This is a genomic window from Mycobacterium sp. 134 (genome assembly GCF_048282715.1).
Lineage (GTDB): Bacteria > Actinomycetota > Actinomycetes > Mycobacteriales > Mycobacteriaceae > Mycobacterium > Mycobacterium septicum.
In genome coordinates this window covers 4,022,299-4,079,324 of sequence record NZ_JBLVUN010000008.1, presented here as the reverse complement: position 1 = coordinate 4,079,324, position 57,026 = coordinate 4,022,299, and the positions used below count along the sequence as shown (strand labels likewise).

Here is a 57,026-nt window from a genome sequence, read left to right as displayed (position 1 = left end):
ATCGAACCCATGATCAATCTCGGGTCGCTGGACTACGAGATCTGGGACGACGACTGGACCGTGGTGACCAAGGACCGCAAGTGGACCGCTCAGTTCGAGCACACGCTCGTGGTCACCGAGGACGGCGCCGAGATCCTCACGTTGCCGTGAACAACGCACCGTGAGCGGGGCACTGCTGGTCGCCGGGACCACCTCTGACGCCGGCAAGTCGATGGTCGTGGCCGGTCTCTGCCGGTTGCTGGCCCGCAAGGGTCTGTCCGTGGCGCCGTTCAAGGCGCAGAACATGTCGAACAATTCGGCGGTCACCGTCGACGGCGGCGAGATCGGCCGGGCCCAGGCGATGCAGGCCCACGCTGCCGGGCTGGCACCCAGCACCCGGTTCAACCCGATCCTGCTCAAGCCCGGCGGGGACCGCACGTCACAGTTGGTGATCCGGGGCCAGGTGGCCGGAACCGTGGCCGCCGGCGACTACTTCACCCACCGCGACCGGCTCGCCGGCGTCGTCGCCGACGAATTGGCCTCGCTGAGATCCGAATTCGACGTGGTGATCTGTGAGGGCGCGGGCTCACCGGCGGAGATCAACCTGCGTGCGACCGACCTGGCCAACATGGGGCTGGCTCGGGCCGCGGACCTGCCGGTCGTCGTGGTGGGTGACATCGACCGCGGCGGCCTGCTGGCCCACCTGCACGGCACTGTGGCCGTCCTGGCTCCCGAGGATCAGGCGCTCATCGCGGGATTCATCGTCAACAAGTTCCGCGGCGACCCCGCCCTGCTGGAACCCGGATTGGCCCAGCTGCGGGAGCTGACCGGTCGCCCCACCTACGGGGTGATCCCGTTCGACGACGGAATCTGGCTCGACACAGAGGATTCAGTATCGGTCCGGCCAGGCGGCATGGTGGGCACACCGCAACCGCCACGCGGCGAGCAGACGCTCACCGTCGCCGCCATCAGGCTGCCGCGCATCTCCAACTCCACCGACATCGAGGCACTGGCCTGTGAACCGGGGGTCGCGGTGAGGTGGGTGGCCGATGCCGCCGACCTCACCGGTGCCGACCTCGTGGTGATCCCCGGAAGCAAGGCCACGGTGAGCGATCTGGCCTGGTTACGCCAACGCGGTCTCGCCGATGCCATTCTCACGCACGCCGCGCAGGGCCGACCGGTGCTCGGCGTGTGTGGCGGGTTCCAGATGCTGTGCCGTCGCATCGATGACGCCGTCGAGGGGGGAGCAGCCGCGGCGGTGCGCGTCGAAGGCCTGGGTCTGCTCGACGCGGACATCGAGTTCGCCGTCGAGAAGACCCTGCGGCACTGGGAAGAACCCTTGTGGGGCTACGAGATTCACCATGGGCAGGTGACCCGGGCGGCGGCCGACGACTGGCTCGGTGTCGGGCTGCGCCACGGCGCGGTCTATGGCACCCACTGGCACGGTCTGCTCGACAACGACCATCTGCGCCGGGCCTGGCTCACCGAGATTGCCGGCGACGCCGGTCGTGACGGATTCGTGGTTGCCGATGACGTCGATGTGCGGGGCCGGCGCGATGCTCAACTGGATCTGATGGCCGACCTGCTGGCCGCACACCTCGACATCGGGGCTGTGATGGACCTTGTACAGCACGGGGCGCCGCCCCGGCCCACCATGAGCACTGCGCTCCTCGGTCCACCTCGGTAACCTGGGCATATGATTCGACGCCACCGGTCGGTGGCAGCTTTGTTCGGGCTGGTCGCCCTGGTGGCGGTGACCGGCTGCGCGCCCGTGATCACCGGATCGCCCACCTGGCCCGGCGCCACCCTGCAGAAGGTTTTGCTGACAGCCGCCGACCTCCCGCCCGGTGTGCAGTTCGATCGGGTCACCGATGACGGCGCGAGCCCGGGCGGATCGAGCGGCCCGCCGCCGATGTTGTCCACCCCGGCCGGATGCAGTGACGGGCTGACCAGGGTGATCGCCGAATCCGCCGAGCGGGGCCCGGGCAGCGCCGCGCAGATCATCGTGGCCTACGACGGAGCGCGCATGGTGTTGACCGTGCTGACCTCGCCGCTGCCGTTGGACCGGCTGGCGGCCACGGCGGAGCGGTGTGCACAGTTCTCCACCTACTTCGATCCGTCGGACAGCGGCATCCCGATGACCACCACCAAGCTGGCCGCGCCCCGCACGTCGGCGTTGGCCTACCAGCAGACCATGCGGCTGGGCGCCAGCGAGCAGAGCATCTTCTTCGCCTTCGAAAATGTCGGCAACTGGGCGGTTTTCGGCATCGCCTTCCCTACACAGGATCCATCGATTCTCGCCAAAGGTGCATTGCCGCAGACGTTTCTGGATGTTTTCGGTATGCAAGCCGAGCGTCTGGGCGGTCACTGACGCGGACGTCAGGACAATGTTGATTCCGGCCCGCCCGAGGCTACTGGACGGTAGTTTGTCCGAATGCTTACCACCGTCGCGACGATCGACGGATACACCACACCCGTCGACGTCTCGGGGCCCGACAAGGGGTCCACAGTGGTGGTGCTGAGCGCCGGACATCACGGCCCTGCCGCCTACGAGCCGATCTGCCGGCGGTTGCACACGGCTTCACTGCGCACGGTCATCATCGGCCCGGATCCGCGGCTGACCGCCAAGGCGATCGTCGGCATTCTCGATTCACTCGACATCAAATGGGCTTTGTTGGTCGGCGACCGGCTCGGGGGTGAGCTGGCTTGGGAGCTGGCGGCGACCCGGTTGGACAAATTCATCGGGCTGGTGGTGGTGGATCGCGGCCACCCTCGCGTCGCCGACGCCACGGGCGTGGTCCGCGACGACGAATGCCCTCCGGTGGAGATGAACACCACCGTGCTCGTCAGCACCCCCGCGGCACGTGCGGTCGCCAAGGCCAGCCAGCGCTATGTCTACGGCGACTTCCGGCTCGTGGAGATGCCGGGACGCCGCAACGCCGGAGACTCGACCGCACAGCTCGCGGCCGAGATCGTGCTGCGTACCAGTAGTTGGTGACCGGCCGAGCGGTCTGCCTTCGCGCGGGCGCTCAATCAGCCGCCGCGGTGTTGTCGGGTCGGCGGCCTGCCTTCGCGCGAGCGCTCAGTCAGCCGCCGCGGTGTTGTCGGGTCGGCGGCCTGCCTTCGCGCGGGCGCTCGGTCAGCCGCCGCGGTGTTGTCGGGTCGGCGGCCTGCCTTCGCGCGGGCGCTCGGTCAGCCGCCGCGGTGTTGTCGGGTCGGCGGCCTGCCTTCGCGCGAGCGCTCAGTCAGCCGCCTCCGAAGGCGTCCAGGCTTGCGGCAACCCAGGCTGCTGCGGGAACAGGAAATCCACGAACGCGGCGGCCGTGGGCTGCGGCTCGTGATTGGCCAGCCCGGGACGTTCGTTGGCCTCGATGAAGACGTACTCCCGGCCCGTCACGTCGGGAACCAGCAGGTCGATCCCTGTCACCGGAATGCCGATCGCCTCGGCTGCGGCCACGGCGACCCGGCACAGCTCGGGGTTCACCTCCGCGGTCACGTCGTGAATCGTCCCGCCCTGATGCAGATTCGCCGTCCGCCGTACCCGGAGGCGGACCCCCTCGGGCAACACATCGTCGAATGACCAGCCGGCTTCGGCGACGGTTCCCACGGTGACGTCGTCGATCGGGATGCGCGACTCGCCGCCGGTGGCGGCCGCCCGGCGGCGTGATTGCGTCTCGATCAACTCGCCCACGGTGTGCTTTCCGGTGCCGACGACCTCGGCGGGCCTGCGGATCGCCGAGGCCACCACCTTGCCGTCGATGACCACCAGGCGAAGATCGTCGCCGGCGGCCCGCTGCTCGATCAGCACCTCCGGGTACTGCTCGCGGGCCCGGTGCAGCGCCGCGTCCAGTTCCTCGCCACCGTCGACCCCGACGGTGATGCCCTTGCCCTGCTCACCGCGGGTGGGCTTGACCACCACATCGCCGACCTCGGCCAGAAAATCGTGGTCCTCGCCGTCGAACGTGGCCAGGCGACCCTTGGGCACCGTGATACCGGCATCCGAGACGATGCGCCTGGTCTGGCGCTTGTCGTCGCAGCGGGCCATGGCCACCGCCGACGTGAACTCCGAGAGCGACTCTCGGGTGATGACGCTGCGCCCGCCGTGCGACAGCTTCATTTCGCCGGCACCCGCGTCGAGCACCTCGACGCGGATCCCGCGGCGCATCGCCTCGTCGGCGATGATGCGCGCGTACGGGTTCAGATCGTCGACAGTCTCGGGAGGATGGGTGAACAGCGGCTCGTTGATCGCGTTCTTGCGTTTGACGGCCAGCACCGGGACGCGCTGGAAACCCAACTTCTCGTACAGCGCGATCGCGGCGGAATTGTCATGGGCCACCGACAGATCGAGGTAGGCGCGGCCCCGCTCGCGGAAGATGCCGGCCAGGGTCCGGGTCAGGGCGTCCCCGACACCGGGTAGTCCGGCGGCCGGGTCCACGGCCAGGCTCCACAGGCTCGACCCGTCTTCGGGGTCGGCGAACAACCGCTTGTGGTCGACACCGGTGACCGTGCCCACGACACTGCCGTCGTCATCGCGCACCGCGACCAGGTAGACCACCGCCGGGGTCAGCGTGTGGTTGTGCCAGATGACGTCGACGGGGGCGGGCACCATCCCGCACCGCACGTACACGCGGTTCATCGCGTCGGCATCGCTCGGCGTCTGCAGGGTGCGCACGGTGAACCCGACGGGCTCGGCAGAGGTGAACTCGTCGGTGAACCGCAGCCGGTAGGTGTGACTGGGGTCGATGAACAGCTCGGCGGGGGACCGGGCGATCAGTACGTGTGACTCGCGGGCGTAGATACAGATGTCCCGCCGGCCCGGCCCTTCCTGCTGCAGCACCTCGGCAAGCTGCTCGGGATCGGCGAAGGTCTGCCCGAAAATCAGCCGGCCCCAGCCCAATTCGAGCACCACGTCGTCGGCCATGGCATCGACGAGATGCTGCGGTGAGGCATCGTGCAGGCCGAGCGTGATCGCCTCGGTGTGGTCGGAACCCAACGAGGCTTCCGACGCGTCATGGTCCGTGGCGGTCACGCCGCGGACCCCGTCACCCCGTGGCGCTGCAACCACAGCTCGAGCAGCGCGATCTGCCACAACTCGTTGCCCCGCAGCGGGGTAAGCCTGCCGTTCGGGTCGGCCAGCAGCCGGTCGACGGCCTCAGGGCGAAACAGGCCGCGCTCCTTGGCTTCCGGCGCATACAGTGCATCGCGGACCATATCCAGGTACGGCCCCTCGAGGTGCGTCAGCGCCGGGACCGGGAAGTATCCCTTCGGGCGATCGATCACCGCTGCCGGGATCACCCGGCGCGCAGCCTGTTTGAGCACACCTTTGCCCCCGTGCGCGGTCTTCAGGCCCGGCGGGCAGGTGGCGGCCAACTCGACGAGTTCGTGATCGAGGAACGGCACCCGGCCTTCCAGCCCCCACGCCATGGTCATGTTGTCGACCCGCTTGACCGGATCGTCGACCAGCATCACGGTGGTATCGAGGCGCAACGCCCGGTCCACTCCGGTCTGCGCGCCCGAGGCTGCGAAGTGATCGGTCACGAAAACGCCGCTGGGATCCCCGTCGGCCCGGTAGCTCTCGCTGATCAGCGCGCCCACCCCGGAGCTGTCCCGGTCGAAGAACGCTCCCCGGTAGCTGGCCACGGAGCCGTCAAGGCCGGCCGCACCCGGTTCGGCCATCGGCGGATACCAGTGGTAACCGGCGAAAACCTCGTCGGCTCCCTGACCGGACTGCACCACCTTGACGTGCCGGGCCACTTCCTGGCTGAGCAGGTAGAAGGCCACACAGTCATGGCTGACCATCGGTTCGCTCATCGCGCCGATCGCTCCGTCGAGCGCGGGCAGCATGCGGTCGGTGCCGATGCGGATCTGGTGATGGTCGGTTTCGAAGCGCTCGGCGATGATGTCCGAGTACTTGAACTCGTCGCCGGCCACCCCGCCCACCGACTCGAAACCGATCGAGAAGGTGGACAGGCCGTGCTGACCGGCCTCGGCGAGCAGTCCGACGATCAGGCTGGAATCGACGCCGCCGGACAGTAGGCATCCGACGGGCACATCTGCCACCAGTCGGCGCTCGACCGCCCGCCGCAGTGACTCCAGTACCGCGTCTTCCCAGTCTTTTTCCGACCAGTCGGCCCGGTCGGCGTTCCGGGTGAAGTCCGGCGACCAGTAGACCGTGGTGTGCCGGCTGCCGTCGGGTTCGATCGCGACCACCGATGCGGGCGGCACCTTCTTGATGCCCTGCAGGATGGTCAGCGGGGGCGGCACCACCGAATGGAAGGTGAGGTAGTGGTGCAGCGCGATCGGGTCGATCCGGGTGTCGACGCCACCGGCGGCCAGCAGGGCGGGCAGCGACGACGCGAACCGGATCCGGTGGGCGTCCTCGGTGATGTAGAGCGGCTTGATGCCCAGCCGATCGCGGCCCAACAGCACCCGGCCGGTGTCACGCTCGACGATCGCGAACGCGAACATCCCCATCAGGTGCTCGACGAACCGGTCACCCCAGTGGTGATAGGCCTTGAGCAACACCTCGGTGTCGCTGTGCGAGAAGAAGCGGTAGCCATGCCCGGACAGTTCCCGGCGCAGCTCTTGGTAGTTGTAGATGCAGCCGTTCCAGCAAACGGTCAATCCGAGTTCGGGATCAACCATGGGCTGGGCGCCCGCTTCGGTCAGGTCAATGATTTTCAGGCGGCGGTGACCCAGCGCGACCCGGCCTTGCGACCACACACCGGCCGCATCCGGACCCCTGGGTGCCATCGCGTCTGCCATGGCCGACACCGCTGAAACATCCGGTGTCCGGCCATCGAGACGCACCTCCCCGGCGGCTCCACACATCAGTTCGACCCTACACAGGATCTGTCGTCGGCGCGCCACCCGCGGTGTGTCGGGGGTGTGACCATGACATGTCGGAGAGTGGCCCTATTCTCCTCCCATGAGGCCTGGATTCGGCTTCGGCATAGCCCGTGACGAGCTGATTCGTGATTTCGGCGCGCAGTCGACCGTGCGGGGTGAGCGCTACGCGGCCGAGGGCCGGATCCGTGACATCGAGTTCGATGACGGCGAGCGCCTGCTGCGCGGGCGCTGTGTGGGTTCGCATGGTCAGTTGTACGTCCTTGAGGTCGGACTGTCGCCGGGTAGTCGGGCGGTCGTCGAGTGGGCGTTGTGTTCATGCCCCGTGGGGTCGTTCTGCAAACATGCGGCCGCCCTGGTGCTGGCGGCCGCACCGTCGGATCCGGCCCACTCACCGGTGGACCGTTGGCGTTACGTGCTCGACAAGGTGCTCGACGAGGTCGCCGTTCCCGAAGGCGGCGGCAAACCGATCGCGCTGGAATTCTCGGTCGCTGCCCCGACCCGCTACCGCCCGGGCACCATGCTGATGCTGCGCCCGCTGTCGCTGGGCAAACGGGGCACCTGGATCACCCGCGCGCTGACGTGGCGGCGCCTCGTGGACTATCCGGACCCCGGCGAGTTCGACCGCGACCAGTACCGGGCCGTGCGGGCCCTGCTGTCGGAGGTCGTGCGGTACTCCCAGCCGCACGGCGGCGACGGGATGGTGCTCAACGGAATGCCCGCCACGCTGTGGCCCCGGCTCGACGACGTGCTGGACGCGGGGGTGACCGTCTTGGCCGACACCGCGACTGGCATCCGCGCGGTCGAGTTGGTCAAGAACGTCCACCTCCGGTTGGACTTCGCGGCCGAGGGCGGCGGTGCCGTGATGTCGGTGGCTCTCATCGTCGACGGACAGGACAGCGACCCCGACGGCGTCGCGCTGATCGGGATGCCGGCTCCGCACGGGATGTTCCAGGTCGCCGATTCGGTGCTGCGACTGGGCGCCTTCGACCCGGTGCCGGGACGCACCATGGCCGAGATGCTGGGCCACCGCGAGCAGGTGCACATTCCGGCCGACATGGCTCGTGAACTGGCGGTCGACATCCTGCCGCGCCTGGCCGGCAGTGTGGACATGGAGGTCGCCGACGGCCTGTTCGTCCCGCCGACCATCACCGGCCCGATGCCCGCGCTGACGGTCAAGGTGACCGACGGCGGCGCGCGGGTGTTCTGGAGTACGCGCTACCAGGTCAACGATCAGCGTCACGACTTCGACCCGACGTCTTCGCCCGGGCTGATCGGGTACCGCGACGCTGACGCGGAACAGGCGCTCTGGCTGCGGGTGCTGCCCGCGTTGCAGGCGGTCGCAGCGGCCGCGCAGGACTGGAAACGTCAAGCGGCGCAACATGTCAACCGCCGGATCACCGCGACGCTGGACACCGATGCCGTCCATGAGTTGCGGGCCATCGTCAATGCCTCGAGCGGCCTGGACGCGGTCTCGGTGGCGTCGCAGCGCACGCTGCTGGGCGGGGTGAACCTCACCCTGGTGGAGGCTGCGGTGCTGTGTGATCAGACCTTGCCGCAGCTGGACTGTTTCGCGGACCTGACGATCGACGCCGATGAGCGGTACCGGGCCGCCGGCGCCGATCCGGTTTTGTCGTTCTCCGGTGACACCTCGGTGCCGGGGGATTGGTTCAGCTTGAACGTCACGGTGAGCGTGGACGGCGAGACGGTGGCCCTGCCCGATCTCATCCGCGAATTGAGCACCGGCGCAACGCACATGCTCCTGCCGTCGGGGATGTACTTCCGGCTGGACACGCCCGAGCTGGTCCGGTTGAGAGCCCTGCTGGACGAGGCGCGGGCGCTCGGTGAGATCGACGGGGACCGGGTCAACGCCGCGTCGATGAACATCACGCTGTGGGACGAACTACTCGCTCTGGGTGTCGTCGACGCGCAGCTCGCCCGGTGGCGGGCCAACCTGGCGCGTCTGGCCGCTGCCCGTCCTCCGGTCCCCGTCGACCCGCCCGCGGGGCTCGATGCCGAGTTGCGCGACTATCAGCGCGATGGACTGGACTGGCTTTCTTTCTTGTGGGACAACGGGATCGGCGGGGTGCTCGCCGACGACATGGGCCTGGGAAAGACCGTGCAGACGTTGGCGCTCATCGCCCGTGCCGTGGCGGGCGGCGCGGGTAAGTTCCTGGTGGTGGCGCCGACCAGCGTGGCGCGCAACTGGGTGGCCGAGTGCCGCAAGTTCACCCCGGGACTGAACGCGGTGGTGGTGACCTCGACCGATGCGCGGGCAGCTGTCGGCCTGGCCGCACAGGTGGCCGAGGCGGACATCGTCGTCACGTCCTACACGCTGCTGCGCATGGATGTCGAGGCGTACTCGCAAATCCACTGGGCCGGCATGGTTCTCGACGAAGCGCAGTTCGTGAAGAACCACCACAGCAAGACCCATCAGGCCGCACGGCTGCTGGATGTGCCGTTCAAGCTGGCGATCACGGGCACCCCGATGGAGAACAACCTGATGGAATTGTGGTCGCTGCTGTCGATCACGGTGCCCGGGCTGTTCCCGTCGCCGAAGGTGTTCGAGACCTACTTCCGTAAGCCGATCGAATCGGGTCAGGCCGACGATCTGCTGCCGGTTTTACGCAGGAGAATCAAGCCGGTGCTGCTGCGGCGCACGAAAAGCCAGGTGCTCAGCGAGCTGCCACCCAAGAGCGAACAGGTGCTCACCATCGGCCTGAGCGCCAAGCATCGCAAGATCTACGACACCCGGCTGGCCCGGGAGCGCCAGAAGGTCCTGGGGCTGCTGGGGGACTGGGAGAAGAACCGCTTCCAGATCTTCCGGTCGCTGACCCTGCTGCGACAGCTCAGCCTGCATCCGGGTCTGGTCGACGACTCGGCACGCCCGGTGGGATCGGCCAAGATCGACTTCCTCGTCGAACAACTCGACCAGCTCGTCGCCGAGGGGCACAGTGCGCTGGTGTTCAGCCAGTTCACCGGATTCCTCGGCATCGTGCGGGCGCACCTGGATTCCGCGGGTATCGCCTACAGCTACCTCGACGGTTCGGTCGACTCCGACGGAAGGGCCAGGGCCATCGAGGAATTCGGTGCCGGGGCAAAGCAGGTGTTCCTGATCAGCCTGAAGGCGGGCGGATTCGGGCTCAACCTCACCACCGCCGACTACTGCTTCCTGTGCGACCCGTGGTGGAGCCCTGGCCGCCGAGGCTCAGGCCGTCGACCGGGCCCACCGCATCGGGCAGACCCGGCCGGTCAGCGTCTATCGGCTGGTCGCGGAGAACACCATCGAGGAGAAGGTGGTCGCATTGCAGGACCGCAAGCGGGCGCTGTTCGCCGCGGTGGTCGATGACGGGGATCTGTTCGGCTCGACCATCTCCGCTTCCGACATCCGCGAACTGCTCGGATGACCCGGGTGATCAGCCCGGCAGTTCGGCGGCCGGGGCGGCGTCCACCTGCTTGATCGGACCGGTGAACCAGTGTTTCACCGACACGTGCCAGTAGATGAACAGCAGCACCAGCACGCCGCCGACCAGTAGCGGCGTGTAGTTCACGAACTTCCACTGGAAACTCGGATCCCACGGCATGCCGCCCAGCGAGGTCGGGAACATCGCGATGATCGAGGTGACGATGATCTCGACGATCGCCACCGGCGCCATCCACTTGTACTTGTTGCCGACATTCCACCGGCCCTGTTCGAAGGAGTCGCCGGCTTTCCACCGGAAGTAGATCGGGACCGCGAAGCACAGGTACAGCCCGACCACGCCGATGGAGACGACGGCGTAGAACGCCACCGGTGAGGGTACGTCCACGCCGTTGACCGGAATCTTCACCGGCACTATGGCGGGCAGCGTGATGATCGCCGCGATCACCGCGGTGACGATGACGGCGTTGGCGGGCACGCGGCTGGCGCTGACCTTCGACCACAGCTGGTGTCCGGGGACCGCGCGGTCCCGGCTGAACGCAAACAGCATGCGTGAGGCGCTGGTCTGGCAGGCGGTGGTGCAGAACAGCTGACCCGCGGTGGCGATCAGCAGCACGACACCCGCCCACTTCGATCCGAGTGCCTGGGTGAAGATGGTCGCCACCGCTCCACCGTTGGCCGACACCTCGTCAGAGTTCTGGACGGCGAACAGGAATGACAGCAGCAGGATCCAGCCGCCGATCGCCGAGTAGAAGATCGACTGCCAGATACCCTTCGCGGCGGCGTTGGCCGCGCTCTTGGTCTCCTCGGACAGATGCGCCGACGCGTCATATCCGGTGATCGTGTACTGCGTCAGGATTGCCGAGATCGGCAGCACGAACAGCAGGAAGCCCCAACCGGACGTAGAGCCCGAGAAGATCCCGGAGTTGTTGATGGTCTTGGCGAAAACGTCGGAGACGCTTGCGTGTTGGTCTGGGAGCAACCACAGGATGGCGATCACCGCGGTGGCGCCCGCGACGTGCCACCACACCGAGACGTTGTTGATGACGGCCAGCAGGTGTGACGAGAAGATGTTGATCACGGCCGAGACCGCCAGGATGATCAGGAACATGATGAACACCCGGGTCAGGCTGTAGCCGGCGAGCCAGGATTCACTGAACGTCCCAAGGGTGAGGTCCAGGAATGTCGCGCTGCCGTAGGACACTGACGCCAGGATCGCGATCAAGCCGATGAGATTGAGCCAGCCGGTGTAGAACCCGGCCTTGGGGCCACCGAGTTTCGAAGCCCACCAATAGATTCCGCCCGAGGTGGGATATGCGGAGACGAGTTCGGCCAGACAGAATCCGATGATCAGGATGAAGACCGAGACGATCGGCCAGCCCCAGGCGATGGCGGCCGGACCGCCGTTGTTCCAGCCCAGCCCGAATGAGGTGAAGCAGCCGGCCAGGATCGAGATGATCGAGAACGAGATCGCGAAGTTGGAGAATCCCGACCAGGACCGCTGCAGTTCCTGGACGTAACCGAGTTTGGCGAGATGTTGTTCGTCGTCGGTGAGGTGTTCGGTGAGTTCTTCGTGCCCCTCGGGCATGGCGGCTCCTCGTGTGCAGGACGTGGGCGGTCTGCACACGGACAATAGAGCCTTATTGGTCTGCTGTCCTACCTTTTAGACGTGACAATCATGCTAATTCGGGGCACGATCATGACGTCATCGGCGAGTCAATGGTCGGCTGGACGTCAGGTTGGCCACCGAGTCCCACACGGGCAGGAGGGTGCGCAATGAGCCAGAACCCCGGCATGCTGGCACGAGCCGACCTGGAGCAAATGGTGGCGGCGGGTGAGATCGACACCGTCATCGTCGCCTTCTGCGATATGCAGGGCCGGCTGACCGGTAAGCGGGTTTCGGGCCGGTTGTTCGTCGAAGAGGTCGCCGCCCACGGTGCGGAGTGTTGTAACTACCTGCTCGCGGTCGACGTCGACATGAACACCGTCGGTGGCTACTCGATGTCGAGTTGGGACACCGGCTACGGCGACATGGTGATGACCGCCGACTTCAGCACCTTGCGGTTGATCCCGTGGCTGCCCGGCACCGCGCTGGTGATGGCGGATCTGTCGTGGCTGGACGGTCGCCCCGTCGAGCAGGCTCCGCGCAGCATCCTCAATCGCCAGATCGACCGGCTGACCGAGCGGAAGCTGGTGCCCTACGTCGGTACCGAGCTCGAATTCATGGTGTTCGACAACACATTCCGCGAGGCCTGGGCCGCGGGGTACCGAAACCTGACACCGGCCACCGACTACAACGTCGACTACGCCATGATGGCGTCCACCCGAATGGAGCCGTTGCTCCGCGACATCCGTCTCGGCATGGAGGGCGCCGGGCTGTACTGCGAGGGCGTCAAGGGCGAGTGCAACCTGGGTCAGCAGGAGATCGCGTTCCGCTACGACCATGCCCGCAGCACCTGTGACAACCACACCATCTACAAGAACGGTGCCAAGGAGATCGCAGACCAGCACGGCAAGAGCCTGACGTTCATGGCGAAATTCGATGAACGCGAGGGCAACAGCTGTCACATCCATATCTCGCTACGTGGCGAGGACGGGTCACCGGTCTTCGCCGACGAGTCCGGCCCGCAGGGTATGTCGCCGATGTTTCGCAGCTTCATCGCCGGCCAATTGGCCACGCTGCGCGAGCTGACTTTGTTCTACGCGCCGAACATCAACTCCTACAAGCGGTTTGCCGACGGCAGCTTCGCGCCCACGGCCATCGCCTGGGGCATGGACAACCGCACGTGCGCGCTGCGTGTGGTTGGTCACGGGTCAGGAATGCGGGTGGAATGCCGGTGCCTGGCGGTGACGTCAACCAGTACCTGGCCGTGTCGGCGCTGATCGCCGGTGGTCTGTACGGCATCGATCACGGGCTGGAATTGCCCGACGCACTGCCGGGAAACGCCTATGCCAGTGGGGCGCAACGGTTGCCGACCACCTTGGCCGAGGCGGCCGAGCTGTTCGCGAAGTCCGAGGTGGCGCGCACGGCGTTCGGGGACGACGTCGTCGAGCACTACCTGAACAATGCGCGGATCGAGTTGGCTGCCTTCAATTCCGCGGTGACCGACTGGGAAAGGGTGCGCGGTTTTGAGCGGCTCTGAATCTGGGGCGCGTCCGATCATCGGCATGACGACGTATCTGCAGCAGGCGCAGACCGGGGTCTGGGATGTCCGGGCCAGCTTCTTGCCGCAGGTCTACTTCGAGGGTGTCACCCGTGCCGGCGGCATCGCGCTCCTGTTGCCGCCGCAGCCGGTGGACCGTGAGATCGCCGACCGGGTGCTCGACCGCGTCGACGGACTGGTCATCACCGGCGGTCCGGACGTGGATCCGGAGCGCTACGGACAGCACTCGCATCCGGCCACCAACGAGCCGGCCACCGAGCGCGATGCCTGGGAGTTCGCCCTGTTGGAAGCCGCACTGCGGCGCGGTATCCCGGTGCTCGGCGTGTGCCGCGGCGCGCAGGTGCTCAACACGGCGCTGGGCGGCACCCTGCACCAGCACCTGCCCGACGTGATCGGGCACACCCATCATCAGAAGGGCAATGCGGTCTTCGGCACCTCGGCCGTGCGCACCCTGCCCGACACCCGACTGGCCGATCTGATCGGCGAGACGTCCGACGCGCAGTGCTATCACCACCAGGCCATCGACCGGCTCGGTGAGGGCCTGGTGGTCAGTGCCCGCGACACCGACGGCGTGATCGAGGCCGTCGAACGTGACCCAGCACTGCCCGGCGACGCATTCGTGCTGGGCGTGCAATGGCACCCCGAGGAAAGCCTCGATGACCTACGCCTGTTCGCCGCTGTGGTGAACGCGGCCAGAACCTATGCGACAGAGAGGGTCTCATGACATCCAGCCAGGTCGTCAACCCGGCTACCGAGGAGGTGTTGACCACCGTCGACCTCCTGGACGTGGAGGCCGTCGACGACGCGGTGGCGCGTGCCGCCGTGGCGCAACGGGCATGGGCCCGGCTGGCCCCGGCCGAGCGGGCGGCCGCGCTACGTGCATTCGCAGCCGTCGTCGACGCCCACATCGGTGACCTGGCCGCCCTTGAGGTGGCCAACTCCGGGCATCCGATCGGGCAGGCCGAATGGGAGGCCGGGCACGTCCGGGACGTCCTGCAGTTCTACTCGGCCACTCCGGAACGATTGAGCGGCAAGCAGATCCCGGTGGCCGGTGGCCTGGATGTCACGTTCAACGAGCCCCTCGGTGTCGTCGGGATCATCACGCCGTGGAACTTCCCGATGACCATCGCCGCGTGGGGCTTCGCCCCGGCGCTGGCGGCCGGCAACGCGGTGGTGCTCAAGCCCGCAGAGTGGACCCCGCTGACCACGATCCGGCTCGGTGAGCTCGCCGTCGAATCGGGTTTGCCGGCAGGGCTCTTCCAGGTGCTGCCGGGCAGGGGTTCGGTGGTGGGGGAGCGGTTCGTCACCCACCCCGGCGTGCGCAAGGTGGTGTTCACCGGATCCACCGAGGTGGGGATGCGGGTGATGGCGGGGGCGGCGGCTCAGGTCAAGCGGGTGACCCTGGAGTTGGGTGGCAAGAGCGCGAACATCGTGTTCGACGACTGCGATCTGGAGAAGGCCGCGGCCACCGCACCATACGGGGTGTTCGACAACGCCGGGCAGGACTGCTGCGCGCGTAGCCGGATCCTGGTGCAGCGCAGTGTCTACGACCGCTTCATGGAGCTGCTGGAACCGGCGGTCAAGGGCGTCGCGGTGGGGGACCCCACGGTCCGCGGCACCGAGATGGGGCCGCTGGTATCGCGTCCGCACTGGGAGTCGGTGTCGTCCTACGTGCCCGACGATGCCCCGGTGGCATTCCGGGGCTCCGCTCCGGACGGTCCCGGGTTCTGGTTCCCGCCAACGGTGTTGACGCCACAGCGCACCGACCGCACCGTGACCGACGAGATTTTCGGCCCGGTGGTGACGGTGCTGCCGTTCGAGGACGAGGCCGACGCGATCGCGCTGGCCAACGACACCCCCTATGGCTTGTCGGGCTCGATCTGGACCGACAATCTCTCGCGCGCACTTCGGGTGTCGCGGGCGGTGGAATCGGGCAATCTCAGCGTCAATTCGCACTCGTCGGTGCGTTACAACACGCCGTTCGGCGGGTTCAAGCAGTCCGGGCTGGGGCGTGAGTTGGGACCTGACGCGCCACTGTCTTTCACCGAAACCAAGAACGTCTTCTTCGCCATAGAAGATCGAGCAGAGGAGTCCTTTTGATGGATCTGACCCAACGCCTGGCCGGCAAGGTTGCCGTCATCACCGGCGCCGCCAGCGGTATCGGTCTGGCCACCGGACGGCGGCTGCGCGCCGAGGGTGCCACGATCGTGGTGGGCGATATCGACCCCGCCACGGGTGAGGCCGCCGCCGAGGAACTCGACGGGTTGTTCGTCGCGGTCGACGTGTCCGAACAGGCGGCCGTCGACAATCTCTTCGACACCGCGGCAGCGACGTTCGGATCGGTCGACATCGCGTTCAACAACGCAGGGATCTCGCCGCCCGAGGATGACCTGATCGAGACCACCGAGCTGCCTGCCTGGGAGCGGGTGCAGGACGTCAACCTGAAATCGGTGTACCTGTCCTGCCGGGCCGCGCTGCGCCACATGGTGCCCGCGGGCAAGGGCTCGATCATCAACACCGCGTCGTTCGTGGCGGTGATGGGTTCGGCCACCTCCCAGATCTCCTACACCGCATCCAAGGGCGGAGTGCTGGCGATGTCCCGCGAGCTCGGGGTGCAGTACGCGCGGCAGGGAATCCGCGTCAACGCCCTGTGCCCCGGCCCGGTGAACACCCCGCTGCTGCAGGAGTTGTTCGCCAAGGATCCCGAGCGTGCCGCGCGCCGGCTGGTCCACATTCCGGTGGGCCGTTTCGCCGAGCCCGAGGAGCTGGCCGCCGCGGTGGCGTTCCTGGCCAGTGACGACTCGTCCTTCATCACCGGTTCGACGTTCCTGGTCGACGGCGGTATCAGCTCGGCCTACGTCACGCCGCTGTGACACCCTGGTAGTTCACCATGACAGCCGAACCGGATCCGCAGCCCGCCGTAGCAGGGCCCGATTCGCAGCCCGCTGCGGCGGCCGGAGCGCTGCTGCGGCCGGTCCGGCTGGGCAACGCCTTCGAGGACACGGTCGGCCGGCTGCTGGAGACGATCCGGCTGGGGGTGCTGGGCCCCGGGGAGTCGCTGCCGCCCGAGCGTGAGCTGGCCGCCCGCCTGGGAGTCAGCCGTGACACGGTCCGGGAGGCGATCAAATCGCTGGCCGACGCCGGCTACCTGGTGTCCAAACGGGGGCGGTACGGCGGTACGTTCCTGGCCGCGGAGTTACCTGTGCTGCCCGCGTCCAGTCATCGGCCGACGCGCGAGGAGATCGACGACGCATTGCGGCTGCGGGAGATCCTGGAAGTCGGTGCCGCGCGGATGGCGGCCGGACGCACCCTGAGCGCGGCCGAACGCGACGGGCTCTGGTCACGCCTGGCCGACGTCCGCGCTGCCGAACCCGACGATTACCGCCGGCTGGATTCGCGACTGCATCTGGCCATCGCGGAGGCGGCGGGGTCCCCGTCACTGGTACCGCTGGTCGCCGAGAACCGGATGCGGCTCAATGCCCTGCTGGATCAGATCCCGTTGCTGCCGCGCAACATCGCCCACTCCGACGAACAGCACGAGGAGATCGTCATGGCGATCCTGGCCGGTGACAGCGAGCGGGCCGCGGCGGCCATGCTGGCCCACGTCGGGGGATCGTCGGCCTTGCTGCACGGCTTTCTGGATTAGATTCGTATCGTGGCCCAGCACGGTAAAGAGGTCCAGGTCGAGCGCGCGTCGTCGGCCCTCGCCGATGTCGACACCTCAGGGTGGGCGCAGCGCTTCGATCTGCTGTCCGACCCGCACCGGCTGGAGATCCTGCTCGGCCTGCACCGGGCGCCGGGTATCTGTGTCAGCGATCTGGCCACGGCCCTGGGCCGGTCGGAGAACGCGGTGTCCCAGGCGTTGCGGGTACTTCGGGACCAGGGCTGGGTCACCTCCACCCGGATCGGCCGCACCGTGAGTTACCGCCTCGACGATGAGACGGTGCACGACCTGCTGCATTGGATCGGGGCGCGGCACGGCTGAAACCGTGTTCATCTGTTCATCTGGACAGATATCTGGCGCCGTCTTAGGCTCGATAAATGACCACTGGCGCGGTTCCCGAGGTGACCACGACGAAGCCGCAGCCATTCGACCGCGCTGATTGGACGTCGATCGCGATGGTCGCCGCGGTGGTGTTGGTGTTGCATGTATTCGGTTGGGGCGTACTGATTTTCGGTGTCGCACCGCAGCACATCACGCTGGGTTCGGCCGGGGTGTTCGGGGTCGGACTCGGTGTCACCGCCTACCTGTTGGGTGTGCGGCATGCCTTCGACGCCGACCACATCGCCGTCATCGACAACACCACCCGGAAACTCGTCGGTGAGGGCACGCGATCGCTCTCGGCGGGATTCTGGTTCTCGCTGGGACATTCCAGCGTGGTGTTCGGGCTGGCCCTGCTGCTGGCGTTCGGCGTTCATGCGCTGGCCGGCCCGGTGCAGAGCGAAGATTCGCCGATGTTGCAGACCCTCGGACTGATCGGGTCGGTGGTGGCCGGGACGTTCCTCATCCTGATCGGCCTGACGAATCTGCTCGCCGTCGTCGGCATCGCCAAGATCTTCCGTGCCATGCGCGGTGGACAGTTCGACGAGGCCGAGCTCGAACGTCAGCTTCAACAGCGCGGCTTCCTGGCCCGTCTGCTCGGCCGGTTCATGCGACGGGTGAGCAAGCCGTGGCACCTGTACCCGGTCGGCTTTCTGATGGGCCTGGGCTTCGACACCGCGACCCAGGTGGCACTGCTGGTGCTGGCGGCGGGTGCGGCAGCGTTCACCCTGCCCTGGTACGCGATCCTGGTGCTGCCGGTGCTCTTCGCGGCAGGGATGAGCCTGTTCGACAGCGTGGACGGAATCTTCATGTCACGGGCCTACGGCTGGGCGTTCCTGCAGCCGGTCCGCAAGGTCTATTACAACCTGACGGTCACCGTGCTGTCGGTCATCGTGGCGCTGGTGATCGGCGTCATCGTCCTGGCCGGTCTGCTGGTCGAGCGCCTGGGCATCACCACAGGTCCGCTGGCATTCATCGGTTCGGCCGACCTGGAGTTCGTCGGATTCGCGATCGTCGGGCTCTTCGTATTGAGCTGGGTTGTGGCCCTGGGGATCTGGCGGTTCGGCCGGATCGAGGAGCGCTGGGCCGCGCAGGCCTAGTGTCTTGAGTCATTAATTCGAGTGCAGTAGTTCCCGATGCTGGCTAGGATTTGGTCGGCGGTCTTCGTCCAGACGTAGGGGCGCGGATTGTCGTTCCAGGTGTCGATCCATGCTCGGATGTCGGCGTTGAGTTGGCGCACTGAGGTGTGGGTGCCGCGGCGCAGTTTCTTGGTGGTCAGCTCGGCGAACCACCGTTCGACCAGGTTGAGCCATGATGAGCTGGTCGGGGTGAAGTGCAGCACAAAGCGGGGATGGCTTGTCAGCCAACGTTTTACGGCGGGGGTCTTATGGGTGGAGGCGTTGTCGAGCACGACGTGACAATCCAGATCGGCGGGGACTTCGGCGTCGATTTTCTTCAAGAAGGCGAGAAATTCAGTGGAGCGGTGGCGCGCGTGCAGTGAGCCGATCACCGTTCCTGTGGTCAGGTTCAAGGCCGCATACAGGCTCGAGGTGCCGTGGCGGATGTAGTCGTGACTGGCCCGCGCTGGGGTACCGGGCAGCATCGGGAACACGGGCTGGGTGCGGTTCAGAGCCTGGATCTGCGTCTTTTCGTCAACGCAGAGCACCACCGCCCGCTCCGGCGGGTCCAGGTACAGACCGACCACGTCGCGGACCTTTTCCACGAACAGCGGATCCTTGGACAGTTTCCATGAATCCTGTTTGTGTGGAGCTAATCCGAATGCGCGCCAGACCCGCGAGACCATCGACTGACTCAAGCCCAGGTGATCGGCCATCGACCGCGTCGACCAATGCGTGGCATCCGGTGGAGTCGTTTCCAACGTTGCAGTGATCAGATCCTTGATCTGCTCATCACCCACGACACGCGGCCGGCCCGGGCGCGGCTCGTCGAGCAATCCGTCGCAGCGGTCCACGACGAACCGATTACGCCACCGACGCACCGTGGTGATCGACAGATCCAGCCGCCGCGCCAGTTCGGTATTGGACCCACCATCGGCGGCTGCCAACACAATTCGCGACCGCATCGCCAAGCCTGCAGCACTAGTCCGACGCCTGGCCCAACCCTCAAGCTCAGCCCGCTCATCAGCGGTCAACACAATCTTGGCAGCACGCGGAGTCGGCACGACCCAGTCTAACAGCTAGATCGTAATTAATGACTCAGGACACTAGTCGGTCAGGCCCAGCAGCGCATTCTCGATCACCTCGGGCAGCGCCGGGTGAATCCAGTACTGGCCCCGGGCAACCTCCGCGGCGGTCTGCCCGAAGCTCATCGCCTGGATCAACGGCTGGATGATCGCGGATGCCTGGTAGCCCATGATGTGGGCGCCCAGGATCTTGCCGGTGGCGCGATCGCCGATCAGCTTGGCGATGCCGGTGGTGTCTTCCATCGCCCAGCCGTACGCGGTGTCGCCGTAGGCCTGAATCTTGGTGACGAAGTCGTAGCCCTCGTCGCGGGCCTGCTCCTCGGTCAACCCGACCGTGGCGATCTGCGGTTCGGTGAACACCGCCGACGGGACGAACCGGTGATCGCTGCGCACCATCGCGTCGGTGTCATCCCAGTCGCGCAGCAGGTTCTCCTTGACCACGCGGGACTCGTGATTGGCCACGTGCTTGAGCTGGTACTCCGAGGAGACGTCGCCGAGTGCGAATACGCCACGCGCCGTGGTGCGTTGGTATTCGTCGACGATGACCAGACCGTCCTCGTCGACCTCCACCCCGGCCAGCTCGGCGTCGAGCAGATCCCCGTTGGGGATGCGGCCGGTGGCCACCAGCAGCATGTCGGCAGGCAGCGTCTTGCCGTCGTCGAGGTCCAGAACGATCCGGTCACCCTCGTGGTGGGAGCCGACCACGTTCTCGTGGGTCCGCAGGTCCCACTTCTCGGCGGCCAGCGCGCTGAACTCGTGGCAGATCGTCTCGTCGCAATGGCTGAGAACACAGTCACCACGCACCACGATGGTGACCCGCACGCCCAACGCCGAGAACACATGGGCGAACTCCGCGGAGACGAACCCGCCACCGACGATCACCAGGTGTTCGGGCAGTTCGGGGATACGCATGATGTCGTCGCTGGTGTAGTAGGTGACGCCGCAGTCCAGGATGGCGGGCGGGACGTAGGCGCGGGACCCGGCCGCGATCACCACCTGATCGCTGCTGAACTCGTCACCGGCCTCGGTGCGCAGCGTGTAGCGGCCATCGGCGGTCTTGGGCCCGAACCGGGTGTGGCTGGCGTACACCGTGATGTGGGGGTCGTTGCGGCGGTAGTCCTCGCCGCCGGCGGCGATCGGGTCGATACGGCCGAACACCCGCGCGACGATGTCGGGCCAGCGCACCTTGTCGATGTGGGAATCGATGCCGTATTTGGCGCTGGCATGGATCGTGTCGGCCACATCCGCGGCGTAGACGAACATCTTGGTCGGGATGCAGCCGACGTTCAGGCAGGTGCCGCCGAACGTGCCCTGCTCGCAGATCGCGACTCTCTTGCCGGCGTAGCGCTCGTCGAGAATGCTGTTGCCCGAGCCGGTGCCGATGATCGTCAGGTCGTAATGCTCCATGTGCGCTCCCTATCCGGAAGGTGTTGTGCTCGGCCGAGTTTGCAGGCTCAGGTAGTAGTCCAGCCAGCGGTCGAGCTCGCGGTAGGCCGCTGCCCGGGCGTCGGCCACGGACAGAAAAACGTCGTGCTTGGCGTCCGTGATCGGAGCCACCGTGGTGTGGTTGCCCACGCAGCCGGACCACCGCGCGATCTGACCGACATCGAGCACGGCATCGCCGCGCTGCATCGCCGCGGGATCGGCGGATTCGGTGACACTGCGGTCTGATCGGAGGATCAGATTCGGCACGCCGACATCCAGGCCGCGGTGTAGGCGGGCCTGCCCGCGCCGGATGGCGTTGATCCACCCGAGCGTGACAGGGAAGCCTCCCAACGGTTTCCACTCCAGGTTGTACTCGAACTCGCCGCCGTAGTCGCGGTGCAGCGTGGTGCCGTATCCGCCCTCCGTGGGCTTACGGATCACCGACAGCTTGCGCAGCCGGGCCAGGGCGATCAGGGCGGCCGATGTGGGGGCGGTGCGCAGGATCGCCGGTCCGTGCAGATCGAAGAACGGACTGTTGAGCACCAGTCCGCCGACGTGATGGGCGGCCAGCCGACCGCTTCGGCGCAGCCGGTCGGCGAACAAGGTCAGGATCAGCCCGCCCGCCGAATGCCCGTACAGGCACACCGTGGCGTTGCCGGTGTCGGCGGCGATGGCCGCAAGGGCCCGCTCGAGTTCGGTGTCGTAGCGCGCCAGATCGGTGGTGAAGTGCGGGGTCTGGCCGCCGTGCCGGGAGCGTCCGCACTTGGGCAGGTCCAGCGCGTAGAACGAGAACCCGCGCTCGGCGAATCGATCGGCGAGTTCGGTGTGGAAGAAGTAGTCGGTGTAGCCGTGCAATGCCAGCACGGCGTGGCCCGATCCGCCCTGCCTGTCCGGTGCCGTCCCGCCCGGACCCCGGCGCACGAGGGTGGCGACCAGGTCGCCTTCGCCGTCGGGATCGGGTCCTGCATCGATGGTCTGCTGCCAGAACCCCGGCAATACATCCGGCTCCCAGGCGGGCTCCCGTGACGTCACGGTTCCACCCTAACCGCGCGCCGAAAGTCAGAGCCGCAACGAGGCCAGGAACTCGGTGGTCTTCGCCACGGTCGCGGCGCCGTCGGACGACGGAACCTCCTTGGGCGAGGCGACGAACTCGGTGACCCCGATGTCGGCGAACCTGCGCAGCTGTTTTTCCACCGCGGCCTCGTCGCCCACGACGCAGACCTCACCGATGCCTGCCGCGCCTTCCTTGTCCAGCACTGCGCGATAGGCCGGTGCCTGCCCGGCGATCTCGAAGGCGGCCGCCAGCGCATCGCGAGCGGGGCGGGGGTCGTCGGTGAGCACCACGGGCAGTCCGGCGATCACCTGGGGTGTGGGCCGGCCGGCACGGGCCGCGGCCCGGCTCAGCCGCGGAATGATGTGCTGCTCCAAGGCTTTCGGTCCGGCCCAGCTGGTGATCGTGCCATCGGTGAGTTCACCCGCCAGGTCGAGCATCTGCGGCCCGAGCGCTGCGGTGACGACCGGCGGTGCCGGCGCGCCCGGAATGGTCACCTGCCCGGTGGTGGTGATCCGGGGTCCGTGGTGCTCGACGGGCCCGCCGGCCAGCGCCGGGATGAGTACCTCCAGGTACTCGCGCAGGAATGCCGCGGGCCGGTCGTAGGAGTAACCCAACGCCTCGACCATGAACGGGTGGCTGACGCCGATGCCGAGGGTCAAGCGGCCGCCTGCGGCGGCGTTCGTGGTCAGTGCCTGACGGGCCAGTGCCAGCGGATGCTGCGTGTAGGCGACGACGACTCCGGTGCCCAGCCCGATGCGGCTGGTGCGACCGGCCGCGACGGCCAGTGCGGTGAGCACGTCCCACGACGCCATCCCGGCCATCGGCGGCAGCTGCGGCATCCATGCCCGGTGAAAGCCGGATCGATCTGCGGCGATCACGGGTTCGATGGCCGCGTCGAGGTCGCGCGTGGCGCCCGCAGCGGGGCCCGGATCAGGGACGGACATGACAGAAAGACGCATGCGCTGCTCCCGCGGATAAGATACGGAGACTCTCTCCGGTAAATATATGGAGACGCTCTCCGTTTGTCGAGGCGAGTCGAGAGGAGCAGTGATCATGACGGGCCCGAACCCCAGCCCGCGCCCGTTGCGTGCCGATGCCGCCCGCAACCGGCAGGCGCTGCTGACTGCCGCCGCCGACGCATTCGCCCGGCACGGTGTCTCGGCGTCGCTCGACGACGTGGCCAGGGCGGCAGGGGTCGGGCCGGGCACGCTGTACCGGCATTTCCCGACCCGCGATCAGTTGGTTCGCGCGGTCATCGACGACGGATTGTGGGCCCTGCGCGACCACGGGGAGTCACTTCTGGAAGCCGCTGATCCCGTTGCCGCCCTGACGGAGTGGCTCGATGCCTACATCGGGCAGGGCAACGTCTACGACGGGCTGGCCCGCACCCTCGTCGATGTCGCACCCGACGGTGGAGAGGTGCAGGGTTGCCGGGCCGCGCGTCAGGCCGGGGCGCGGTTGATCGCCCGAGCGGTGGCCTGCGGAGCGATCCGGTCCGATGTCGGCGTCGACGACGTCCTGGACCTGGCCGCCGGGATCGCCTGGGTCGGACAGCTTGCCGATCGGGACGAGAACCAGCGCATCCGGCTGGTCCGGCTGCTCGTCGACGGGCTGCAGGTGACGGATAGCACTACCATGCCTGGCCAACTGGGATTCGTCGCGCGATAACCTTGGGATAACAGAAAGCCGTCGGCGTCGACGGGCCGCGCAATACAAAGGACGAGCGATCAGGGTGTCTGAGGCAAACGTGGGTACGACCGTGAAGACAGACGTCGTGCTGGTTGGGGCCGGCATCATGAGTGCGACCCTTGGCGCTCTGATCCGGCTGCTGGAGCCGGACTGGTCCATCACCATGATCGAGCGGCTCGACGGTGCCGCCGCGGAGAGCAGCGATCCGTGGAACAACGCGGGCACCGGGCACTCGGCACTGTGTGAGCTGAACTACACCCCCGAGCTGTCCGATGGTTCCATCGACACCACCAAGGCCATCAACGTCAACGAGCAGTTCCAGGTGTCGCGGCAGTTCTGGGCCTACGCCGCCGAGAACGGCGTACTGCCTGACGTCCGCGGCTTCCTCAACCCGATCCCGCACGTGAGTTTCGTGCACGGCTCCGCCAACGTCGACTACCTCAAGCGCCGTCACGAGGCGCTGGTCGGCAACCCGCTGTTCGCCTCGATGGAATTCATCGACGACAAGGACGAATTCGCCCGCCGGCTGCCGTTCATGGCCGCCAAGCGGGATTTCTCCGATCCGGTCGGGCTGAACTGGTCGCAGCACGGCACCGACGTCGACTTCGGCGCGCTCTCGCGCCAGCTGATCGGCTTCACCGCGCAGCGCGGGATGGACACCCTGTTCGGCCACGAGGTGCGCAACCTGCGCAAGGAATCGGACGGCAGCTGGACGCTCAAGGTGACCAACCGGCGCACCGGCCTCAAGCGCAAGTTCAACGCCAAGTTCGTGTTCGTCGGCGCCGGCGGCGGTGCGCTGCCGTTGCTGCAGAAGTCGGGCATCCCGGAGGCCAAGGGGTTCGGCGGATTCCCGGTCGGCGGCGCGTTCCTGCGGACCAACAACCAGGCGCTGACTGCAGGTCACCAGGCCAAGGTGTACGGGCTGCCGCCGCTGGGCGCACCGCCGATGTCGGTGCCGCACCTGGACACCCGCGTGATCAACGGCAAGTCGTGGCTGCTGTTCGGCCCGTTCGCCGGCTGGACGCCGAAGTTCCTCAAGCAGGGCAAGTTCACCGACCTGCCGCTGTCGGTCAAGCCCAACAACATCATGTCGATGCTGGGTGTCGGACTCACGGAGATGGGCCTGGTCAACTACCTGGTCGGCCAACTGTTGCTCAGTGAGGCCGCACGGGTCGATACCTTGCGGGAATTCGCGCCCAGCGCAGTCGATTCCGATTGGGAGCTGGACATCGCGGGCCAGCGTGTGCAGGTGATCAGGCGCAAGGGCGCGGGTGGTGTGCTGGAATTCGGCACCACCGTCCTCACGGCGGCCGACGGCAGCATCGCCGGTCTGCTGGGTGCCTCGCCCGGCGCGTCCACCGCGGTGCCGGCCATGCTCGACGTGCTGGAGCGCTGCTTCACCGATCGCTACCAGAGTTGGCTGCCCAAGCTCAAGGAGATGGTGCCGTCGCTGGGCACCAAGTTGTCCAACGAGCCTGGCCTGTTCGAGGAAGTCTGGGCGTGGGGGACCAAGACGCTCAAGCTGGACGACCCTGTGACCGTGTGAGCGGGGCGGGCGGATGACGGTCGCACTACGCCGCAGCTGGGCCAAAGATCTCGACGTACCAACGCTTTACGAGCTGCTCAAGCTCCGCGTCGAGGTGTTCGTGGTGGAGCAGGCCACGCCCTACCCGGAGCTCGACGGCCGGGACCTGCTCGCCGAGACCCGCCACTTCTGGCTGGAAAGCCCTGACGGAGAAGTCATTTCGACACTGCGTCTGATGGAGGAGCACCCCGGCGGCGAGAAGGCGTTCCGGATCGGCCGGGTGTGTACCAAACGCACCGATCGGGGCCGCGGGCACACCGCCAGGCTCATGCAGGCGGCACTGGCCGAGGTCGGCGACTACCCGTGTCACATCAACGCCCAGACCTACCTGGTCGACATGTACGGCCGGCACGGATTCGTCCGTGACGGAGACGAATTCCTTGACGACGGAATCCCGCATGTACCGATGGTGCGTGCCGGACGTGAGAGCGAGCCCAGCTGATGACGGCGGTCCGATGACGGTGGAAACCCACACCTACCCCTTCAGCGCACTTGTTGGGCAGGACCGGCTGCGGCTGGCTCTGCTGCTGTGCGCGGTTCACCCGGAGATCGGCGGCGTGCTGATCCGCGGCGAGAAGGGGACGGCGAAATCCACGGCGGTACGCGGCCTGGCCGCGGTGCTGTCCGCCGTCGACGACGACGCCCGGCTGGTCGAACTGCCGATCGGTGCGACCGAGGACCGGGTGGTCGGTTCGCTGGATCTGCAGAAGGTGCTCCGGGACGGCGAGCACGCCTTCTCGCCGGGCCTGCTGGCCCGCGCCCACGGCGGCGTGCTCTACGTCGACGAGGTCAACCTGCTGCACGACCATCTGGTCGACGTGCTGCTCGATGCCGCCGCCATGGGGCGGGTACATGTTGAGCGCGAAGGGATTTCGCACTCCCACGAGTCCCGCTTCGTCCTGATCGGCACCATGAATCCCGAGGAAGGTGAGTTGCGTCCGCAGCTGCTGGACCGTTTCGGGTTGACCGTGGACGTGGCCGCCTCGCGCGACGTCGACGTACGCGTCGAGGTGATCCGCGCCAGGATGGCGTTCGAGGCCGACCCGCGGGCTTTCGTCGATCGCCACGCTGCCGCCGACGCCGAGCTGGCCGAGCGTATTACCGCGGCCCGAGCCGCGATCGGCTCGGTGGTACTGCCTGACTCCGAACTGCGCCGTATCGCCGCGCTGTGCGCGGCATTCGACGTCGACGGGATGCGCGCCGACCTGGTGGTCGCGCGCACCGCCGTCGCCCATGCGGCCTGGCGCGGTGCCACCACGGTCGCCGAGGAGGACATCCGGGTGGCTGCCGAACTGGCACTGCCACACCGGCGCCGTCGCGATCCCTTCGACGATCCTGGTCTGGATCCGGAGCGTCTTGAGGAGGCCATGCAGCAGGCGGGGGAGTCCGCCGAGCAGTCGGGGCAGGATGCCGGGCCGTCAGATCCGGACTTCGATCCCGACTTCGACCCGCCCGGGGGCGGAGCCGATGCCGGTTCCGAAAGTGGCGTGCCGCAGGGCAATTCGAAACAGTCGTCCACACGACAGAGCGCCCCGCCGTCCGCGGTGTTCCGGACCAGGGCACTGGTGGTGCCCGGGGTCGGTGAGGGTGCGCCGGGCCGCCGTTCGCGGGCCCGCAACCGCACGGGCACCCCGATCGCGGCCACCGCGGAACCCGGCAGCGGGTACGGGCTGCACATCTTTGCCACCCTGCTCGCCACCGCGGGCCGCCAACAGGGTGCGGGCGTGCCGCGACCCCGTCCCGAGGACGTCCGGCGCGCGGTGCGCGAAGGCCGCGAGGGCAATCTGGTGATCTTCGTCGTCGATGCCTCCGGGTCGATGGCCGCCCGTGACCGCATGTCAGCCGTCACCGGCGCGACGCTGTCGCTGCTGCGTGATGCCTACCAGCGTCGGGACAAGGTCGCGGTGATCACGTTCCGCCAGCAGGACGCCCGTGTGCTGCTGCCGCCCACCACCTCTGTGCACATCGCCGGCCGCCGGCTGGCCCGCTTCGACACCGGGGGCAAAACCCCGCTGGCGCAGGGCCTGCTGGCCGCCCGCGATCTCGTCATCCGCGAGAAGGCCCGCGACCGCGCCCGGCGCAGCCTGGTGGTGGTGCTGACCGACGGCCGCGCCACCGGGGGACCCGATCCGTTGGGCCGCACCAGGCAGGCCGCCACCGCGTTGGTGGCCGAGGGGGCGGCCGCCGTGGTCGTCGATTGCGAAACATCTTTCGTGCGACTGGGATTGGCCGGGCAGCTGGCCGAGCAGCTAGGGGCGCCGGCGGTACGGCTCGAGCAGTTGCGCGCGGCCGAACTGACGCGGCTCGTCCAGCACCAGACCGCCGCCTAGCGCGGCTCACGACTCTGCGCAGGAAGGACCGCCCATGCCACAGGGACAGCCGCTGACCGTTCCCGAGGACGGCTTGACCACCAAGGCCCGCCGCAACGCGCCGCTGCTCGCCGTGCACACCGGGCCGGGAAAGGGTAAGTCGACCGCGGCCTTCGGGATGGCGTTGCGGGCGTGGAACCAGGGCTTCTCGGTGGCGGTGTTCCAGTTCGTCAAGAGCGCGAAGTGGAAGGTCGGGGAGGAGGCCGTGTTCGGTCAGCTCGGCCGGCTGCACGACGAACACGGCGCAGGCGGGCCGGTCGAATGGCACAAGATGGGCTCGGGCTGGTCCTGGACCCGCAAGCACGGCAGTGACGTCGACCACGCGGCGGCCGCCGCGGACGGCTGGGCCGAGATCAAACGCCGGCTGGCCGAAGAGCGCCACGACTTCTACGTGCTCGACGAGTTCACCTATCCGCTCAAGTGGGGCTGGGTCTCGGTGGACGAGGTGGTCGAGGTGCTGGCCGGCCGTCCGGGCACTCAGCATGTGGTGATCACGGGACGCGACGCTCCGCAGGCCCTGATCGACGCCGCGGATCTGGTGACCGAGATGACCAAGATCAAGCATCCGATGGATGCCGGTCGCAAGGGCCAGAAGGGCATCGAATGGTAGGCGTGCTCGCCGGTGCCGAGCTCATCTGCGGCGAGCGACCGTTCCGGTACACGAAATGCGGCGTGTCGATGTACAGACCCGGTCGCTCGCGGTGCTGAGGTGACCGCCCCGGCGGTGGTGATCGCCGCACCGGCATCGGGTAGCGGGAAGACCACGGTGGCAACGGGTTTGGTCGGTGCGCTGCGCCAGGCCGGTCACACGGTGGCGCCGTTCAAGGTCGGGCCGGACTTCATCGACCCCGGCTACCACGCCCTGGCCGCGGACCGTCCGGGCCGCAACCTGGACCCGGTGCTCGTCGGTGAAGATCTGATCGGCCCGCTCTACCGGCACGGGTGCTCGGGTGCCGACATCGCGGTCGTCGAGGGCGTCATGGGCCTGTTCGACGGGCGTATCGAGGGGCAGATGACAGGTATCCCTCGGGGTTCGGCTGCCCAGGTCGCGGGTCTGCTGGGGGCCCCGGTGGTGCTGGTGGTCGATGCCCGCGGGCAGAGCCACAGCATCGCCGCGCTGCTGCACGGCTTCGTCACCTTCGACCCGGCGGTGCGGATCGCCGGGGTGATCCTCAACCGGGTGGGCTCCGAACGGCACGAGGCGGTGCTGCGTCAGGCTTGTGAGCACGCCGGTGTGACGGTGCTGGGTGCGATTCCGCGGGCCGACGAATTGTCCGTCCCGTCAAGGCACCTCGGGCTCATAACCGCCGTCGAGCACGGCCGGCAGGCGCGCGACGCGGTGGCTGCGATGACCGCCCTGGTGGCACGGCACGTGGATCTGGCGGCCGTCGTCGCCGCATCCGCGGCCCACGTCACGGCCGAGCCGTGGAGCCCGGTCGCCGAGTCGGTGACCAATGTCACGGTGGCCCTGGCCGCGGGTAAGGCCTTCAGCTTCAGCTATGCCGAGCACGCGGAGCTGTTGCGCGGGGCCGGCGCGCAGGTCGCCGAGTTCGACCCGCTGTCCGAACCCCTGCCCGCCGGTGCCGATGCGCTGGTGCTGCCCGGCGGGTTCCCCGAACAGTTCACGGCCGAACTGTCGGCCAACGATCTTGTCCGCCAGCAGATCAGGGATCTGGCCACCCGCGGCGCTCCGGTGCACGCCGAGTGTGCGGGCCTGACCTATCTGGTCGACGATCTCGACGGAGTGCCGATGTGCGGCGTCCTGGCCGGCTCGGCGCGGTTCACCGAGCGCCTCACGCTGGGTTACCGCGACGCGGTCGCGGTGGTCGACTCCTGCATGCACGCGGCCGGTTACCGGGTCACCGGTCACGAATTCCATCGAACCGCAGTGGAATTCGCCGAAGAACAGTCAGGCGCCTGGGCGTTCGCCGGTCCCGGGCAGACGGCCCGGCGCGACGGCGCCGTGCAGCGCGGTGTGCACGCCGGGTACCTGCACACCCACCCCGCGGCGCACCCCGGGGCCATCACCCGCTTCGTGACGGCAGCAGCAACCACTAAGCTCGGCGGGTGACTTCGGAGAATGCCTACCTCGTCGGCCTGCGCCTGTCGGGCAAGAAGGTCGTCGTTGTCGGCGGGGGAACCGTCGCGCAACGTCGGCTGCCCCTGCTGATCGCCCACGGCGCCGACATACACGTGATCGCGCGGGCGGCCAGCCCCGCGGTGGAGGCACTGTCACACGACGAACCGGGGATCACCCTGCAGCTGCGCGACTTCCGCGCCGGGGATCTCGACGGCGCCTGGTACGTGCTCGCGGCGACCGACGACTCCGCGGTCAATGCCGCCATCGCCGCCGAAGCCGACGAGCGGCGCATCTTCTGCGTTCGAGCCGATGTGGCTCGCGAAGGATCCGCGGTCACCCCGGCGACCTTCGATTCCGACGGCCTCTCGGTGGGCGTTCTCGCCGGCGGCGAGCACCGCCGCTCGGCGGCCATCCGTACCGCCATCCACGAAGCGCTACAGCAAGGTCTGCTCACCACCGACTCCGGTGCGGAGCCGGGGGAGGCGCCCACGGGGGTGGCCCTGGTCGGTGGCGGTCCCGGCGATCCCGAGCTGATCACGGTGCGCGGACGACGCCTGCTGGCCCGCGCCGATGTCGTGGTCGCCGACCGGCTGGCTCCCCAGGAGTTGCTGGCTGAACTCGGACCCCATGTCGAGGTGATCGACGCGGCCAAGATCCCGTACGGGCGGGCGATGGCGCAGGACGCGATCAACCAGGTGTTGGTCGACCGGGCCCGTGCCGGGAAGTTTGTCGTCCGCCTCAAAGGTGGCGATCCGTTCGTCTTCGCGCGCGGTTATGAAGAGGTCCTGGCATGCACCGAGGCCGGTATCCCGGTCACCGTCGTCCCCGGTGTGACAAGTGCCATATCGGTACCCGCATTGGCCGGTGTTCCGGTCACCCACCGCGGCATGACGCATGAGTTCGTGGTGGTCAGCGGCCATGTTGCGCCTGGCCATCCCGAATCGTTAGTGAATTGGAATGCGCTGGCCGCGCTGACCGGCACGATCGTGCTGCTGATGGCCGTCGAACGCATCGAGCTGTTCACCAAGGCACTGCTGGATGGCGGCCGACCTGCGGATACGCCGGTTCTGGTGGTGCAGCACGGCACGACTGTCGCGCAGCGCACCCTGCGGGCCACGCTCGGCGACGCGCCCGAGCGGATTCGTGCGGACGGCATTCGACCTCCGGCGATCATCGTGATCGGACCCGTGGCGGCCTTCGCCGGTTAAAGGATTCTTAAGATTCCGGTAAGGTAACCCGCTATGACGGCTCTCAACGACGCCGAGCGCCAGGGCCTCGCTGCCCGCCTCCCGTCCTGGTTCCCGTCCTGGGGCTTCCTTTCCGCAGTCATCGCGATCGGCGGCATGCAGCTGCTGGCCACCATGGACAGCACGGTCGCGATCGTGGCCCTGCCCAGGATCCAGGACGAGCTCGGCCTTTCCGACGCCGGACGTAGCTGGGTCATCACCGCCTATGTCCTCACCTTCGGCGGCCTGATGCTGCTGGGCGGACGGCTCGGCGACACCATCGGCCGCAAGCGCACCTTCATCGTCGGCGTCGCGTTGTTCATCATCGCCTCGATCCTGTGCGGCATCGCCTGGAACGAAGCGACCCTGGTGATCGCGCGGCTGCTGCAGGGTGTCGGTGCGGCGATCGCCTCGCCGACGGGGCTCGCGCTGGTCGCGACCACCTTCCCGAAAGGTCCGGCCCGCAACGCGGCCACCGCGGTGTTCGGCGCCATGACCGCCATCGGCTCAGTGATGGGTCTGGTGGTCGGTGGGGCCCTCACCGAGTTCTCCTGGCGGTTCGCGTTCCTGGTCAACGTGCCGATCGGTCTGGTGATGCTCTACCTGGCCCGTACCGCGCTGCGCGAGACCAACCGGGAGCGGATGAAGCTCGACGCCGCGGGCGCCCTGCTGGCCACCCTGGCCTGCACCGCCGCGGTGTTCGCCTTCACCCAGGGCCCCGAGAGCGGCTGGCTGGCCCCGGTGACGCTGGGCTCCGGCGCCGTCGCGGCGGTCTGCGGCATCGCCTTCCTGATCGCCGAGCGCAGCGCCGAGAACCCGGTGGTTCCGTTCGACCTGTTCCATGAGCGCAACCGGGTCGCCACGTTCGCGGCGATCTTCCTGGCCGGCGGCGTGCTGTTCACCCTGACCGTGCTGATCGGGCTCTACGTCCAGGACATCCTCGGCTACAGCGCCCTGCACGCCGGTGTCGGCTTCATCCCGTTCGTGATCGGTATGGGCATCGGTCTCGGAGCCTCGTCGCAGATCGTGCGGTTCTTCCAGCCGCGCATCGTGGTCATCGTGGGCGGCATCCTGGTGCTCGGTGCGATGCTGTACGGCTCGACGCTGCACGCCGGGATCCCTTACTTCCCGAACCTGGTGCTGCCCATCACCGTCGGCGGCATCGGTATCGGCATGATCGTGGTGCCGCTGACGCTCTCGGCGATCGCCGGTGTCGGCTTCGACCGGATCGGACCGGCCTCGGCCATCGCGCTGATGTTGCAGAACCTGGGCGGTCCGCTGGTGCTGGCCATCATCCAGGCCGTCATCACCTCGCGCACCCTCTATCTGGGTGGTATCACCGGCCCGGTCAAGGACATGAACGGTCCGCAGCTGGCCGCACTCGACGCGGGATACACCTACGGGTTGTTGTGGGTGGCGGCGGTCGCGGTCCTGGTGGGTGTCGCGGCGTTGTTCATCGGCTACACCTCCGAACAGGTGGCCCACGCCCAGGACGTCAAGGAGGCCATCGACGCCGGGGAGATCGAGGTCGACTGACCTCGTCCTGACCCCGCGTTAGGCTGACGCCGATGAACCGCCTGGAGATCTCCGAGGCCATCGGCCCGCTGGGCTGGCGCCTGGTGCTGGGAGCGGTCTACACCGAGGTCCTGGTCCCGTCGATGGCTGATGCCGCCGCGGCGGCCGCTCACGCGGTGCGTGCGGCCGGCGCCGATGCGCCACGACACCTTTCGATCGACATCCGATCCGATCGCGCAGTGCTGCGCCTGCGCACGCGCGACGCGGGTGCGGTCACCGGGCGGGACCTGGAACTGGCCCGTGAGGTGTCCCAGACCCTCGCCGAGCACGGTTTCGAGCTGAGCGCCGGGCACGGCGCGATCCAGGCGTTGGAGATCGCGATCGACGCCCTCGACATCGGTGCGGTTCGGCCGTTCTGGAAAGCCGTCACGGGCTACATCGACGAGCCATCGGCAGAACCGGGCTCATCGGATCTCAATGCCGGACTCGTCGATCCGTTCGGCCGCGGCCCGGCCATCTGGTTTCAGCAGATGGACTCACCGCGCGCCCAACGCAATCGGATCCACCTCGACATCGACGTCACCCACGAGGCGGCGCAGGGACGGGTCGACGCGGCGCTGGCGGCCGGCGGCAGGTTGCTCAGTGACCGCAGGGCACCGGCCTTCTGGGTGCTGGCCGACGCGGAGGGCAACGAGGCCTGCATCTGTACCTGGCAGGGCCGCGACTGAGGACACGCTTTAAGGTTGTCGCCTGTGATCACCCGCATGTCCGAGCTGTTCCTGCGAACCCTGCGCGACGACCCCGCTGATGCCGAAGTGCCCAGCCACAAGCTGCTGATCCGGGCCGGCTATGTCCGTCCGGTCGGCCCCGGTATCTACAGCTGGCTGCCGCTGGGCCTGCGGGTGCTGCGCCGGATCGAGAAGATCGTGCGGGAAGAGATGAACGCGATCGGCGGCCAGGAGATCCTGCTGCCCGCACTGCTGCCGCGTGGCCCGTACGAGACCACCAGCCGGTGGACCGAGTACGGCGACACCCTGTTCCGGCTGAAGGACCGGCGAGGCAACGACTATCTGCTCGGGCCGACGCACGAGGAGATCTTCACGCTGACGGTCAAGGGGGAGTACTCCTCATACAAGGATTTCCCGGCGATCCTGTACCAGGTCCAGACCAAGTACCGCGACGAGGCGCGGCCGCGCGCGGGCATCCTGCGTGGCCGCGAGTTCGTGATGAAGGACTCGTACTCCTTCGACGTGGACGACGACGGCCTCAAGAACGCCTACCACGCCCACCGTGAGGCGTACCAGAAGATCTTCGGCCGCCTGGGTGTGCGCTACGTGATCGTGTCGGCGGTCTCGGGCGCGATGGGCGGCAGTGCCTCGGAGGAGTTCCTGGCCGAGAGCGAGGTCGGTGAGGACACGTTCGTGCGCTGCCTGGATTCCGGGTACGCCGCCAACGTCGAAGCGGTGATCACCCGGGCACCGGCGCCGCTGCCGATCGAGGGGCAGCCCGAGGCGCAGGTGCACGACACCCCGGACACCCCGACCATCGCGACACTGGTCGACTGGGCCAATTCGGCTGACCTGGCACAGTTCTCGGGCCGTGAGGTGACCGCCGCCGACACCCTGAAGAACGTTCTGCTCAAGACCCGTGAGCCGGGCGGTGACTGGGAGCTGCTGGCCATCGGCGTGCCCGGTGACCGTGAGGTCGACGAGAAGCGCCTGGGCGCCGCGCTGGAGCCGGCCGAGTTCGCGCTGCTCGACGAAGCCGACTTCGCCAAGAACCCGTTCCTGGTCAAGGGCTACGTCGGACCGAAGGCGCTGCTGGACAACGAGGTTCGCTACCTCGTCGATCCGCGGGTGGTGGACGGCACGGCGTGGATCACCGGTGCCGACGCCCCCAACAAGCACGTGGTCGGCCTGGTCGCCGGCCGCGACTTCACCGCTGACGGAACCATCGAGGCCGCCGACGTGCGCGACGGTGACCAGTCACCGGACGGTGCCGGCGTGCTGACCTCGGCACGGGGCATCGAGATCGGCCACATCTTCCAGCTGGGCCGCAAGTACGCCGATGCGTTCACCGCTGACGTTCTCGGCGAGGACGGCAAGCCGGTGCGGCTGACGATGGGGTCCTACGGCATCGGGGTGTCCCGCATGGTCGCGGTGATCGCCGAGCAGCAGCACGACGACCTGGGCCTGCGGTGGCCGTCGGCCGTCGCGCCGTTCGACGTGCACGTGGTCGTGGCGAACAAGGACGACGCCGCGCGGGCCGGAGCGACCGAACTGGTCGCCGCCCTGGACCGGCTGGGCCACGAGGTGCTGTTCGACGATCGCAAGGCCTCACCGGGCGTGAAGTTCAAGGACGCCGAGCTGTTGGGCATGCCCTGGATCGTGGTGGTCGGCCGCGGCTTCTCCGATGGTGTGGTGGAGCTGCGCAACCGGTTCACCGGCGAGAACCGCGAGATCGCGGTCGACGATGCCGCGACGGAGATCTCGGCGGCGCTCAGCGACGTCCGCTGACGATGCCGGTGCGCTGACAACTGGTCAGCGCACCGGAACGCCCGGGCTCAGGCCAACTCGGGCACCCGCAGGTGGGCGAGGGCCAACTCGAACTCGCATTCGTTCAGTTCCTCGGCGCCGACTTCACGGATCGACGAAGTCTTCAGCGCGCTGGCCCGCTCCTTGCTCCGTTCCATCGCTTCGCGGCTGTCGAACGACGCCGACGACACGCCCCGCCCGGACGCGCGGTCGACCATCAGGCTGGCGCTGCAGAATCCGTCGAGGTCTTCCATCGCGGGCAGCACGGAAGCCTTGTAGTGCTCGATGCCTCCGTCGATCTGGCCCGGCTCCAGCTGTGCCCATGTCGCCCGGACACACGCGCCCTCGTGGGTGCGATGGTCGCGGTGTAGGACGGCGATCTCCCACTCTTCGATGGTTGCGGTGCCCCCGAATGCTTCCACCGCCTGCGCCCGCAGCGGCGCTGCCCGCTCGGCGCTCGCGTGCATCGCTTCTTCGGTCTCCCAGGCGGTGGTGGCGATGCACCGGCCGGATTCGCGATCGACCAACAACGAGATACCGACACAGCCGTCCATCGCCTGCACAGCGGGCATGACCTCGTCGCGAACATGCGCGATACCGGCGTCGATCGCGTCGGGTTGCGCCTGGACAGTGGTAGAGCGTGCGTACACGATCCACCCCCTTTGTTCGGGGCGGCGCCCCGGTGGCGCCACCGGTCCGACCCCTACCTTTCGCTCGGCGAGCGGACGTTGCAATGGCCACCGCGGCATCAATTACCGGGTGCAATCAAAGGGATCCGGAGATCGCGAGCCGCGGCGCTACTCGGCCCCGCCGGGGAAGGCGACGGTCACCGGCCAGGTGTTCAGGATCGCGCGCCATCTGGCCGCGGTGACGGCCGTTTCCGACAGCGCGGTGATCGCGAACGCGCGGTCGTCGGCGCTGGTGGCTTGTTCGAGCACCGCACGCCAGGCCACCGAGGTGTCCTCCTCCATGCGTATCGCGAGGTTGGCGGCATCGTTTGGATCGGTCACCGGTGCGGGTAGCTGATAGCCGGCCGCGGGCAGCGGCGGCGTGACCGACCGCGCCTCGAGCAGGGCCATGGCGGCCTCGCGGCGTGCGCGGTGTTCGGCCATCGCCGTGGCCACCAGGGCGTTGTCCTCGGCCGTCGAATGGGCCGATACCAGCCCGTAGCCGTAGATCGCCCCGTGCTCGACGGCGACGGCGTCGAACAGGGCTGCATCGGCGGCTGTCGTCGGACGGGTGGGCGAGGTGGTCGATCGTGGTCCAGGCGAGGTCACTGTGCACCTCCCAGCGCGACGGTGTAGGCGGCCGTGCACGAGGCGGCGATGGATCCGAGGAGGCCGGCGCGATAGCCGGAGAGTCTGCGGGCCAGACCGGTGGCCCGGTCCGCGGACTCCTTGAGCGCGTTGACCACGTCGCCGACGCCGGGTGCGGACTCGTCTGCACGCGCACTCGGCGTGGTCTTGGGCGTGCTTCTGGTGGTGCTGGTGGCGGTGTCCGCCGGGGCCGAACCCGTCATCCGGGTCAACTCGTCGGCCAGGGCTTTGGCATGTGCGCTGCGATCGCTCGCCACCGCGTTCAGTGCCCGGGTCGCCGCTGCCTGCGGGGGCTGGGCGGCCGCCGCCTCGGCGGCCAGCGCACTGTCGGCACGCGCCCGGTCCCACTGCGCGGTCAGGTCGTCCACTTCGGGTTGAGGCGTCGTCGTACTGCACGCGGCGGCGGTGGCGCCCAGCAGGGCAAGGGCCGCGGCCGAGACCAGTACGCGCCGCCGGCTGATGTCTGCATGGGCGCTCGGCACGTGAACATCCTGCCATTGCTGTTGCGTCCGGCTGACGCGGCGCTGACCGGCCGGCCGCCGCCGGGGCGGCGACATTCGCCACGCACCAGATTGCGATTGACAGTTGCTGCCGCGGGCCTGGCGTATCGTGAATAGGCGATTCCGGGGCCGATCCAGGTGGCTGGCCCTGGCATTTGTGTCGGAGACAATTCAAGATGAGGAGCTCGCCGTGGCACCGGATCCAAAGTTGCGGTCTGCGGATTTGCCGTCGCAGACGCAGGTGATCGAGCTACTTGACGGCGAGTTCGCGCGCGCCGGTTACGAAATCGACGATGTCGTGGTCGACGCTTCGGTTCGCCCAGCCCGTATCACCGTGATCGCCGACGGCGACGAGGGTCTCGATCTCGACACCCTGGCAGCGCTGTCGCGGACGGCAGCGGAGTTACTCGATCAGCTGGCGCAGGGCGACACGCCGTATGTGCTCGATGTCACGTCGCCGGGGGTGGACCGCCCGCTGACCCAGCCCAAGCATTTTCGCCGCGCCCGCGGGCGCAAGGCCGAGCTGACGCTGGCCGACGGTTCGGTGTTCACGGGCAGGCTCGGGGAAACCGACGGCACGGTGCTGAAAGTCGTGGTGCCAGAAGGGCGGGACCTGGCCATCCGTGAGGTTGCGCTTGCTGATATCGCCAAAGCTGTTGTGCAAGTGGAGTTTTCACCTCCGAACCGACGTGAATTGGAACTGTCGGGAGAAACCGGGAAGGGGGCCGGGGAATGAACATCGACATGGCGGCACTGCACGCCATCGAGGCGGACAAGGGCATCACCGTCGACGTGGTCGTGGAGACCATCAAATCGGCATTGCTCACCGCGTATCGGCACACCGAAGGGCATGAGCCCGACGCGCGCATCGACATCGATCGCAAGACCGGTGTGGTCAAGGTGATCGCCCGCCAGACCGACGCCGACGGCAACGTCCTGCATGAATGGGATGACACGCCAGAGGGATTCGGCAGGATCGCGGCGACCACGGCCCGGCAGGTGATCCTGCAGCGGTTGCGCGACGCCGAGAACGAGAAGACCTACGGGGAGTTCGCGGCGCACGAGGGCGACATCGTCGCAGGCGTGATCCAGCGCGATGCCCGGGCCAACGCCCGCGGGCTGGTCGTCGTGCGGATCGGCAGCGAGACCAAGGGGTCTGAAGGGGTGATCCCCAGCGCCGAGCAGGTGCCGGGGGAGCGCTACGAACACGGCGACCGGCTGCGCTGCTACGTCGTCGGCGTCACCCGCGGGGCCCGCGAGCCGTTGATCACGCTGTCTCGCACCCACCCGAACCTGGTCCGTAAGCTGTTTTCCCTCGAGGTGCCAGAGATCGCCGACGGGTCCGTGGAGATCGTGGCGGTGGCCCGGGAGGCGGGGCACCGGTCGAAGATCGCGGTGGCCTCGCGGGTGCCCGGGCTGAACGCCAAGGGGGCCTGCATCGGCCCGATGGGTCAGCGGGTGCGCAATGTGATGAGCGAATTGTCCGGCGAGAAGATCGACATCATCGACTACGACGAGGACCCCGCCCGTTTCGTCGCCAACGCCCTGTCGCCTGCCAAGGTGGTGTCCGTGTCGGTGATCGATGAGGCCGCCCGGGCGGCCCGGGTGATCGTGCCAGACTTCCAGCTTTCGCTCGCGATCGGTAAGGAAGGGCAAAATGCCAGGTTGGCGGCCCGGCTCACCGGTTGGAGGATCGATATCCGCAGCGACGCGGCGCCGCAGCCCGACCAGGATGTGCGGCCCGGGGCGGTACACGATTGACAGTAGTGACCGGCGTTTCGGACCACAGCCCTCGGGGCGGTAGACTCAGCCGTGATCCAGCGCGAGACTCCGGCTCTGACGCATCGAAGCACCTCCGACACCTCTGTCGGACCAGTGCGGACTTGCATCGGCTGCCGGAAGCGAGAGTTGGCCGCCGAGTTGCTCCGAGTGGTCGCGGTAACCGACGGGAACGGGACGAGTTCCGTAACCGTTGATACCGAGGCAAGCCTGCCAGGGCGTGGTGCGTGGCTGCACCCCGACCAGCAGTGCGCGCAGATGGCAGTGCGGCGACGAGCCTTCGTCCGAGCGTTGCGACTCACCGGTTCACCGGATACATCCGCGGTGATCGAGTACGTCGAGAGCGTCTGTGAACTTCACCGGCACTCTGGCGGGCCCGGTTCCCCGGCAACAGAACAGGTAGCGAAGAACATGAGCACACCGTGAAGTCCCGATGACCATGCGTCATAGCTAAACCCGAGGCGCGGCGCCTACCACCGCTGTTGCCTCCAGACGAGGAGATGTAGTGGCAGCAGGTAAGGCCCGTGTGCACGAGTTGGCAAAGGAACTCGGTGTCACCAGCAAGGACCTCTTAGCCAAGCTCAAAGAGCAAGGCGAGTTCGTCAAGTCGGCGTCCTCCACTGTGGAGGCGCCGGTCGCGCGTCGGCTGCGCGAATCGTTCGGCACAAAGGCCGGCGGTAAGAAGCCGGAAGACAAGCCCCGTCCGCAGGGTGGAGCCGCGCCCGCGGCACCCAAGCCCGGGGCTCCCAGCCCCGCGACGGCGGCCAAACCGGCTCCGGCGAAGCCCGCCGCGCCCGCGGCTCCGGCGGTCGAACCCCAGGCTCCGGCCGCTGAGGCCGTCCCGGTCACCTCGGCCCGGCCCGCAGCACCCAAGCCCGCCGCTCCGCAGCCCCCGGCCGCACCGAGTGCGCCGGCTGCTGCTGCGCCCAGCGCTCCGGCAGCGCCGACTCCGGGTGCTACGCCCGGTCCGCGGCCTACACCCGGTGCCACGCCCGGCCCGCGTCCGGGCCCGGCGTCGGGTGCCCCGAAGCCGGCCCCGCGCGCTCCGCGTGTCGGCAACAACCCGTTCTCTTCGCAGCAGCCGGTCGAGCGGCCCATCCCGCGGCCGCAGCCGCGGCCCGGGGCCCCGCGTCCCGGCGGTGGCCCGCGTCCGTCGCCCGGCAACATGCCGCCGCGTCCGGCCGGCGCCGGTGCTCCCGGACGTGGTGGCCCACGCCCAGGCCCGCGTCCCGGTGGCGGCCCCCGCCCCGGCGGTGCCGGTCAGGGTGCTCGTCCCGGCGGTGGTGGCGGCGGTAACTACCGCGGCGGTGGCGCCGGCGGTGGTGGCGGTGCTGCAGGCGGAGCGGCAGCTGGAGGTTTCCGCGGTCGTCCCGGCGGCGGTGGCGGCGGTGGCCGTCCCGGCCAGCGCGGTGGCGCTGCCGGTGCGTTCGGTCGTCCCGGCGGTGCGCCCAAGCGCGGCCGTAAGTCGAAGCGGGCGAAACGCGCCGAATACGAGAACATGCAGGCACCGGTTGTCGGTGGCGTGCGGTTGCCGAAGGGCAACGGCGAGACCATCCGGTTGGCCCGTGGCGCATCGCTGAGCGACTTCGCCGAGAAGATCGACGCCAACCCGGCCGCACTGGTCCAGGCGCTGTTCAACCTGGGTGAGATGGTCACCGCGACCCAGTCGGTCGGTGACGACACCCTGGAGCTGCTCGGCAGCGAGATGAACTTCAAGGTGCAGGTCGTCTCGCCCGAGGACGAGGACCGCGAGCTGCTGGAGTCCTTCGACCTCACCTACGGCGAGGACGAGGGCGGCGAGGAGGACCTCGAGGTCCGGCCGCCGGTGGTCACCGTCATGGGTCACGTCGACCACGGCAAGACCCGACTGCTGGACACCATCCGGAACGCCAGCGTCCGCGAGGGCGAGGCCGGTGGCATCACCCAGCACATCGGCGCCTACCAGGTCGAGGTCGATCTGGACGGCAACGTCCGGCCGATCACCTTCATCGACACCCCGGGTCACGAGGCGTTCACCGCCATGCGTGCCCGTGGCGCCAAGGCCACCGACATCGCGATCCTGGTGGTCGCGGCCGACGACGGCGTCATGCCGCAGACGGTGGAGGCCATCAACCACGCGCAGGCCGCTGACGTGCCGATCGTGGTGGCGGTCAACAAGATCGACAAGGAAGGTGCCGACCCGGCCAAGATCCGGGCTCAGCTCACCGAATACAACCTGGTGGCCGAGGAGTACGGCGGCGAGACCATGTTCGTCGACATCTCCGCCAAGCAGGGCACCAACATCGAGGCGCTGCTGGAAGCGGTCGTCCTGACCGCCGACGCATCCCTGGACCTGCGGGCCAACCCCGACATGGAGGCCCAGGGTGTGGCGATCGAGGCGCACCTGGACCGCGGTCGCGGCCCGGTGGCCACGGTGCTCATCCAGCGCGGCACCCTGCGTGTCGGCGACTCAGTGGTGGCCGGCGATGCCTATGGTCGCGTCCGCCGCATGGTCGACGAGCACGGTGACGACGTCGAAGAGGCACTGCCCTCGCGACCGGTCCAGGTCATCGGCTTCACGTCGGTGCCCGGTGCCGGTGACAACTTCCTGGTTGTCGACGAGGATCGCATCGCCCGCCAGATCGCCGACCGGCGCAGCGCGCGCAAGCGCAACGCGCTGGCCGCACGCAGCCGCAAGCGGATCAGTCTGGAAGACCTGGATTCGGCGCTGAAGGAAACCAGCCAGCTGAACCTGATCCTCAAGGGCGACAACGCCGGTACGGTCGAAGCCCTCGAGGAAGCCTTGATGGGTATCGAGATCGACGACGAAGTGGAGCTGCGGGTCATCGACCGCGGTGTCGGTGGCGTCACCGAGACCAACGTCAACCTGGCTTCGGCCTCGGACGCGATCATCATCGGGTTCAACGTCCGTGCCGAGGGCAAGGCCACCGAGCTGGCTAACCGCGAGGGTGTGGAGATCCGGTACTACTCGGTGATCTACCAGGCGATCGACGAGATCGAGAAGGCCCTCAAGGGCATGCTCAAGCCGGTGTACGAGGAGAAGGAGCTCGGCCGCGCCGAGATCCGGGCGATCTTCCGGTCGTCCAAGGTCGGCAACATCGCCGGTTGCCTTGTCACCTCGGGCATCATGCGCCGCAACGCCAAGGCCCGGTTGCTGCGTGACAACCTGGTTGTCGCGCAGAACCTCACGGTGTCCTCGCTCAAGCGGGAGAAGGACGATGCCACCGAGGTCCGCGAAGGTTACGAGTGCGGTCTGACTCTGACCTACAACGACATCAAGGAAGGCGACGTCATCGAGACGTACGAACTCGTCGAGAAGGCTCGGACGTAGCCGCCGATGAGCGCTTGCGCGAAGAGAAAACGACATGGCTGATCCCGCACGGGCCAAGCGGCTCGCCAAACGGATCTCCACCATCGTCGCCTCGGCGATCGAGTACGAGATCAAGGACCCGCGTCTGAACGGCGTGACGATCACCGACGCCAAGATGACCGGTGACCTGCACGACGCCACGCTGTACTACACGGTCATCGGGACCAGTCTCGATGAGGAACCGGATTATGCCGGTGTGGCGGCGGCGCTGGAGAGCGCCAAGGGCGTATTGCGGACCAAGGTGGGCGCCGGGACCGGGGTGCGATTCACCCCGACCCTGGCGTTCGTCCGCGACACCGTGCCCGATGCGGCGCACCGGATGGAGGAGCTGCTGGCCCGGGCGCGGGCTGCCGACGAGGATTTGGCGAAAGTTCGGCAGGGTGCCAAGCACGCCGGCGACGAAGACCCGTACCGTGTGAGCGGGGCGGAGGACATGGACGGGCTTGCCGACGGGGCAGACACAGAGGATGCCGGTGACCGCGATCGAACGGATGACTGATACTGCTCATTCGGGGGCTCCCAACGGGCGCCCTTCCGGTCTGCGTGTCGACGCGCGTGCGGCAGCCGACCTCCTGTCGGAAGCGGCGAGCATCAGCGTCGTGTGCCACGTCTATCCCGATGCCGACACCATCGGCGCCGGGCTGGCGCTCGCGCAGGTGCTCGACGACGCGGGCAAGCAGGTCGAGGTAGCCTTCGCGACTCCCGACCAGCTGCCCGAGTCGTTGCAGACCCTGCCGGGCGGACATCTGATGGTCGCGCCCAGCGCGATCCGGGATGACGCGGATCTGGTTGTCACAGTGGACATTCCGAGCGTCAACCGGCTCGGCGCACTGAGTGAACTGGCCGAGAACGGTCGCGAGGTGCTGGTCATCGACCACCATGCGTCCAATCAACTGTTCGGCACCGCCAACTACGTCGATCCGACGGCGGACTCCACCACGATGCTGGTGGCCGAACTCCTCGACGCCTGGGACAAGCCCATCGACAAGCGGGTGGCGCACTGCCTGTACGCCGGGTTGACCACCGACACCGGTTCGTTCCGCTGGGCCACTGCCCGGGCACACCGGTTGGCGGCCCGGTTGGTCGAACTCGGGGTGGACAACGCCTCGATCAGCCGCGCGCTGCTCGACACCCACCCGTTTGCGTGGCTGCCGATGCTGTCACGTGTGCTGGCTTCGGCCCGGCTGCTGCCGGAGGCTGTCGGTGGCCGTGGGCTCGTGTATGCCGTTGTGCCGCATGACGAATGGTCCAACGCCCGGCCCGAGGAAGTGGAGAGCATCGTCGACATCGTGCGCACCACCCAGCAGGCAGAGGTCGCCGCGGTGTTCAAAGAGATCGAACCCGAACACTGGTCGGTTTCCATGCGGGCAAAGTCGCTCAATCTGGCGACGGTCGCCAGCTCGTTCGGGGGCGGCGGTCATCCACACGCGGCCGGGTACTCCGCGGCGGGCCCCGCCGATGATGTCGTTCAGGCGCTTGCTCAGGCTCTTGCCTAGCCATGGTTGAGCCGGAAGGCGACATTCCGGTCACTCCCGCCACCACTCGCCGCATCGCCGGTCTGGCGATCCCGGCCCTGGGCGTCCTGGCGGCCGAGCCCATCTACCTGCTGTTCGACATCGCGATCGTCGGACGCCTCGGTGCGCTCAGCCTGGCCGGGCTGGCCATAGGCGGCCTGATCCTCGGCCTGGTCAATTCGCAGGGGACGTTCTTGTCCTACGGCACCACCTCGCGCTCGGCCCGGCTGTTCGGGGCCGGTGACCGGAAGGCCGCGGTAGGCGAGGGCGTGCAGGCCACCTGGCTGGCGCTGGGGCTGGGGCTGCTCATCATCGCGGTCGTGCAGGCAGCGGCGGTGCCGCTGCTCGGGGCGATCGCCGGACATTCCGATATCGCGGGCGCCGCGTTGCCGTGGCTGCGCATCGCGATCCTGGCCGCCCCGGCGATCCTGGTCTCGCTGGCCGGCAACGGCTGGATGCGCGGCGTGCAGGACACCGCGCGCCCCCTGCACTACGTGGTGTTCGGGTTTGCGGTGTCGGCGGTGCTGTGCCCGTTGCTCGTGTACGGCTGGCTGGGCCTGCCCCGGTTGGAGCTGGACGGTTCGGCGGTGGCGAACGTCGTGGGGCAGTGGGTGGCGGCGCTGCTGTTTCTGCGTGCCCTGGTGATCGAGAAGGTTGCGCTGGGTGTGCGGCCCGCGGTGCTCCGGGCACAGCTGACCATGGGCCGCGACCTGCTGCTGCGATCGATGGCGTTCCAAGCCTGTTTCCTGTCCGCGGGGGCGGTGGCAGCGCGATTCGGTGCCGCCTCCGTCGCGGCGCATCAGGTCGTCCTACAGGTGTGGAGTTTCCTTGCCCTGGTGCTGGATTCACTCGCCATTGCCGCACAGTCACTGGTGGGTGCGGCGCTGGGTGCGGGTCAGCTCGCGCATGCCAAGAGCGTGGCCTGGCGGGTGACACTGTTCTCCACCTTGGCCGGGGTGGTGCTGGCCGTCGTGTTCGCCGCCGGTTCGTCGGTGATGCCGTCGGTGTTCACCGACGACCGATCGGTGTTGGCCGCCATCGGAGTGCCGTGGTGGTTCATGGTGGCCCAATTGCCCGTGGCGGGCATCGTCTTCGCGCTCGACGGCGTGCTGCTGGGTGCGGGTGACGCGAAGTTCATGCGCAACGCCACCCTGACGAGTGCGCTGGTCGGCTTCCTGCCGCTGATCTGGTTGTCGTTGCTCTACGGCTGGGGCCTGTTCGGCATCTGGTCCGGCCTGAGCACGTTCATGGTGCTGCGGCTGATCTTCGTCGGCTGGCGCGCGTTCTCCGGTCGCTGGCTGGTGCCGGGGACCGCCTAGTTGCACCCGCTGTTCTCTGTACAAACGCGGTCGCTCACGGGGCCGTCGTTCACCTTCGCGTACCGCTGACCACCCAGACGGACCCCTTGCCGCTGCCACGCTCGGCCACCGATACGTCGTCGAATCCGGTGTCGCGGCACAGCGTCGCAAACGATTCGGCCTGCGGCCGCGTCCAGCCGTGGCTGGCCAATCCCGTGGCGTCGGGCGGTGATTGACGCTCGATCGCGATCAACCGTCCGCCGGGCGCCAGCACCCGGCGTGCCTCGGCGACCGCTTTGTCGACGTCCTGCCAATGGTGGACCGTGGCCAGTGCCCACACCACCGTCGCCGATCCGTCAGACACCGGCAGGACTTCGGCGGTGCCCACGCTCCAGGTGATGGGTGCGCGTTTCGGCGTGACCAGGCGCGCGATGCGCAGCATGGTCGACGCTGGGTCGACGCCCGTCACTCGCGCACCGCGGCGGGCGGCCACCCGGGCAGCGGTACCCGGCCCGCAACCAACATCGACGACGTGGTCCGCGGGGGAGACCCGCGCGGTATCGGCGGCCAACCGGGCCTTCTTCCGGCCCACCAAGAGAAAGACCAGCCCGCACAACACCCCGGTGACGCCCGAGAAGCCGGGGTGGTCGGCATGGTGATTGATCGCACGCGCGGCGTCCATGGGTAGACCTTGCCGGTTCAAGGTGGGTTGAAGTCAAATGGCGGCATGGACGTGATCCCGATCGGCGAGGCCGCTGCGAGGCTGCAGATGAGCCCGTCGGCGTTGCGGTACTACGACGAACGTGGGCTGGTGTCCCCACGGCTAAGGCAGGCCGGCAAGCGCATGTACGGGCCCGAGGAGCTTCGCCGGCTCGCATTGCTCAAGATTGTGAACCGGTTGGGTCTTCCGCTCGACACCGCGGCCGCGGTGCTCGATGCGCCGAGTGAGCAGTGGCGCGCGACAGTGCGCGAGCAGATCGCCGCGCTGGATCGGGTGATCGCGCAAGCCCAAGGGGCGCAACAGTTTTTGACGCATGCGTTGCGTTGCCCGAAAGAGCATCCCGCGCGCGAATGCGACACGATGATCGGCGCGCTCGACCGGCTGGTCGACGGGATGAGTGTCGAGGAACTCGCCACCGGCAAGGCGGGAACGGGGTGGCTCGTCGACTGATCCTGCGCCTCCTCTGCCTCCCCTGCCGCGCGAGCGGCCGCAGAGGTACGCGACACGCCGGGCCTTGCCGTACAGACACGGTCGCTCGCGGTGTGAGGGGGCAGCAGCGTCAGCGCACCTGCGCGCGTCCCCGCTCGATGACGGAGCTGCGGCTGGCCGCGATGTCGTCGCCGGTGGCCGTCGCCATCCATTCGCGCGCCGAGGCCGCTTCGATCCAGAGACCCTGGTCGGTCTGGGACGCGTCGATGCGGTGATAGGACGCGAGCAGGGCTCGGACCGCGGCCTGATTGTTGGCGACGATCGAGGCGGCCACCCGGCGGGCGGCGGGCAGCAGCTCGTCGTGGGGGACCACCTCGGTGACCAGGCCGGCGCGCAGGGCCTCGGCGGCCGAGAGGTAGTCGCCGGTGAGGCTCATCCGCCGCGCCAGGCCCACCCCGACCTTCTGCGGCAGTCGTACGCTCAGGCCCCAGGTCGGCAGCAGGCCCACCCGGGCGTGGGTGTCGGCGAACTTGGCCTGCTCCGAGGCGATCAGGATGTCGCAGTACAGCGCCAGTTCCAGGCCCCCGGTGACCGCGGCGCCGTTGATGGCGCCGATCACCGGTTTGGACATGGCCGGCCACTTGGGCGAGATGTCGGGAAGTTCGGTGGTGTCGCCCAGTTCTTTGAGATCCAGGCCGGCGCAGAACACCGGATCGGCGCCGGTGAGGATGACGACGTCGACGCTGTCGTCGGTCTGAGCGTCACGCAACGCCCGGTAGAACTCGGTGCGCAGCCGCGACGACAGGGCGTTGCGGGATTGAGGCCGGTTCAGGGTCAGGGTCCGGACGCGGTCGGTGGTGTCGATCAGCAGTACGTCATCACTCATTGGATCAATCTATCGTGCCGTGATCGGCGGCCTATCGTGGTGTCATGTGCCGCAACATCACCGAGCTGCGCGGGCTGGAACCCGCCGCCAGCGACGAAGAGATCGAGGCCGCAGCTCGCCAGTACGTTCGCAAGGTCAGTGGTATCACCCGGCCCACCGGCGCCAATGTCGAGGCGTTCGAGGCCGCGGTCGCCGAGGTCACCGCGACGACGACGCGACTACTCGATGGCCTGGCCCCCCGCAGGCAGCCGCCCAAGACCGTTCCGCCGCTGCGCCGTCCAGAGGTCCGGGCCCGGCTGGCCGCACAGTGACCCAACCCTCCCTCAAGGAGTGGAGCGCGGCCGTGCACGCGTTGCTCGACGGCCGCCAGACCGTGCTGCTGCGCAAGGGCGGTATCCACGAGAAGCGGTTCTCGGTGGCCGCACCCGAGTTCATCCTGTTCCCGACCATCGCGCACAGCCATGCCGAACGGGTGCGGCCACAACACGCAGACCTGCTCGACGCCGCCGCCCAAGACAGCACCGAGGACGCTGTGGTCATTCGGGCCGGGGCGAAAGTTGTCGCTGCAGTGGAGGTCAACCGCCCGGAGTCCATCGATGAACTCGCCGATCTGCACATCTGGACCGCCGAATCGGTGCAGGCCGACCGGCTCGATTTCCGCCCCAAGCACCGATTGACCGTCCTGGTCGTCCAGGTCAGCCCGCTGCGCACGCCGATCCGGCTGGCCCGCACACCCGAATTCGCCGGGTGCAAGAGCTGGGTAGACCTGCCGGTCCAGGCGGACTGGGGGCCACCGGTGCACGACGACGCGATGCTGCGCGACGTCGCCGAGCGGGTGCGAACCTCAGTCGGCTGACGGCGGCACCGGGCCGGCGGGCAGCACCAGCCGCGACATCCCACCCTGGCCGTGATGCACGGTATGGGTCGCCCGGACCAGCTTGGAACCGGAGATCGGCGGCTCGGCGGTGCCCAGATTGCGGGCGAACCGCGGATGCGAACCACCGGCGATCAGCAGTCGGATCCGCGACCCTGCCCGGAAGTGGTGTGCGACGGCATCGAGCTCGAGGCGAACCGGCCCGGTGTGGCCGTTCAATCGACGGAAAGCGTCGGATACGTTGCGGGACCTGCCCTTTGCGTCCACCTCGCTGATCCGGACGAAGATGTCGTGATGTGGGTTGTCGCAGCTGTGCGCCAGCTCGACGACCGGGTTGCCGGCCACGTACAGATCGGCCGCAAGCGGGTCGCCGGTGAACGTCAGCACATCGCTGCGCCGCGCCAGCCGGGTGTCGTCGCGGTAACCGCCCGTCGCGGCCAGCAGTCGTCCGCCGACCGTGGGGGTGGGGTCGGCGGGGTGGTAGGTGAATTCAGACGGCGGCGCGGATTCCGGCGGCGGCGTCTCGCCGAGGCGCCCCGCCGGCTGCAGGAACAACTCGTGTTCGGGCATGACCGGGGGCCAGTCGGCCAGCTCCACCCAGCCGTGGCCGTTGACGTGGATCCGTATGGTGCTGCGGTTGGTCTCGCCGTCGCCGGCCAGGTGCGCACCGAGCCAGTCCAGCGATTCGCCGACCACGGTGGTGAGTCCCTTGGTCATCAGCTGCGTATGCGTCCACGGCCCGACCGTCAGCGCCACCGGGACGCCGCGTCGATGCAGCTGCTCGTACTGCTCCAGCGTCTGGTTCAGGAACAGGTCCTGCCACCCGCTCAGCAGCAAGATGGGCAGCTCTACGTGCTGCAGGGCCTCGTGGAATCGCAGCCGGTCCCAGAACGGATCGTCGCGTTCGGGGTGTTCCAGCCAGGATTCGTACCACGGGGCGCCGTCGCCGAGTAGCCGGCGGCCTGCCGCGCCCATCGGCAGGCCGGCGGTCGCCTTGGCCAGTTCCGCGGGACCCCGCAGTTGCCGGTTCAGAGCCTGCACCAGGCCGGGCTCCTCCTGGCGGGCCACCATCGCGCTCCAGCCCAGAAAGTCGTTCAGAGTGAACGCGCCGGTGCCCCAGGCTGATTCGCTGAAATCATGCGGGCCCACGGTGATGACGGCCGCCTTCATCTCCGGCGGCGGATCGACCAGCAGCGCCCACTGGGTGAAACCGAGGTAGGACAGCCCCACCGTGGCGAACGATCCGGTGAACCAGGGCTGGTTCCGCAACCAGGTCACGGTGTCGGCGCCATCGGCCATTTCGTGCACCATCGGGGTGAACTGACCGCCAGAGCCGAAGGTGCCGCGGACACTCTGCAACACCACGTGATAACCGCGGGCCGCATACACCTGCGCGAACACCGGCGAGAACGGGAAGCGGCGGCCGTACGGTCCGCGCACCAGCAGCGTGCCCGCGGGACGGTCGGTGACGGGCGCGTAGTGGTCGGCGACCAGTTCGACTCCGTCGCGCATCGGCACCCTCAGCCCGTGCTGCACGGTGAAGTCGGTCTCGTGCGGCGGTAGCCCCAGGATCCTGCTGACGGCCTTGCCGGCGTACCGGCCCAATGTGCTCACCCAGCCAGGCTACGGATCGGTCGCGGCAACTCTCAGAACTTGTAGTACGGCGCCAGTTCGTGGGCTCGCTGCAGGTTGATCTGCAGGCAGTCCGGCCGGTCCGGGGAGTGGACGGGCGAGTAGAACAGCGACTGCTGGATGACGCCGTAGCTAGTCTTGAACGCCACCATGCAGGTGATCCACCACCGGTCGTTCCAGTCGGTGGGCTTCATGATCCAGTACTGCGCGGCCCGGTGCCCGTCGATGTCCAGTTCGACCGCGTCGGCTGGGATGGTCTGCTCGTAGGTGCGCCAGACGAATGCCTCGACCGCCATCTGGTAGTCACCGGCGTCGTAGTGGCACCGCAGGCTGTCCTCGGGCTCCGGCGGGGTGAAGGCCAGGCCGATCCGCTGGACCACGTCGAACGGGATGTCGTTGCACGGATCGAACGGCGACGGGTCCGTGGTCTCGATGACCGGCCACTTGATCGTCGTCGACACGTTGGTCATCGGGAGGTCTGTGGCATCGAGGTGCAGCGGGCCGGCACCCGCGACCTCGGTGGGGCCGGACTGCCACCCCACGATCACCGCCGATACCAGCGCCGCAACCATGCCTGTCGATGCCGACAGCAGACGCCACTTGGCGGCCATCACACCCCCTCGTAGTTTGGTGGCAAAACGTTCCCCGGCTTGCGGGGAGTGTAGCGGTCGGTTGCAATGGACTCGACCATAAACGAGAACCTGTTCTAGTTGTCAACGGCCTGCGGCGCCGCCGCCCGGTTAGGCTGGTCCGTTGTGGTGGTGCAACTGTGATTGATCACGAGTCGAGGGACCGGCAGCCGATTCTGTGGGCGATCAGCGATCTACATACCGGACACACCGGGAACAAGCCGGTCACCGAGTCCCTGTACCCGGCCTCGCCGGACGATTGGCTGATCGTCGCCGGTGACGTCGGGGAGCGCACCGACGAGATCCGGTGGGCCTTGGACCTGCTGCGCAAGCGGTTCGCGAAAGTCATCTGGGTTCCGGGCAACCATGAGCTGTGGACCACCAACAAGGACCCGATGCAGATCTTCGGCCGGGCCCGTTACGACTACCTGGTCGACATGTGCGACCAGATGGGTGTCATCACCCCCGAGCACCCGTTCCCGGTCTGGACCGAACAAGGTGGCCCGGCGACGATCGTGCCGATGTTCCTGCTCTACGACTACACGTTCCTGCCCGAGGGAGCCTCGAACAAGGCCGAGGGGCTGGCCATCGCCCGGGACCGCAACGTCGTCGGCACCGACGAGTTCCTGTTGTCCAGCGAGCCCTACGCGACGCGTGACGCATGGTGCCGTGACCGCGTGGCGGCCACCCGCAAGCGACTCGAAGCCATGGACTGGATGGACCCGACGGTTCTGGTCAATCATTTCCCGCTTGTCCGTGAACCCTGTGACGCGATGTTCTATCCCGAGTTCTCGCTGTGGTGCGGCACGACCGCCACCAAGGACTGGCACACCCGGTACAACGCGATCTGCTCGGTATACGGCCACCTGCACATTCCACGCACCACCTGGTACGACGATGTGCGCTTCGAAGAAGTGTCGGTCGGTTATCCGCGGGAGTGGCGCCGCCGAAAGCCCTTCCGGTGGCTGCGCCAAATCCTGCCGGACCCCAACTACACACCCGGCTATCTCAACGAGTTCGGCGGACACTTCCAGATCACGGCCGAGATGCGCGCCCATGCCCAGCAGATGCAGGAGCGGATCAAGGCGAGGCGCTCATGAGCGACACGCTGCTGGGGCAGGTGCTGCCCGACATGCCGGACAAGCTCGCCGCGGCCGAGATGTACGACGACCCGCCGGGCCTGACGGCGCTGCCAGAGGAGGCGGCGCTGGTGGCCCGCGCGGTGGCCAAGCGGCGCAACGAGTTCACCACGGTGCGCTACTGCGCCCGCCAGGCGCTGGGCGAGCTCGGCGTGGGCCCGGTGCCGATACTCAAGGGGGACAAGGGCGAACCGTGCTGGCCCGATGGCATCGTCGGTAGCCTGACGCACTGTCAGGGCTTTCGGGGTGCCGTGGTCGGCCGCGTCGGAGGGGTGAGGTCGGTCGGCATCGACGCCGAACCGCACGACGTGCTGCCCGACGGAGTTCTGGGCGCCATCTCGCTGCCGTTGGAGCGTTCCGAGCTCGGCGGGCTGCCGGATGGCCTGCACTGGGACCGAATCCTGTTCTGCGCCAAGGAGGCCACCTACAAGGCCTGGTACCCGCTGACGCACCGCTGGCTGGGGTTCGAGGATGCCCACATCACGTTCGGGGTCGACGGGACCGGCGCGGCCGGAACGTTCCGGTCCCAGATCCTCATCGACCCGGCCGCCGAACACGGGCCGCCGCTGACCGCCCTGGACGGCCGCTGGTCGGTGCGCGACGGCGTGACGTTGACGGCGATCGTGTTGTGAGCCGACCGGTTCCAGAGCCCGGCCTGGTGATCGTCGACAAGCCGGCCGGGATGACCAGCCATGACGTGGTCGGGCGGTGCCGTCGGCTGTTCGGCACCCGCAAGGTCGGCCACGCCGGCACCCTCGACCCGATGGCGACCGGCGTGCTGGTGATCGGGATCGAGCGCGCCACCAAGATCCTCGGCCTTCTGACCGCCACCGACAAGTCCTATGCCGCGACAATCCGGCTCGGCCAGACCACGTCCACCGAGGACGCCGAAGGTGAAGTGCTGCAGACGGTTTCTGCCGCCCATGTCACCGACGATCAGATCGAGGACGCGGTCGCGGCACTGCGCGGCGACATCGAACAGGTGCCGTCGGCGGTGAGCGCCATCAAGGTCGACGGACAACGGGCCTACAAGCTGGCCCGCGAAGGGCAGACGGTCGAGCTGGCGGCCCGGCCCGTGCGCATCGGCCGGTTCGAGGTCCTCGCGGTCCGGCGGGTGGACGAATTCGTCGATGTGGACGTCGATGTGGACTGCTCCTCGGGCACCTACATCCGCGCCCTGGCCCGCGATGTGGGTGTGGCACTGGGCGTCGGTGGACATCTGACGGCCTTGCGCCGCACCAAGGTTGGCCGCTATGGGCTGGACGAGGCGCGTACCCTGGACGACCTTTCCGAGCAGGCGCGGCTGAGCTATTCACTCGACGAGGCCTGCCTGGTCGGTTTTCCGCGGCGCGACCTGAGCGCGGAGGAAACCGAGGACACTCGGCACGGGCGGGCGCTGACCCCGGCCGGCATCGACGGGATCTATGCCGCCACCGCACCCGACGGCCGGGTCATCGCACTGCTGCAGGACGGCTCGTCGCGCACCAAGAGTGTCGTGGTCCTGCGTCCGGCGACGTTGTAGCGCCTGCCCGAACGGCGACCGGTTTACTTTCCGCTGTCGCGCAGGTGATTCCGGACCGGAATCAGGAAGTCGCGGGCGTAGTTCTCCGGCCCGTCTGGATCGTCGAGGCCCAGCACGCTCGACGGGATCAGGATCAAGGTGTGAAAGGCGCGCGCCACATGCTCGGCGAAACGCTCACGCTGCTCGGGGGGAAGCTCGTCGCTGGGGGTGAAGGACATCACGAAGGTCCGTCCCAGGTTCAGCGCGTAGCTGTCTTTGGCGATGACATACGGAACGAACAGCTCCGGATTCAACGTCAGGATCGGTGATACGGCGGGGTGACCGCTCAGCAATCGGTAGGCCTGCGCGAAGCCGTGTATGAGGCGTTCCTCGGGGTCCTCGTACTTTTCGACGGTCGTTTGAACCTCGGCGAAGAAGTTCTCCAGTTCGGTCTTGACGACTGCGTCGATCAGGGCGTCGCGGCGCGGAAAGTGCTTGTACAGCGTGGCTCGTCCGACGTGTGCGCGCCGAGCGACCTCGTCCATGGACAGCTTCCGGAGGCCGGTTTCGGCGGCCCAGGAGATCACCGATTCGAGGATGCGAGTACGGGCGCTCGGCTTTTTGGCACGACCTGCCACGGCGGCAACGACACCCGACGTGGACCTCATGTGATGAAAGCGTAGTCGAACGTTCCAAAAAGTAGACAAAAAGACAAAAACCATCTACTTTTACCGCCACGTGGCCGACCGCTCCGCGACGAGGGGCAGCTCGGCCGTCGCCGGCAATCCCTCAGGAGGATGACGATGACCGCGGAACCCATGATTGATCGAGCCGCCAATGCGGCGCAGCGCGAGGACGTGGCAGAACGCCTGATCGGTGGTTCTCTGCGGCGTTCGTACAACTCGCTGCTGGACGTGGACTGGGATGCGCCCCAGGATCCCGACCTGTTCTACATGCCGCCGGAGACGATCTCGCTATACGGAACTCCCTTGTGGGACAATATGTCTCATCGTGAGCGCGTGGAGCTGTCGCGGCAGGAAGTTGCGAACACCCTGTCCCGTGCCGTGTGGTTCGAGAACACGCTGAACCAGGGCCTGCTCCGCGCGATGCTGCATCAGGACCCGACCTCGCGGCACGTGCACTACTCACTCACCGAGATCGGCGACGAGACCCGGCACATGATCATGTTCAGCAAGACGGTGTCTGCGATCGGCGCGCTGCCTTACCGGTTGTCAACGATCGAGGCGATGACCGTGCAGCTGTTCCCCTTCTTCTACCGCGGGCTGATGCTGTGGGTGGCTGCGTTGTCCGGTGAGGAGTTCATCGACGACATCCAGCGCAAGTACTGCCGGCATCCCGATTTGCAGCCGATCATCGCGCAGGTGATGCGGATCCACGTCACCGAAGAGGCCCGGCACATCCGTTATGCGCGCGAAGGAGTGCGCCGGCGGATTCAGCGCGCGGCGTGGTGGGAGCGCCAGTTCGCCGCCACCGTGAATGGTGCAGCGGGATTCATCCTGCGACGCCTCACCTATGACAAGCGGGTCTACGAACGCTGCGGCCTGGACGTCAAAGAGGCCATGCGTCAGGCCCGGGCCAACGAGGCGGTCAACGCCCGTAAGCGTGAGGGCTTCGAGAGCTACTACCGCTTCATGAACGACAACGGCCTGATCAACCCGGTGTCGCGGTATCTGTGGAGACGGTTCGGGTTCCTGTGATGGCGATTGAACCCACCTACGACGTCGTCGTGATCGGCGCGGGATTCGCCGGCCTGTGTACCGCGATCACGCTGCGGCAGAACGGTATCGACAACTTTGTGGTGCTTGAGAAGGGCGACGACGTCGGTGGCACCTGGCGGGAGAACACCTACCCCGGCGCTGCCTGCGATGTGATGTCGCACATGTACTCGTTCTCGTTCGCCCCGAAAACGGATTGGACGCGTGGGTATGCGCGTCAGCCCGAGATTCTGGACTACCTGCGCGACGTGACCGAGTCCCATGATCTGCGGCGCAGCATCCGTTTTGGCACCGAGGTCGTTTCGGAGGTCTTCGACGACGACACCGATCAGTGGACCGTCACCACCGCCAGTGGAGAGTCGTTCACCGCCGGTGTTGTTGTTGCCGGCACGGGACCGTTGCACATCCCGAACATCCCGGATCTTCCGGGCACTGATGAGTTCGAGGGTTCGACTGAGGTGTACTACTGATGTGAGACACAGTTTGAAAGGATTGTGCTCATGTCTGCTCGACCTACCTATTCCGATGAGTTCAAGGCTGATGCCGTTGAGCTCGTGGTTTCATCTGGCCGTTCGCCGGCTTCTGTCGCTCCGGAGCTCGGCATTTCCGTCACCGCGTTGAAACGCTGGGTGCGGGTGTCCCGTGAGGGGCAACCAGGCGGTGGGGGGAAACCGGATGATCCGGTGGATCCTGCGAAATACAAGGCGTTGGAAGCACGGATGCGTGAGCTGGAGAGGGAGAACGATTTCCTGAAAAAAGTTTCGGCGTTCTTCGCCAAAGAACAACGGTAGAGGACTTGTACCGAGTTGTTCAGGAGAAGAACGCCGACTTCCCGGTGGCCTGGATGTGCCGCCAGCTTGGTCTCCCACGGGCGACGTATTACCGGCGGCTGGACGCCGGCGACACCCCGACTGCGCTGCGCCGCCGGGAACTGACGGATCAGGTGAAGACCGTCTTCGATTCCTCCGACGGGATCTTCGGGCACCGCATGGTCCATGCGAAACTTGCCGCCGCCGGCATCGAGGTTTCGGTGGGCACTGTCGCGGGGATCATGGCCGAAAACGGGTGGGCGGCAAAGCGGATGAGAGCGTTCAAGCGCACCACGATCGCCTCGGATCCGGATAAAGTCTTCGAGGACCTCATCGGCCGGGACTTCACTGCAGAAGCCCCTGGAACGCGTCTGGTGGGCGATATTACCTACCTGCGCACCGGCGAAGGGTGGCTGTATTTGGCCACTGTCATTGACCTGTGCACCCGCATGGTCGTCGGCTGGGCCATGGCTGAGCACATGCGCGCCTCGTTGGTTACCGGAGCCCTGACGATGGCCAGGGACAGCGGCCACCTGAGCCCCAACGCCATTTTTCACAGCGACCACGGAACGCAGTACACCTCCCGGGAAATGGGCGCCTGGTGCGCAGGAAACAAGATCCGCCAATCCATGGGCGCCACCGGGGTGTGCTGGGACAATGCAGTCGCAGAATCGCTGTTCTCATCCCTGAAAAACGAGTTCTACCATCACCACAGCTTCACCACCCGCCAGGACGCCAGACGGGCGACCATGCGCTACATCGAAGTGTTCTACAACCGCTGGCGCCCTCACACCAACAACGAGGGTCTGCCGCCCGCGACAGCAATGGCCAACTTCACAACCAGAAACCAGCCGCTTCCCGCTGCTGCCTGACCGAAAAGAAACTACCCGACTGTCTCACATCCTTGACACACCTCAGACGTTTCACTCCGCACGATGGGACCACTCGCTGGACCTGGCCGGAAAACGCATCGCCGTCATCGGGACGGGAGCGTCGGCAGTGCAGTTCATTCCGCGCGTGGCCGAGCAGGCGGCACACGTGGATGTGTTCCAACGCACTCCCAGCTGGGTTCTGCCCAAGCTCGACCGGCCGATAACGCGTCTTGAGCGAGGTGCCTACCGCGCCATTCCCGGGCTGCGCAGACTGATGCGCGCCGGAATCTACTTCAGCCACGAGGCGCTCATCGGGGTCTTCCTGCAACCGAAGTACATGCCGGCCGTCAGGTCATTGGCCAAAGCGCATCTGCGCCGGCAGGTTCGCGACTCGCGACTGCGGGCGCAGCTGACGCCGGACTACGAAATCGGCTGCAAGCGAATGGTCATGGACAACCAGTTCTATCCGGCCCTGCAACGCGCCAACGTATCCTTGGTGACCCAGCCGATCGAGGCGGTGACATCGTCGGGGATCCGCACGGCAGACGGTGTCGACCATGCACTCGACGTCATCGTCTACGGCACCGGATTCAAGGTCGCCGACAAGTACCTCGACCAGACCCTGGTGGGTGTCGGCGGGACGACCGTCCAGCAGCTGTGGCGCAATGGGCCGCAGGCCTATCTGGGTATGGCTACGCACGGCCTGCCGAACTACTTCATGCTGATGGGTCCGAACACCGGGGTCGGCAATCAGTCGATCGTGTTCATGATCGAGGCCCAGGCACGCTATATCGCGGCGGTCCTGCGGGCGATGCGTGCGTACGAGGCGACGCGTGTCGAGGTGAAGTCACATGTGCAGCAACAGTTCAACCGCATCCTGCAACGGGCG

General features: G+C 67.6%; 54 protein-coding genes and 1 pseudogene (2 of these 55 only partly in view). 40 read left to right on the top strand and 15 right to left on the bottom strand.

Annotated elements, in window-relative coordinates:
- From map to ACNQVK_RS24220, 4 genes are all read left to right on the top strand, one after another.
- Positions 1-150: the 3' portion of a type I methionyl aminopeptidase gene (gene map / locus ACNQVK_RS24235; protein ID WP_090425177.1), read on the top strand. It extends 708 nt beyond the left edge of the window; the window shows 150 of its 858 coding nt (coding positions 709-858); the start codon falls outside the window, past its left edge; it ends in the stop codon at positions 148-150.
- A gap of 10 nt (positions 151-160) precedes the next feature.
- Complete coding sequence (locus ACNQVK_RS24230) at positions 161-1,666, top strand: cobyric acid synthase (protein ID WP_418031551.1); 1,506 nt, start codon at positions 161-163, stop codon at positions 1,664-1,666.
- Between the two features lie 9 nt (positions 1,667-1,675).
- Positions 1,676-2,350, top strand: coding sequence for a hypothetical protein (locus tag ACNQVK_RS24225; RefSeq protein WP_418031550.1), 675 nt, complete (start codon positions 1,676-1,678; stop codon positions 2,348-2,350).
- A 63-nt stretch (positions 2,351-2,413) separates the two neighbouring features.
- On the top strand, positions 2,414-2,977 hold the full coding sequence (locus tag ACNQVK_RS24220) for an alpha/beta fold hydrolase (protein ID WP_044517629.1): 564 nt from the start codon (positions 2,414-2,416) through the stop codon (positions 2,975-2,977).
- Positions 2,978-3,220: 243 nt separating this feature from the next.
- Here the strand turns inward: ACNQVK_RS24220 and ngg are convergent, their stop codons facing one another.
- Positions 3,221-5,008, bottom strand: coding sequence for an N-acetylglutaminylglutamine synthetase (ngg, locus tag ACNQVK_RS24215; RefSeq protein WP_418031549.1), 1,788 nt, complete (start codon positions 5,006-5,008; stop codon positions 3,221-3,223).
- Positions 5,005-6,810 (bottom strand): N-acetylglutaminylglutamine amidotransferase, encoded by a 1,806-nt coding sequence (locus ACNQVK_RS24210; protein WP_418031548.1) that lies wholly within the window; start codon positions 6,808-6,810, stop codon positions 5,005-5,007. The genes ngg and ACNQVK_RS24210 overlap by 4 nt, the downstream gene beginning before the upstream one ends.
- Positions 6,811-6,907: 97 nt before the next feature.
- Here ACNQVK_RS24210 and ACNQVK_RS24205 point away from each other — a divergent pair, with 97 nt between their 5' ends.
- The gene (locus ACNQVK_RS24205; protein ID WP_418031547.1) at positions 6,908-10,174 is read left to right on the top strand and encodes an SNF2-related protein; all 3,267 of its coding nucleotides are present in this window, start codon (positions 6,908-6,910) and stop codon (positions 10,172-10,174) included.
- Between the two features lie 67 nt (positions 10,175-10,241).
- Here ACNQVK_RS24205 and ACNQVK_RS24200 read toward each other — a convergent pair whose 3' ends face one another.
- On the bottom strand, positions 10,242-11,834 hold the full coding sequence (locus ACNQVK_RS24200) for an amino acid permease (protein ID WP_418031546.1): 1,593 nt from the start codon (positions 11,832-11,834) through the stop codon (positions 10,242-10,244).
- A gap of 188 nt (positions 11,835-12,022) precedes the next feature.
- Between ACNQVK_RS24200 and ACNQVK_RS24195 the strand changes: the two are divergent.
- The 7 genes and pseudogenes from ACNQVK_RS24195 to ACNQVK_RS24165 all read left to right on the top strand — a co-directional run bounded on the left by ACNQVK_RS24195 (position 12,023) and on the right by ACNQVK_RS24165 (position 18,552).
- A pseudogene (locus ACNQVK_RS24195) lies at positions 12,023-13,389 on the top strand (glutamine synthetase family protein).
- Positions 13,390-13,414: 25 nt separating this feature from the next.
- On the top strand, positions 13,415-14,134 hold the full coding sequence (locus ACNQVK_RS24190) for a gamma-glutamyl-gamma-aminobutyrate hydrolase family protein (protein WP_418031545.1): 720 nt from the start codon (positions 13,415-13,417) through the stop codon (positions 14,132-14,134).
- The gene (locus tag ACNQVK_RS24185) at positions 14,131-15,510 is read left to right on the top strand and encodes an aldehyde dehydrogenase family protein (RefSeq protein ID WP_418031544.1); all 1,380 of its coding nucleotides are present in this window, start codon (positions 14,131-14,133) and stop codon (positions 15,508-15,510) included. The genes ACNQVK_RS24190 and ACNQVK_RS24185 overlap by 4 nt, the downstream gene beginning before the upstream one ends.
- Positions 15,507-16,283 (top strand): 3-oxoacyl-ACP reductase, encoded by a 777-nt coding sequence (locus tag ACNQVK_RS24180; RefSeq protein ID WP_418031543.1) that lies wholly within the window; start codon positions 15,507-15,509, stop codon positions 16,281-16,283. Before ACNQVK_RS24185 ends, ACNQVK_RS24180 begins: the two co-directional genes overlap by 4 nt.
- Before the next feature lie 17 nt (positions 16,284-16,300).
- Positions 16,301-17,056, top strand: a complete 756-nt coding sequence (locus ACNQVK_RS24175) for a FadR/GntR family transcriptional regulator (protein WP_418031542.1) — start codon at positions 16,301-16,303, stop codon at positions 17,054-17,056.
- A 9-nt stretch (positions 17,057-17,065) separates the two neighbouring features.
- On the top strand, positions 17,066-17,395 hold the full coding sequence (locus tag ACNQVK_RS24170) for an ArsR/SmtB family transcription factor (protein ID WP_418031541.1): 330 nt from the start codon (positions 17,066-17,068) through the stop codon (positions 17,393-17,395).
- 56 nt (positions 17,396-17,451) lie between these two features.
- Positions 17,452-18,552, top strand: coding sequence for a HoxN/HupN/NixA family nickel/cobalt transporter (locus tag ACNQVK_RS24165; protein ID WP_418031540.1), 1,101 nt, complete (start codon positions 17,452-17,454; stop codon positions 18,550-18,552).
- Here the strand turns inward: ACNQVK_RS24165 and ACNQVK_RS24160 are convergent.
- The 4 genes from ACNQVK_RS24160 to ACNQVK_RS24145 are packed head-to-tail and all read right to left on the bottom strand — an operon-like array spanning position 18,549 to position 23,093.
- Positions 18,549-19,634, bottom strand: coding sequence for an IS630 family transposase (locus ACNQVK_RS24160; protein ID WP_025997290.1), 1,086 nt, complete (start codon positions 19,632-19,634; stop codon positions 18,549-18,551). The two genes, ACNQVK_RS24165 and ACNQVK_RS24160, sit on opposite strands and share 4 nt — an antisense overlap.
- Before the next feature lie 42 nt (positions 19,635-19,676).
- On the bottom strand, positions 19,677-21,062 hold the full coding sequence (gene mtr, locus ACNQVK_RS24155; protein WP_418031539.1) for a mycothione reductase: 1,386 nt from the start codon (positions 21,060-21,062) through the stop codon (positions 19,677-19,679).
- Positions 21,063-21,071: 9 nt separating this feature from the next.
- Positions 21,072-22,112, bottom strand: a complete 1,041-nt coding sequence (locus ACNQVK_RS24150; protein WP_418031538.1) for an alpha/beta hydrolase — start codon at positions 22,110-22,112, stop codon at positions 21,072-21,074.
- A gap of 27 nt (positions 22,113-22,139) precedes the next feature.
- A complete protein-coding gene (locus ACNQVK_RS24145; RefSeq protein ID WP_418031537.1) occupies positions 22,140-23,093 on the bottom strand; it encodes a TIGR03564 family F420-dependent LLM class oxidoreductase in 954 nt (317 codons plus the stop codon).
- A gap of 94 nt (positions 23,094-23,187) precedes the next feature.
- On the opposite strand from ACNQVK_RS24145, the gene ACNQVK_RS24140 reads away from it, so the two are divergent.
- The 10 genes from ACNQVK_RS24140 (at position 23,188) to ACNQVK_RS24095 (ending at position 35,114) form a co-directional block, all read left to right on the top strand.
- Positions 23,188-23,802 (top strand): TetR/AcrR family transcriptional regulator, encoded by a 615-nt coding sequence (locus tag ACNQVK_RS24140; protein WP_418031536.1) that lies wholly within the window; start codon positions 23,188-23,190, stop codon positions 23,800-23,802.
- A gap of 127 nt (positions 23,803-23,929) precedes the next feature.
- Entirely contained in the window at positions 23,930-25,369 is a 1,440-nt protein-coding gene (gene mqo / locus ACNQVK_RS24135) for a malate dehydrogenase (quinone) (protein WP_418034292.1), read from the top strand.
- 13 nt (positions 25,370-25,382) lie between these two features.
- The gene (locus ACNQVK_RS24130) at positions 25,383-25,850 is read left to right on the top strand and encodes a GNAT family N-acetyltransferase (RefSeq protein WP_044517662.1); all 468 of its coding nucleotides are present in this window, start codon (positions 25,383-25,385) and stop codon (positions 25,848-25,850) included.
- A 13-nt stretch (positions 25,851-25,863) separates the two neighbouring features.
- Positions 25,864-27,738 carry a magnesium chelatase subunit D family protein gene (locus tag ACNQVK_RS24125; protein ID WP_418031535.1) on the top strand — a complete coding sequence of 625 codons (1,875 nt, stop codon included), beginning with the start codon at positions 25,864-25,866 and terminating at the stop codon, positions 27,736-27,738.
- Between the two features lie 34 nt (positions 27,739-27,772).
- Complete coding sequence (gene cobO, locus ACNQVK_RS24120; RefSeq protein ID WP_211153932.1) at positions 27,773-28,387, top strand: cob(I)yrinic acid a,c-diamide adenosyltransferase; 615 nt, start codon at positions 27,773-27,775, stop codon at positions 28,385-28,387.
- A 99-nt stretch (positions 28,388-28,486) separates the two neighbouring features.
- The gene (locus tag ACNQVK_RS24115) at positions 28,487-29,848 is read left to right on the top strand and encodes a cobyrinate a,c-diamide synthase (protein WP_418031534.1); all 1,362 of its coding nucleotides are present in this window, start codon (positions 28,487-28,489) and stop codon (positions 29,846-29,848) included.
- Entirely contained in the window at positions 29,845-31,065 is a 1,221-nt protein-coding gene (gene cobA / locus ACNQVK_RS24110; protein ID WP_418031533.1) for a uroporphyrinogen-III C-methyltransferase, read from the top strand. The genes ACNQVK_RS24115 and cobA overlap by 4 nt, the downstream gene beginning before the upstream one ends.
- 33 nt (positions 31,066-31,098) lie before the next feature.
- Complete coding sequence (locus tag ACNQVK_RS24105; protein WP_273732261.1) at positions 31,099-32,619, top strand: MFS transporter; 1,521 nt, start codon at positions 31,099-31,101, stop codon at positions 32,617-32,619.
- Positions 32,620-32,651: 32 nt separating this feature from the next.
- A complete protein-coding gene (locus tag ACNQVK_RS24100; RefSeq protein ID WP_418031532.1) occupies positions 32,652-33,326 on the top strand; it encodes a VOC family protein in 675 nt (224 codons plus the stop codon).
- A 24-nt stretch (positions 33,327-33,350) separates the two neighbouring features.
- Positions 33,351-35,114 carry a proline--tRNA ligase gene (locus ACNQVK_RS24095; protein ID WP_418031531.1) on the top strand — a complete coding sequence of 588 codons (1,764 nt, stop codon included), beginning with the start codon at positions 33,351-33,353 and terminating at the stop codon, positions 35,112-35,114.
- Positions 35,115-35,161: 47 nt separating this feature from the next.
- On the opposite strand, the gene ACNQVK_RS24090 is transcribed toward ACNQVK_RS24095, so the two are convergent.
- From ACNQVK_RS24090 to ACNQVK_RS24080, 3 genes are all read right to left on the bottom strand, one after another.
- The gene (locus ACNQVK_RS24090) at positions 35,162-35,782 is read right to left on the bottom strand and encodes an antibiotic biosynthesis monooxygenase (protein ID WP_418031530.1); all 621 of its coding nucleotides are present in this window, start codon (positions 35,780-35,782) and stop codon (positions 35,162-35,164) included.
- 147 nt (positions 35,783-35,929) lie between these two features.
- Positions 35,930-36,409: a ferritin-like domain-containing protein gene (locus ACNQVK_RS24085; RefSeq protein WP_418031529.1), complete on the bottom strand. Its 480-nt coding sequence runs from the start codon at positions 36,407-36,409 to the stop codon at positions 35,930-35,932.
- On the bottom strand, positions 36,406-36,930 hold the full coding sequence (locus tag ACNQVK_RS24080) for a hypothetical protein (protein WP_418031528.1): 525 nt from the start codon (positions 36,928-36,930) through the stop codon (positions 36,406-36,408). The genes ACNQVK_RS24085 and ACNQVK_RS24080 overlap by 4 nt, the downstream gene beginning before the upstream one ends.
- 208 nt (positions 36,931-37,138) lie before the next feature.
- On the opposite strand from ACNQVK_RS24080, the gene rimP reads away from it, so the two are divergent.
- The 7 genes from rimP (at position 37,139) to ACNQVK_RS24045 (ending at position 44,930) form a co-directional block, all read left to right on the top strand.
- On the top strand, positions 37,139-37,684 hold the full coding sequence (gene rimP, locus ACNQVK_RS24075; protein ID WP_418031527.1) for a ribosome maturation factor RimP: 546 nt from the start codon (positions 37,139-37,141) through the stop codon (positions 37,682-37,684).
- On the top strand, positions 37,681-38,709 hold the full coding sequence (gene nusA, locus ACNQVK_RS24070; RefSeq protein WP_418031526.1) for a transcription termination factor NusA: 1,029 nt from the start codon (positions 37,681-37,683) through the stop codon (positions 38,707-38,709). The genes rimP and nusA overlap by 4 nt, the downstream gene beginning before the upstream one ends.
- A gap of 51 nt (positions 38,710-38,760) precedes the next feature.
- On the top strand, positions 38,761-39,153 hold the full coding sequence (locus ACNQVK_RS24065; protein ID WP_418031525.1) for a YlxR family protein: 393 nt from the start codon (positions 38,761-38,763) through the stop codon (positions 39,151-39,153).
- Between the two features lie 79 nt (positions 39,154-39,232).
- Positions 39,233-42,058 (top strand): translation initiation factor IF-2, encoded by a 2,826-nt coding sequence (infB, locus tag ACNQVK_RS24060; RefSeq protein ID WP_418031524.1) that lies wholly within the window; start codon positions 39,233-39,235, stop codon positions 42,056-42,058.
- 34 nt (positions 42,059-42,092) lie between these two features.
- The gene (rbfA, locus tag ACNQVK_RS24055; protein WP_418031523.1) at positions 42,093-42,596 is read left to right on the top strand and encodes a 30S ribosome-binding factor RbfA; all 504 of its coding nucleotides are present in this window, start codon (positions 42,093-42,095) and stop codon (positions 42,594-42,596) included.
- Positions 42,589-43,593, top strand: a complete 1,005-nt coding sequence (locus tag ACNQVK_RS24050) for a DHH family phosphoesterase (protein ID WP_418031522.1) — start codon at positions 42,589-42,591, stop codon at positions 43,591-43,593. The genes rbfA and ACNQVK_RS24050 overlap by 8 nt, the downstream gene beginning before the upstream one ends.
- A gap of 2 nt (positions 43,594-43,595) precedes the next feature.
- Positions 43,596-44,930: an MATE family efflux transporter gene (locus tag ACNQVK_RS24045; protein ID WP_418031521.1), complete on the top strand. Its 1,335-nt coding sequence runs from the start codon at positions 43,596-43,598 to the stop codon at positions 44,928-44,930.
- Positions 44,931-44,979: 49 nt separating this feature from the next.
- On the opposite strand, the gene ACNQVK_RS24040 is transcribed toward ACNQVK_RS24045, so the two are convergent.
- Positions 44,980-45,591, bottom strand: a complete 612-nt coding sequence (locus ACNQVK_RS24040) for a class I SAM-dependent methyltransferase (RefSeq protein ID WP_418031520.1) — start codon at positions 45,589-45,591, stop codon at positions 44,980-44,982.
- Positions 45,592-45,636: 45 nt separating this feature from the next.
- Here ACNQVK_RS24040 and ACNQVK_RS24035 point away from each other — a divergent pair, with 45 nt between their 5' ends.
- Entirely contained in the window at positions 45,637-46,080 is a 444-nt protein-coding gene (locus tag ACNQVK_RS24035) for a MerR family transcriptional regulator (protein WP_211153945.1), read from the top strand.
- A 109-nt stretch (positions 46,081-46,189) separates the two neighbouring features.
- Here ACNQVK_RS24035 and ACNQVK_RS24030 read toward each other — a convergent pair whose 3' ends face one another.
- Positions 46,190-46,945 (bottom strand): enoyl-CoA hydratase, encoded by a 756-nt coding sequence (locus ACNQVK_RS24030; RefSeq protein WP_418031519.1) that lies wholly within the window; start codon positions 46,943-46,945, stop codon positions 46,190-46,192.
- Between the two features lie 44 nt (positions 46,946-46,989).
- Here ACNQVK_RS24030 and ACNQVK_RS24025 point away from each other — a divergent pair, with 44 nt between their 5' ends.
- Positions 46,990-47,256, top strand: coding sequence for a DUF2277 domain-containing protein (locus ACNQVK_RS24025; protein ID WP_276129717.1), 267 nt, complete (start codon positions 46,990-46,992; stop codon positions 47,254-47,256).
- Positions 47,253-47,801: a DUF1802 family protein gene (locus ACNQVK_RS24020; RefSeq protein ID WP_418031518.1), complete on the top strand. Its 549-nt coding sequence runs from the start codon at positions 47,253-47,255 to the stop codon at positions 47,799-47,801. The genes ACNQVK_RS24025 and ACNQVK_RS24020 overlap by 4 nt, the downstream gene beginning before the upstream one ends.
- Here ACNQVK_RS24020 and ACNQVK_RS24015 read toward each other — a convergent pair.
- Entirely contained in the window at positions 47,790-49,433 is a 1,644-nt protein-coding gene (locus ACNQVK_RS24015) for a CocE/NonD family hydrolase (protein WP_418031517.1), read from the bottom strand. The two genes, ACNQVK_RS24020 and ACNQVK_RS24015, sit on opposite strands and share 12 nt — an antisense overlap.
- 32 nt (positions 49,434-49,465) lie before the next feature.
- A complete protein-coding gene (locus tag ACNQVK_RS24010) occupies positions 49,466-50,062 on the bottom strand; it encodes a DUF3558 domain-containing protein (RefSeq protein ID WP_418031516.1) in 597 nt (198 codons plus the stop codon).
- A 158-nt stretch (positions 50,063-50,220) separates the two neighbouring features.
- Between ACNQVK_RS24010 and ACNQVK_RS24005 the strand changes: the two genes are divergently transcribed.
- From ACNQVK_RS24005 to truB, 3 genes are read left to right on the top strand one after another with little or no spacing between them, the layout of a single operon-like run.
- Complete coding sequence (locus ACNQVK_RS24005; protein WP_418031515.1) at positions 50,221-51,180, top strand: metallophosphoesterase family protein; 960 nt, start codon at positions 50,221-50,223, stop codon at positions 51,178-51,180.
- Positions 51,177-51,851 carry a 4'-phosphopantetheinyl transferase family protein gene (locus ACNQVK_RS24000; RefSeq protein ID WP_273732248.1) on the top strand — a complete coding sequence of 225 codons (675 nt, stop codon included), beginning with the start codon at positions 51,177-51,179 and terminating at the stop codon, positions 51,849-51,851. Before ACNQVK_RS24005 ends, ACNQVK_RS24000 begins: the two co-directional genes overlap by 4 nt.
- Positions 51,848-52,741 carry a tRNA pseudouridine(55) synthase TruB gene (gene truB, locus ACNQVK_RS23995; protein WP_418031514.1) on the top strand — a complete coding sequence of 298 codons (894 nt, stop codon included), beginning with the start codon at positions 51,848-51,850 and terminating at the stop codon, positions 52,739-52,741. Before ACNQVK_RS24000 ends, truB begins: the two co-directional genes overlap by 4 nt.
- 23 nt (positions 52,742-52,764) lie before the next feature.
- On the opposite strand, the gene ACNQVK_RS23990 is transcribed toward truB, so the two are convergent.
- Positions 52,765-53,388 (bottom strand): TetR/AcrR family transcriptional regulator, encoded by a 624-nt coding sequence (locus tag ACNQVK_RS23990; protein WP_418031513.1) that lies wholly within the window; start codon positions 53,386-53,388, stop codon positions 52,765-52,767.
- A 135-nt stretch (positions 53,389-53,523) separates the two neighbouring features.
- Between ACNQVK_RS23990 and ACNQVK_RS23985 the strand changes: the two genes are divergently transcribed.
- The 5 genes from ACNQVK_RS23985 to ACNQVK_RS23965 all read left to right on the top strand — a co-directional run.
- On the top strand, positions 53,524-54,438 hold the full coding sequence (locus tag ACNQVK_RS23985) for an AurF N-oxygenase family protein (RefSeq protein ID WP_418031512.1): 915 nt from the start codon (positions 53,524-53,526) through the stop codon (positions 54,436-54,438).
- Positions 54,438-54,926, top strand: a complete 489-nt coding sequence (locus tag ACNQVK_RS23980; protein ID WP_418031511.1) for a flavin-containing monooxygenase — start codon at positions 54,438-54,440, stop codon at positions 54,924-54,926. The genes ACNQVK_RS23985 and ACNQVK_RS23980 overlap by 1 nt, the downstream gene beginning before the upstream one ends.
- Before the next feature lie 30 nt (positions 54,927-54,956).
- Positions 54,957-55,247, top strand: a complete 291-nt coding sequence (locus ACNQVK_RS23975) for a transposase (protein WP_047040760.1) — start codon at positions 54,957-54,959, stop codon at positions 55,245-55,247.
- Between the two features lie 5 nt (positions 55,248-55,252).
- Positions 55,253-56,137 (top strand): IS3 family transposase, encoded by an 885-nt coding sequence (locus ACNQVK_RS23970; protein WP_082901982.1) that lies wholly within the window; start codon positions 55,253-55,255, stop codon positions 56,135-56,137.
- A 127-nt stretch (positions 56,138-56,264) separates the two neighbouring features.
- A protein-coding gene (locus ACNQVK_RS23965; protein ID WP_418031510.1) for a DUF4873 domain-containing protein crosses the window boundary here: on the top strand, positions 56,265-57,026 show its 5' portion. Its footprint extends 483 nt past the window's final position; the window shows 762 of its 1,245 coding nt (coding positions 1-762); the start codon lies at positions 56,265-56,267; the stop codon falls past the right edge of the window.

What these genes read in the sequence shown, in the direction of transcription:
- ACNQVK_RS24210 (WP_418031548.1), bottom strand. Translation starts at nt 6,810, where the DNA reads ATGTGTGGAGCCGCCGGGGAGGTGCGTCTCGATGGCCGGACACCGGAT.
- cobO (WP_211153932.1), top strand. Translation starts at nt 27,773, where the DNA reads ATGCCACAGGGACAGCCGCTGACCGTTCCCGAGGACGGCTTGACCACC.
- ACNQVK_RS24140 (WP_418031536.1), top strand. Translation starts at nt 23,188, where the DNA reads ATGACGGGCCCGAACCCCAGCCCGCGCCCGTTGCGTGCCGATGCCGCC.
- ACNQVK_RS24200 (WP_418031546.1), bottom strand. Translation starts at nt 11,834, where the DNA reads ATGCCCGAGGGGCACGAAGAACTCACCGAACACCTCACCGACGACGAA.
- ACNQVK_RS24000 (WP_273732248.1), top strand. Translation starts at nt 51,177, where the DNA reads ATGAGCGACACGCTGCTGGGGCAGGTGCTGCCCGACATGCCGGACAAG.
- ACNQVK_RS24220 (WP_044517629.1), top strand. Translation starts at nt 2,414, where the DNA reads ATGCTTACCACCGTCGCGACGATCGACGGATACACCACACCCGTCGAC.
- ACNQVK_RS24185 (WP_418031544.1), top strand. Translation starts at nt 14,131, where the DNA reads ATGACATCCAGCCAGGTCGTCAACCCGGCTACCGAGGAGGTGTTGACC.
- ACNQVK_RS24050 (WP_418031522.1), top strand. Translation starts at nt 42,589, where the DNA reads ATGACTGATACTGCTCATTCGGGGGCTCCCAACGGGCGCCCTTCCGGT.
- ACNQVK_RS23990 (WP_418031513.1), bottom strand. Translation starts at nt 53,388, where the DNA reads ATGAGGTCCACGTCGGGTGTCGTTGCCGCCGTGGCAGGTCGTGCCAAA.
- ACNQVK_RS24100 (WP_418031532.1), top strand. Translation starts at nt 32,652, where the DNA reads ATGAACCGCCTGGAGATCTCCGAGGCCATCGGCCCGCTGGGCTGGCGC.
- ACNQVK_RS24105 (WP_273732261.1), top strand. Translation starts at nt 31,099, where the DNA reads ATGACGGCTCTCAACGACGCCGAGCGCCAGGGCCTCGCTGCCCGCCTC.
- ACNQVK_RS24040 (WP_418031520.1), bottom strand. Translation starts at nt 45,591, where the DNA reads ATGGACGCCGCGCGTGCGATCAATCACCATGCCGACCACCCCGGCTTC.
- ACNQVK_RS24025 (WP_276129717.1), top strand. Translation starts at nt 46,990, where the DNA reads ATGTGCCGCAACATCACCGAGCTGCGCGGGCTGGAACCCGCCGCCAGC.
- ACNQVK_RS24145 (WP_418031537.1), bottom strand. Translation starts at nt 23,093, where the DNA reads ATGCGTCTTTCTGTCATGTCCGTCCCTGATCCGGGCCCCGCTGCGGGC.
- ACNQVK_RS24010 (WP_418031516.1), bottom strand. Translation starts at nt 50,062, where the DNA reads ATGGCCGCCAAGTGGCGTCTGCTGTCGGCATCGACAGGCATGGTTGCG.
- nusA (WP_418031526.1), top strand. Translation starts at nt 37,681, where the DNA reads ATGAACATCGACATGGCGGCACTGCACGCCATCGAGGCGGACAAGGGC.
- mtr (WP_418031539.1), bottom strand. Translation starts at nt 21,062, where the DNA reads ATGGAGCATTACGACCTGACGATCATCGGCACCGGCTCGGGCAACAGC.
- ACNQVK_RS24125 (WP_418031535.1), top strand. Translation starts at nt 25,864, where the DNA reads ATGACGGTGGAAACCCACACCTACCCCTTCAGCGCACTTGTTGGGCAG.
- mqo (WP_418034292.1), top strand. Translation starts at nt 23,930, where the DNA reads ATGAGTGCGACCCTTGGCGCTCTGATCCGGCTGCTGGAGCCGGACTGG.
- ACNQVK_RS24035 (WP_211153945.1), top strand. Translation starts at nt 45,637, where the DNA reads ATGGACGTGATCCCGATCGGCGAGGCCGCTGCGAGGCTGCAGATGAGC.
- ACNQVK_RS24205 (WP_418031547.1), top strand. Translation starts at nt 6,908, where the DNA reads ATGAGGCCTGGATTCGGCTTCGGCATAGCCCGTGACGAGCTGATTCGT.
- ACNQVK_RS24175 (WP_418031542.1), top strand. Translation starts at nt 16,301, where the DNA reads ATGACAGCCGAACCGGATCCGCAGCCCGCCGTAGCAGGGCCCGATTCG.
- ACNQVK_RS24165 (WP_418031540.1), top strand. Translation starts at nt 17,452, where the DNA reads ATGACCACTGGCGCGGTTCCCGAGGTGACCACGACGAAGCCGCAGCCA.
- ACNQVK_RS24130 (WP_044517662.1), top strand. Translation starts at nt 25,383, where the DNA reads ATGACGGTCGCACTACGCCGCAGCTGGGCCAAAGATCTCGACGTACCA.
- rbfA (WP_418031523.1), top strand. Translation starts at nt 42,093, where the DNA reads ATGGCTGATCCCGCACGGGCCAAGCGGCTCGCCAAACGGATCTCCACC.
- ACNQVK_RS24045 (WP_418031521.1), top strand. Translation starts at nt 43,596, where the DNA reads ATGGTTGAGCCGGAAGGCGACATTCCGGTCACTCCCGCCACCACTCGC.
- ACNQVK_RS24225 (WP_418031550.1), top strand. Translation starts at nt 1,676, where the DNA reads ATGATTCGACGCCACCGGTCGGTGGCAGCTTTGTTCGGGCTGGTCGCC.
- ACNQVK_RS23980 (WP_418031511.1), top strand. Translation starts at nt 54,438, where the DNA reads ATGGCGATTGAACCCACCTACGACGTCGTCGTGATCGGCGCGGGATTC.
- ACNQVK_RS24190 (WP_418031545.1), top strand. Translation starts at nt 13,415, where the DNA reads ATGACGACGTATCTGCAGCAGGCGCAGACCGGGGTCTGGGATGTCCGG.
- ACNQVK_RS23985 (WP_418031512.1), top strand. Translation starts at nt 53,524, where the DNA reads ATGACCGCGGAACCCATGATTGATCGAGCCGCCAATGCGGCGCAGCGC.
- ACNQVK_RS23975 (WP_047040760.1), top strand. Translation starts at nt 54,957, where the DNA reads ATGTCTGCTCGACCTACCTATTCCGATGAGTTCAAGGCTGATGCCGTT.
- ACNQVK_RS24030 (WP_418031519.1), bottom strand. Translation starts at nt 46,945, where the DNA reads ATGAGTGATGACGTACTGCTGATCGACACCACCGACCGCGTCCGGACC.